The organism is Paenarthrobacter sp. TYUT067 (assembly GCF_023656375.1).
Taxonomy (GTDB): domain Bacteria; phylum Actinomycetota; class Actinomycetes; order Actinomycetales; family Micrococcaceae; genus Arthrobacter.
The window spans coordinates 57,672-107,404 of the sequence record NZ_JAMOIT010000019.1; the positions used below are offsets into that span (position 1 = coordinate 57,672).

Sequence of the window (49,733 nt, forward strand, 5' to 3'; positions counted from 1 at the left end):
GAAGCCATGGAGTCCGCCCTTGCGGCCTCGGAGGACCCTGCAGATCGCATCATGGCCCTTCTTCTGGACAATCAGCCCAAGGAGGCAGCGGAGCTCCTGGCTGAGGCCCGCTACAAAGATCCGGAGTCGTTCCGGTTGAGGATTTTTGAGGCCGAAGTCCATCGGGCAACCAACCGGCTGGACCGTGCTGTCCAGTTGTTCAGGCACCTGTTGCAGGATGTCCAGGGCAGCCCGAAGGAAGCTATTGTGCACCAGTATCTTGGCCGGGCATATTTCGTCAGCGGCAACGCACTGGCAGCGTCCGAAGAATTCGCCAGGGCCTTGGACCTGCGAGTAGCCATGGCAGCTGATGCTGCGCTGATCTACTCCTCTGCAGTCGCCTTGCAGCGGGCCCGGAATGTACTGGAACTGGCCTCTTAGGGCCGTTCCAAAACCCCGCCCGCAAGGCACACCCGCATTTGACGGTAGAATGGTTCTTGGATTTTTGATAAATACGCGCTGGCGGGCCGATTGGTACGCCTGCTTGGCATAGATAGCTGGCAGTCAGAACCAGTGCGATAACCAGAGGATACGAGTGGCAACCACAAACGACATCAAGAACGGGACCGTACTGAAGCTCGAGGGCCAGCTCTGGAACATCATCGAGTTCCAGCACGTCAAGCCAGGCAAGGGCGGCGCCTTCGTCCGTACCAAGATGCGCAATGTCATGTCCGGCAAGGTGGTTGACAAGACCTTCAACGCCGGCCTGAAGATTGAAACCGCTACGGTGGACCGCCGCGATTACCAGTACCTGTACCAGGACGGCGAAGACTTCGTGTTCATGGATACCCAGGACTACGACCAAATCACCGTATCGGGTGCCACGGTGGGCGACGCCACAAACTTCATGCTTGAGAACCAGATGGTCAACATCGCCATCCATGAGGGCACGCCGCTGTACATTGAACTGCCCCCGAGTGTTGTCCTCGAAATCACCTACACGGAGCCGGGCCTTCAGGGCGACCGCTCCTCGGCAGGCACCAAGCCTGCAACTGTCGAGACCGGTTACGAAATCCAGGTTCCGCTGTTCGTTGAGCAGGGCACCAAGGTCAAGGTCGACACCCGCGATGGCAGCTACTTGGGCCGGGTCAACGACTAGTGAGCGCACGCGGTAAAGCCCGTAGCAGGGCTCTTGAAGTACTTTTCGAGGCGGAGCAGCGTTCCGTTTCGGCTTTCGACGCGATGACAGCGCGGCGGGAGAAGACCGACCTTGTCATCAACCCCTACACGGTGGAAATCGTCGAGGGTGTTGTTTCCATGCAGGCAACCATCGATGAGTTCCTGCAGACGTACGCCCAAGGCTGGACGTTGGAGCGGATGCCCTCGGTTGACCGCATCATCCTTCGTATTGGCGCATGGGAACTTCTCTACAATGACGAGGTTCCCGACGGCGTAGCCGTCAGCGAAGCTGTGGCTCTCGCGAAGACCATGTCCACGGACGAGTCGCCTGCCTTCATCAACGGCCTGCTTGGCCGCCTGCAGAAGCTCAAGCCTTCCCTGCTGGCGTAGGCATGGTGTGGCGTCCCATGTAGCCGCCTGAACCAAGTAGGACCCGCATCCAGTGGATACGGGTCCTACTGCGTTATTGGAGCACTGCTGCCCTGAGTGAGGGGACCTTGTTGAGGAGCTCGAACTCGTCATGCTGATGGACATGGACGTCGCGGCCGCTGAGTATCCGTTGGCGGGTAAATGCCAGGGCTGTGGCCCCTTTGATGAAGGCTCTCATCTGCGCACCACGCCCGCGCGAGGACGCCCAGCGAATAGCCTGCCTCCGGCCCCGTGAAGTAGCCAGCATTTCCACTTCTGCGGGAGTAAACCAGCCTGCCCGGGCATATTCGAGGAGGCGTTGCCGGGTGAGTTTTCCTTCGGCAACCCTGAGGAGGATGATGCCCACTGCTGCCACCAGGAAGATCGGGACTTGGACAACAAAGTACTCCACCAGGAAGTTCTGTCCCATGCTGTTCCAACGGTTGTGCAGGAACATCGCAGGCAACAAGCCGATGAAGAAGGCCAGGACCGCGTACCCCGAATGCCATTTGCGGGCAGCGAAACCCATGATCAGTCCGGTTGTACCCGTGAAAACTGCGTGCGCGAAGGGCGACATGACACCCCGGAGGATGAAGATCCGGACGAGGTCAGTGCTTGGATCTGATGATGAAGCTATTTCGCGGCCGAAGTAGAGGATGTTCTCCGTGAAGGCAAAGCCCGCGGCAATGGTGAAGGCAAACACCACCCCATCAACAGGTCCGTCAAAATATTTGCGTGCTGCCAGGATCAGGACCAACAAACCGAGCGATTTGGTGAATTCCTCCACGATGGGGGCTTGGACCGTGGCCATGAAGTAGCTAAATGCTTCTTCGCTGGAGGTGGGGGCGGCGAGGGCGAAGAGCGGCTGGATGAGCAGTGTCCCGGCAATGGAAACGGCGGCACCCCACGTGAAAGCGAACCACAGGAGCCTTTTTGGTTCGGGTTCCCAGCGATCTATCAGGCGTACCGTCAGCAGCACTACGGAGAGTGGAATCAGTGAGGCAATGAAGCCGATGACAAACCCGCTGATGCCGGTGTTGCCGAGGAGAAACGGCACCACCAGGAACAGGCTGCCGAGGACCAGCACGGTTGCTCCGATGAGTAAAGGGAGCGTCCCCCAGGACCGGCGAGGCTGCGGCGCTGGCGGCATGGCCCAGGTTTGCTGCGGGAGCGTCGTCGGGTTGCCGGGGGCCGGTTGGTAATTACCGGGCTGGACGCGGCCAATCCACGTTGGGTTGGCGCCAGGTTCCAGGTAGGGACGCGGATAAGGTTGTCCGCCTGGTTGGCCGTGGTGGTTCATGGTCATGGGCAAGAGCCTATTCCACAGCACGGAGTGTGAGCTTAAACTCACGCGTCACTGCGGTCCCCGGTGAGGTGGAAAAGGGGCGCTGTGGTAGTTTTGAAAAGCAAATATTCCTTTTTTAATTCCGTCCCGTGAGGCGGGGAAAGGGGAGACGAGCGATGACTGAAGTCACTTCAGCGCACGTGCCGTCGCGGGTTGTCCTCAATCAGGCGGACATTGATCGTGCGCTCACTCGTATCGCCCACGAGATCCTCGAAGCCAACAAAGGCTCCCAGGACCTGGTCCTGTTGGGCATTCCCAGCCGCGGCTATCCCTTGGCTGTGCGGCTTGCCAACAAGATCGCTGCCGCGGACCCCACGGTGAACGCAGACACCATGGTTGGTCAGTTGGATGTCACCATGTTCCGTGACGATCTTTCCCACCAGCCCACCCGGCCACCACGCCACACCCGGCTCCCGCTGTCAGGCATAGATAACAAAGTTGTTGTCCTGATTGACGACGTCCTGTACTCCGGCCGGACCATCCGCGCGGCTCTGGATGCCTTGGTTGATCTTGGCCGCCCACGCATCGTCCGTCTTGCGGTGCTGGTGGACAGGGGACACCGTGAGCTTCCCATCCGCGCGGATCACGTGGGCAAGAACCTGCCCACTTCCTCATCGGAGAAGGTCCGGGTCCATCTCGAGGAGATCGACTCCGTAGACGGCGTGCCCGTCAACGAGGTTGTTATCGAGGCCGGTAAATGAAGCATCTTCTTTCCACCGAAAACCTCAGTCTTTTCGACGCCATCCGAGTTCTGGACACGGCGGAGGAAATGTCCGCCGTCGGCGAGCGTGAAGTAAAGAAGCTCCCGGCACTGCGCGGCCGGACTGTGGTGAACCTCTTCTTCGAGGACTCCACCCGTACCCGCATCTCCTTTGAGGCGGCAGCTAAGCGACTGTCAGCCGATGTCATCAACTTCGCTGCCAAGGGATCTTCGGTCTCCAAGGGGGAGTCCCTCAAAGACACGGCGCAAACACTTGCAGCCATGGGTGCGGACGCCGTCGTTATCCGGCACTGGGCATCCGGCGCACCGCACCGACTTGCTGCCACCGACTGGATCGACGCAGCCGTCATCAATGCTGGCGACGGCACCCATGAGCACCCTACGCAGGCACTGCTGGACGCCTTCACCATGCGGCGGCATTGGTCGCAGGTCAACGGCATTGAGTCCACGGGGGCAGACCTCAAAGGCATGCGGGTAGCGATTGCCGGCGATGTCCTGCACTCGCGCGTTGCCCGTTCCAATGTGTGGTTGCTCAAGACCCTTGGCGCTGAGGTCACGCTCGTGGCGCCACCCACGCTGCTGCCCATCGGCGTCGAGCACTGGCCTTGCAAGGTCAGTTACAACCTGGACGAGACACTGGAAGCGGGCATCGACGCCATGATGATGCTGCGCGTCCAGGGTGAGCGGATGAACGCCTCATTCTTCCCTTCAACCCGCGAGTACTCCCGCCGCTGGGGGTTCGACGACGCAAGGCTCCGTGCGCTGGACGATCTCGGCATGAAGGACACCATCATCATGCACCCCGGCCCCATGAACCGTGGCCTGGAGATTTCCTCGGCAGCCGCCGATTCGCCGCGTTCGACCGTTCTCGCCCAGGTGCGAAACGGTGTCTCGGTCCGTATGGCCGCCCTTTACCTGCTGCTCTCCGGGGATTCCCGTGAAGCCGCCCCGAACTTTAGCCAGTCCAGCAAGGAGACCAACTGATGGCCGAGAAGACCTACCTGATTCGTGGGGCCGCCATCCTCGGCGGCGAAGCTGAAGACCTCTTTATCCGCGACGGCGTCATCGAAGCTCGCGGCAAGGACCTGTCTGCGGAGGACGCAACTGTCATCGACGCCCAGGGCCTCGTTGCACTGCCTGGAATGGTGGACGTTCACACCCACCTGCGCGAACCCGGACGTGAAGACGCCGAAACGGTGGAGACCGGCACCCGCGCTGCGGCGCTGGGTGGCTTCACCGCCGTCCACGCGATGGCCAACAGCAACCCGGTGGCGGACACTGCGGGCGTTGTGGAGCAGGTTCACAGCCTGGGACGGGCGTCCGGCTGGGTGGATGTACGTCCTGTTGGTGCAGTCACCGTGGGTTTGGCTGGGGAACAACTGGCAGAGCTGGGCGCCATGGCCGATTCCCGCGCCCAGGTCCGGATGTTCTCCGATGACGGCATCTGCGTTCACGATCCCGTCATCATGCGCCGCGCCTTGGAATACGTCAAAGCGTTCGACGGCGTGGTGGCCCAGCACGCGCAGGAGCCCCGCCTGACCGCCGGTGCACAGATGAACGAAGGCGCAGTGTCTGCCGTGCTGGGACTTACCGGTTGGCCCGCCGTAGCCGAGGAAAGCATCATTGCCCGGGATGTCCTGCTGGCCCAGCATGTAGGTTCCCGCCTCCACGTATGCCACGTCTCAACTGCAGGATCCGTGGAAATTGTCCGCTGGGCCAAGGCGCGGGGCATCAACGTTACCGCCGAGGTCACACCGCACCACCTGCTGCTGACCGACGAACTGGTCCGCAGCTACGACCCCGTCTACAAGGTCAACCCGCCGCTGCGCACCGATTCGGACGTTCAGGCGCTCCGTGAGGGCCTGGCCGATGGCACCATCGACGTCGTGGGAACCGACCACGCCCCGCACCCCAGCGAGCATAAGGAATGTGAATGGGCGCAAGCGGCAATGGGCATGACCGGTCTTGAGACCGCCTTGTCCGTGGTGCAGGAGACCATGATCGAAACCGGCCTCATGACCTGGGCGGACTTCGCCAGGGTTACCTCGTTCACGCCTGCAGTGATCGGCCGCGTCGCTGATCAGGGCCGTCCCCTGGAGGTTGGCGAACCTGCAAACGTCATCCTGGTGGACCCGGCTGCGCGTTGGACCGTTGACCCGCATAAAATGGCAACCATGGGCCGCAATTCACCGTTCAAGGGCAAGGAGCTGCCCGGATCCGTGGTGGCGACCTTCTTCAAAGGCCACCCCACGGTCCTCAATGGTCAGCTCAACACGCCTTACAGGTACCCGGCAGTCAGCAGCAACTAATGGACAACCAAACACTGACCGTGCTCATCACGGTGCCGCTGATTGTCGTCGTCCTGGCGATGATCTGGCTGGGATGGCGCAACAGGCTAAGGCGACAAGCCGACGTCGAACGCCTCCCCGAGGTGCCGAAGCAGCTGACGCCGGCCACGGTAATGGCAGACGGCCAATACGTGGCTACCACAACGGCCGGCGATTGGCTGGACCGGATAGCAGTCCAGGGCCTGGGTATCCGCACCAACGCTGAACTGAGCATCCACGCCGAAGGTGTGCTGTTCGACCGAGCGGGTGCCGCTCCGGTCTTCATCCCGCGCTCAGCTCTGGTCGACAGCCGGGAAACCAATGGCATGGCCGGAAAATTCGTCGAAAAAGACGGACTCCTGGTCATCAACTGGAAGCTTGGCTCCCGGGAACTGGACACCGGATTCCGTTCCAGGCATGCAGCCGACAAGCAGCTCCTCCTCGAAGCCCTCCAAGAATTGATCTCCGCAGCCCCTCAGGCAGAAGCCGATAGTGGAAAGTAATAAAGTGACGGATAGTAAAGCAGCCACCACACCCACCCCCTCAGCAGCAGTACTCGTGCTCGAAGACGGCCGCATGTTCCGCGGCCGCAGCTACGGAGCCCAGGGAACCGCTCTCGGTGAGGCAGTCTTCGCCACCGGCATGACGGGCTACCAGGAGACCATTACCGATCCCTCCTACGCCCGCCAGCTGGTGGTGCAGACAGCGCCGCACATCGGCAACACCGGCGTCAACAGCGAAGACGCTGAATCCCGCCGCATCTGGGTGGCCGGGTACATCGTGCGCGACGCCGCCCGTCGCCCCTCCAACTGGCGTTCCGAGCGCAGCCTCGATGAGGAACTGGTGGAGCAGGGAATCGTCGGCATCCAGGGCGTAGACACCCGGGCCATCACCCGCCACCTCCGTGAGCACAAGACCATGCGGGCCGGCATTTTCTCCGGTGAGGCCGCGCACGCCACCGACAAAGAACTGCTGGACGCTGTCCTCGCCAGCGCCCCCATGGAAGGCGCAGCCCTGGCGGAGGAAGTCTCCATTGACGAGGCTTACGTCGTGGAACCAAAGGACCACGGCTGGGAAGGGGAGCCGCGCTTCTCCATCGCAGCCGTTGACCTCGGCATCAAGGCCATGACTCCGGTGCGTTTCGCAGAGCGTGGCGTGCGCGTGCACGTCCTTCCGGCCACCTCCACCCTGGAGGATGTCAACGCTGTCAAGCCCGACGGCTTTTTTATGTCCAACGGTCCAGGAGACCCTGCAACCGCTGACAACCAGGTTTCGTTGCTGCGTTCGGTACTGGATGAGAAGCTCCCGTACTTCGGTATCTGCTTCGGCAACCAGATCCTCGGCCGGGCCCTGGGCTTTGGCACCTACAAGCTCCGTTACGGCCACCGCGGCATCAACCAGCCCGTCATGGACCGCCGGACCGGCAAGGTGGAAATCACCTCGCAGAACCACGGCTTCGCCGTTGACGCCCCGTTGAACGGGGCCGCCGTGGCACCGGAAGAACGATACGGACGTGTGGAAGTCAGCCACATTTCGCTCAATGACGACGTCGTCGAAGGACTCGCCTGCCTCGACATCCCCGCCTTCTCGGTCCAGTACCACCCCGAAGCTGCGGCCGGACCGCACGATGCTGCGTACCTCTTCGACCGCTTCATCGACCTCATGGCCGACACCAAGTCCAAGGCCACAGGCGCCAACTCCAACGACTCCAAGACTGAGGACAAGAAGTAATGCCCAAGCGTACAGATCTCAAGAGCGTCCTTGTCATCGGTTCCGGCCCCATCGTTATCGGCCAAGCGGCTGAGTTCGACTACTCCGGTACCCAGGCACTTCGCGTCCTGAAGGAGGAGGGCCTGCGGGTCATCCTGGTGAACTCCAACCCGGCCACCATCATGACGGACCCCGAATTCGCCGATGCCACCTATGTAGAGCCCATCACTCCAGAGGTGGTGGAAAAAATCATCGCCAAGGAGCGCCCGGACGCCATCCTGCCCACCCTCGGCGGCCAGACTGCGTTGAACACGGCCATCGCGCTGGACAAGAACGGTGTGCTGGAGAAGTACAACGTGGAACTCATTGGCGCGAACATCGCCGCCATTGAGCTCGGCGAAGACCGTGAGAAGTTCAAGGGCGTCGTGGAGCGTTGTGGCGCAGAGTCCGCACGCAGCCACATCATCCACACCATGGAAGAAGCCTTCGCTGCTGCCGAGGACCTCGGCTACCCCATGGTGGTCCGCCCGTCCTTTACCATGGGTGGCCTGGGCTCCGGGCTGGCTTACAACGAGGACGACCTCCGCCGCATCGTCGGCCAGGGCCTGCAGTACAGCCCCACCACCGAGGTCCTGCTTGAAGAGAGCATCCTCGGCTGGAAGGAATACGAGCTTGAGATGATGCGCGACAAGAACGACAACGTCGTTGTGGTCTGCTCCATCGAGAACTTCGACCCCGTGGGTGTCCACACCGGTGACTCCATCACGGTAGCTCCGGCCCTGACCCTCACGGACCGCGAGTACCAGAAGCTGCGCGACGTCTCCATCGCGGTCATCCGCGAAGTTGGCGTGGACACCGGTGGTTGCAACATCCAGTTCGCCATCGATCCCGCAACGGGCCGTGTAGTGGTGATCGAGATGAACCCCCGTGTATCCCGTTCCTCCGCGTTGGCCTCCAAGGCAACCGGCTTCGCCATCGCCAAGATCGCCACCAAGCTTTCACTTGGTTACACCTTGGACGAAATCCCCAACGACATCACCCAGAAAACCCCTGCCTCTTTCGAGCCGACGTTGGACTACGTGGTAGTGAAGGTTCCGCGCTTCGCTTTCGAAAAGTTCCCGGCAGCGGATAACACCCTGACCACCACCATGAAGTCCGTGGGCGAAGCCATGGCCATGGGCCGCAACTTCACCGAGGCCCTCCAGAAGGCCCTTCGCTCATTGGAACAGAAGGGCTCACAGCTGGACTTCAGCTCCGTACCGGAGTACGAGGTTGCCGAGCTCATCGAGAGGGCCAAGCGCCCCACCACGGAACGACTGCACCAGGTGCAGCGTGCGCTCCTGGGGGGCGCCACGGTGGAAGAGGTCTTCCAAGCCACCAAGATCGACCCCTGGTTCCTGGACCAGCTCCAGCTCCTCAATGAGACGGCGCAGGAGATCCGCAAGGCCGGCGTTCTCACTGAGGAGATGCTGCGCAACGCCAAGCGTCACGGCTTCTCCGACGAGCAGATCGGTGCATTGACACATAACAATGAGGCAGTAGTCCGGGGCGTCCGGCAAGCACTGGGTATTCGTCCGGTCTACAAGACGGTGGACACCTGTGCCGCTGAGTTCGCTGCCTACACGCCCTACCACTACTCGTCCTATGACGAGGAAGACGAAGTAGGCCTGCACGCCAAGCCCTCCGTCATCATCCTGGGCTCCGGGCCCAACCGCATTGGCCAGGGCATCGAGTTCGACTACTCCTGCGTCCACGCCTCCATGGCGCTGCGCAAGGCCGGCTACGAGACCGTCATGGTCAACTGCAACCCGGAGACCGTCTCCACGGACTACGACGTCTCCACGCGCCTTTACTTCGAGCCGCTGACCCTTGAGGACGTCCTTGAGGTCATTGCTGCAGAGGAGCGTACCGGTGGAGTCATGGGTGTCTTCGTCCAGCTCGGTGGCCAGACCCCGCTGAAGCTGGCCCAACAGCTCGCTGATGCCGGTGTTCCGATCCTGGGCACTTCGCCGGAAGCGATCGACCTGGCGGAGCACCGCGGCGCCTTTGCCCGCGTCCTGGATGAAGCCGGACTGACCTCCCCGAAGAACGGCACCGCCGTGTCCTTCGAGGACGCCAAGAAGATCGCCGACGAAATCGGCTACCCGGTGCTGGTCCGCCCGTCCTACGTCCTGGGCGGCCGCGGCATGGAGATCGTCTACGACGAAGCAAACCTCTCCCGTTACATCGCCAATGCCACGGAAATCACCCCGGACCACCCGGTGCTGATTGACCGCTTCCTCGAAGATGCTGTCGAAATTGACGTCGACGCACTTTTCGATGGCACCGACATGTACCTCGGCGGCATCATGGAACACATCGAGGAAGCCGGCATCCACTCCGGTGACTCCGCATGCGTGCTTCCGCCGATTACCTTGGGCAACAACGTGATTGAGCGTGTGCGCACGGCAACCCGGGCCATCGCCGAAGGTGTTGGCGTCCGAGGCCTCATCAACATCCAGTTCGCGCTGGCCTCCGACGTCCTGTACGTCCTTGAAGCCAACCCGCGTGCTTCCCGCACCGTTCCTTTCGTTTCCAAGGCGACAGGCGTGCAAATGGCCAAGGCCGCTGCGCTCATCGGCACAGGTGTCACCATCAACCAGCTCCGCGGCGCCTACAAGATGCTGCCGGAAACCGGTGACGGTTCCACCCTGCCTTTGGACGCGCCGGTTGCCGTCAAGGAAGCGGTCCTTCCGTTCAGCCGCTTCCGTACTCCTGAGGGCAAGGTTGTGGACTCCCTGCTCGGCCCGGAAATGCGCTCCACCGGTGAAGTCATGGGCATCGACAAGCACTTCGACACCGCATTCGCCAAGAGCCAGGCCGCAGCGAACAACGCCTTGCCCACCCAGGGCAAGATCTTCGTCTCGGTAGCCAACCGTGACAAGCGCTCAGTGATTATGGGCGTCAAGCGCCTCTCGGACCTGGGCTTCGAGATCGTTTCCACCGGTGGCACCGCTGACGTCCTACGCCGCAACGGCATTCAGGCAACCCCTGTGCGTAAGGTGGCCGAAGGCAGCAGCGCAGAGGGCGAAGGCACCATTGCGGATCTGGTCATCGCCGGCGAAATCGACATGGTCTTCAACACACCCTCCGGCGGCGAAGCCCGCAGCGACGGTTACGAACTCCGTGCTGCGGCAACGTCCATTGGCATTCCCTGCATCACCACCGTTGCCGAGTTCAATGCCGCAGTGCAGGCCATTGAGGCACTGCGCACTTACGAATGGTCGGTGACCAGCCTGCAGGAGCACGCAGCCAACCTGTCAGCGGCAATGGAAGCAGCCAATGCTTGAGTCTGCTTCACCACAGCAAGGCCAGCAGCCGGCCGGGGAGTCTTTCGGATCCCGGCTGGCTGCGGCCATGGCCGCGCGCGGCCCGCTCTGCGTCGGAATCGACCCCCACCCGCAGCTCTTGGCCGATTGGGGATTGACCGACGACGTCGCCGGCTTGGAGCGCTTCTCGCTGACGGTGGTTGAGGCCGTGGCTTCCCTCGCTGCCGCGGTCAAGCCGCAGGTGGCGCTCTACGAGCGCCACGGCTCGGCCGGCATGGCTGTGCTGGAACGGACGCTCACCGCCTCCGCGGATGCGGGCGTGCTCAGCATCGCCGACGCCAAGCGTGGCGACATCGGCTCCACTATGGCCGCCTATGCGGATGCCTGGCTGCGTGACGGTTCTTCCTTGGCCGCGGACTCGGTGACGCTTAGCCCGTACCTGGGCTTTGAGTCGCTGCGCCCGGCATTGGACCTTGCTGCGCAGTATGGCAGGGGAGTGTTTGTGCTTGCACTGACATCGAACCCTGAAGGAAAGTCTGTGCAGCACGTCGGTGGAAGTGATTCCGTGGCGCGTAGGATTGCCGCTGCCGCAGCCCTCGAGAACCAGCGGTACAGCGGTTCCATGGGGTCAGTTGGCCTGGTGGTAGGGGCAACCATCGGCTCTGCCTTGGATGATCTGGATATTGAACTCGCGCCTGTGCGCGGTGCAATATTGGCCCCTGGCCTCGGTGCCCAGGGCGCCACTCCAGCTGACCTTCGCACAACGTTTGGCGCTGCTTACCCCACGGTCCTGGCCACTTCCAGCCGGGGGATCCTGGCGGCAGGACCGTCCTTGGCAAGCCTCCGTGCTGCCACTGAGGAAACTTTGCGCGGACTTCGCTTCGAGTAAGTTGTCCATGCTCATTGCGCAACCGGGCCCCTGCCGGTAAGTTCAGGATCAGTCCGCGTGATCTGGATCACATGTGCGATCTGACAGGGGTTTGGCAGTGGGCCTTAAAGAGCTGACACCGCAGGAGCGTTCAGATGCGCTTGAGAAAGCTGCCAAGGCGCGGTCAGTGCGTGCCGCCGCCAAGGAGAGACTCAAGCGGGGCGAAGTCAGCATTGCTGAGTTGATTTCCTCCGGAGCCACCGACGACGCGATTGCGCGCATGCGGGTAGTGGAGTTGTTGGAGGCCCTGCCGGGTATCGGGCCCGTCAGGGCTGCCGGGATTATGGCGGAGATTGGCATTGCAGGATCGCGGCGCATCAGAGGCCTGGGAATTCATCAGGCCCGGGCGCTGGTAGATTTTATGGATACCCAGCAAAGCGTTTGACGCATCTCCCCGAAGGAATCCGTGAGCAAGAAACCCGGACTGACTGTCCTTGCAGGCCCCACTGCCGTTGGCAAGGGAACCGTATCCACCTACATCAGGGACAACTATCCAGAGGTTTGGCTCTCAGTCTCGGCAACCACCAGGGCTGCGCGTCCGGGTGAAAAGGACGGGGTCCACTATTTTTTCAAGTCTGCTGAGGAGTTCGACTCCCTGGTGGCAGAGGGTGAACTCCTGGAGTGGGCTGTGGTGCATGGCCAGAACCGCTACGGGACCCTTCGAAGCACAGTTGATGCCGCTATTGCAGACGGTAAGTCTGTACTTCTGGAGATCGACCTCCAGGGCGCGCGACAGGTAAAAACTGCCGTCCCGGACGCGAATTTCGTGTTCCTGGCGCCGCCCAGCTGGGACGAAATGGTTCGCCGCCTGGTGGGCCGCGGCACCGAAACTCCCGAGGAACAGCAGCGCAGGCTGGAAACCGCTAAACTGGAACTTGCTGCTGAACCGGAGTTTGACCACACCGTCATCAATGACGACGTTCGCCGGGCAGCGGACGAGCTTGTTTCACTCATGGGGCTTACCCCGCACCAGCGCTAAGCGCTTGCATTTGTTGGCCCGCTAAAATTTGGAGAATTCGTGTCCACGAACCTTGAAGGCATCATCAACCCGCCGATCGATTCGCTGCTTGAGGCTGCTGATTCCAAGTACGGCCTGGTCATCTTCGGCGCCAAGCGCGCCCGCCAGATCAATGCCTACTACGCTCAGCTGCACGAGGGCCTGTTCGAGTACGTCGGCCCGCTGGTTGACACCAAGCTGAACGAGAAGTCGTTGTCCATCGCTCTGCGCGAGATCAACGAAGGCTTGCTGGTTTCCACTCCGATCGAGCCCGCAGAATAATAAAGACTGCCTGTTGACGGAGGTCACGTGCGCATAGTCCTCGGAGTCGGGGGAGGGATCGCAGCCTATAAGGTTGCATCGCTCCTCCGGCTTTTTACTGAATCCGGTCACAAGGTGACGGTCATCCCTACGGAAGCCGCTACCCGATTCGTCGGAGTGGCCACGTGGGAAGCCCTCTCCGGTAACCCTGTGAGCAACAGCGTCTTTGACGACGTCGAGAAGGTCAATCATGTCCGTCTAGGGCATGAGGCAGACCTGATAGTAGTTGCTCCTGCTACCGCTGACCTTTTGGCTAAAGCAGCAACCGGACAAGCGGGCGACCTCCTTACCAACACCCTCCTCATGGCCCACGGGCCAGTTCTGTTTGCGCCCGCCATGCACACGGAAATGTGGCAGCACGCCGCAACCCAAACCAACGTGGAGACCTTGCGCAGCCGTGGTGTCACCGTGCTCGAGCCTGCCTCCGGTCGCCTGACGGGTGCCGATTCGGGTCCCGGACGCCTGCCCGAGCCCGAGGCAATTTTTGCTGCGGCCATGGCTCTGACTGAAGCTGCAATAGAGGCGCCGGCTGTTCCCGCCGCGGAGCAGACACTGGCAGAGCGGATCGTGACGATCTCTGCCGGTGGCACGCGTGAAGCTCTGGACCCGGTCCGGTTCCTCGGAAACCGCTCGTCCGGCAAGCAGGGTGTGGCACTGGCTGCTGCAGCCTTGGCTGCCGGAGCAACTGTGAGATTTATCGCGGCTCACATGGACGTTGAGCCGCCTGCCGGCGTCGAACTCGTCCGCGTTGAATCCGCCTTGGAACTGCGTGAGGCAGCGCTGAAAGCGGCGGCGGATTCCGACGTCGTGATTATGGCAGCCGCCGTGGCGGACTTCCGTCCGGCAGAGGTCTCGGATACGAAAATCAAGAAGGTGGACGGCGAGGACGCGCCCGTTGTGCGGTTAATCCGGAACCCGGACATCCTGCACGAGCTGGTGGAGCGTCGTAATGCCGATGGCGGCCAACAGTTGATTGTAGGGTTCGCAGCCGAAACCGGTGACGCCCAAGGCGACGTCCTGGAGCATGCAACAGCCAAGCTCAAGCGCAAGGGCTGTGACCTCCTGGTGGTGAACCAGGTGGGCATTGGCCGGGTGTTCGGACAGGATGAGAATTCCGTCGTTATCTTGTCCGGTCACGGTGCGGACCCTGAGTCAGCCGCCGGCTCGAAGGCCGACGTCGCCGCTGCCGTCATTGATCGGGTAGGGGCTGAACTCACCCGGGTCTTCCCGGCCATGTAACTGAGCCCACACCCCAATTCTTAGCAAAGGGACACACGGCAAATACCGCCGTCCCGCAACCCAGTAAGGTGGTCGAGTGACTTTACCGCTGCACCATGAACACCATGGCACCCCGTCCAAGCTCAGGCTCTTCACGTCCGAATCGGTCACCGAAGGGCACCCGGACAAGATCTGCGACCAAATCAGCGACTCCATCCTGGACGCCCTGTTGGCTGCCGATCCTGAATCCCGTGTGGCCGTTGAAACCATGGCCACTACAGGTTTGGTGCACGTGGCTGGTGAGGTCACCACCGACGCTTACGTAGAAATTCCGCAGATTGTCCGCGAAACCATCCTGGGCATCGGCTACGACTCGTCCGCCAACGGTTTCGACGGCGCCCGTTGTGGTGTGTCCGTGTCCATCGGCCAGCAGTCAAACGACATCGCCGGTGGCGTGTTCAACTCACTTGAGGCCCGCGAAGGCCGCCAGGAGGATGACTATGACCTCCAGGGTGCCGGCGATCAGGGCATCATGTTTGGCTATGCCAGCGACGAGACGGCGTCCTACATGCCAACTCCCATCTGGCTGGCGCACCGTTTGTCAGAACGCCTCACCGAAGTCCGCAAGAACGGCGAGCTGGCCTACCTGCGTCCGGACGGCAAGACACAGGTCACGGTAGGTTACGACGGCGACCGGCCGGTTTCCGTGGAAACGGTGGTCATCTCCAGCCAGCACGCTGAAGACGCCAGCCTCGAGCAGCTGCGCGCGGACTTGGCCAGCTATGTGATCGACCCCGTCATGTCGGCGTCCAACCTGGATATCGCACACGCTGCGAACATTCTGAACCCCGCGGGCGCGTTCGTCATTGGTGGTCCGGTAGGCGATGCCGGGCTCACAGGCCGAAAGATCATCGTGGACACTTACGGTGGTTTCGCACGCCACGGCGGTGGCGCATTCTCCGGCAAGGATCCGTCCAAGGTGGACCGCTCGGCAGCTTACGCCATGCGGTGGGTTGCCAAGAATGTTGTGGCCGCCGGACTGGCCAAGCGTGCTGAGATCCAAATTGCCTACGCAATCGGCCAGGCACGCCCTGTTGGAACCTACGTTGAGACGTTCGGCACGGAAACCGTTGATCCGGCTCGCATCAGTGAAGCAATCGATGAGCTGTTCGACCTCCGTCCGCGGGCCATCATCGACGCCCTGGATCTCAAACGGCCCATCTATGCCAAGACGGCGGCCCACGGTCACTTTGGTCGAGACGACCCGGATTTCACGTGGGAACGGCTGGACCGGGTGGCGGACCTGAAGGAATACTTCAACGCCTGAGGTGTTGTTCCTGCAAGCCGTCCTGATTGCTGATGTTGTTTTGTCGGTGCTTCGTGGTTGGCTGAAGCCAGAGAGATGCCCGCAGCGGGTCAATCCCGCTGTGGGCATTCCCGGTTAAGAATGCGTGGTGCATTTTCTGCGCTCAGAGTTGGAGGTGAAGTATGGCAGGACACGAGGCCCAGCCATCATTGCTTCAACCATCGCTGCTGCAGGGTTTCCCGGACCGGGGTCCTGTCAACGGACCTCCGTTGGCAGCTGTGAATCCCGTTGCGCGCGTCGTCCTGGAGTCTTCCGTGCCGCACCTGGACAGGCCTTTTGACTACAGTGTTCCCGCGGAGCTCTCCGAAACTGCGGTCCCCGGTGTTCGGGTGAAAGTGAAGTTCAACGGCCAGGAGCTCAATGGTTACATCGTCGAGCGCCGTGCGGACTCGGATGCAGCCCACCCGCTGACGGCCCTGCATAAAGTTGTGTCCCCGGTTGCTGTCCTGACCCCGGCTATCAACGAGTTGGGCGGCAGGGTCGCTGCCCGGTACGCCGGTACGCTCAGCGATGTTCTCCGGACGGCTGTCCCTCCCCGTGTGGCCAAGGTGGAGAAGGAATTCTTGGCCGGGGACCTCGACGCCGACGCAGCGGACCTGAAACCGTTCACGGAGGCCCGCGCGTGGGCGGCGTACTCCAACGGAGCGCCGTACCTGCAGCACCTTGCCAGTGGTGGTTCACCCAAAGCTGTCCTCACAGCTCTCCAAGGATTCGGCCCCGATGGTTGGCCGGCCATGATTGCTACGGCCGTTGCCACAGTTCGTCAATCGGGACGCGGCGCGGTTGTGGTGGTGCCGGATTATAGGGACCTTGAGCAGTTGGAGGCGGCGCTTGCCAACGTCCTGCCGTCTTCCGACGTCGCCCGGCTGACGGCGGACGACGGGCAAACTCCCCGCTATAGGAACTTTCTGCGGCTACTGAGCGGGACAGCGGGAGTGGCCATTGGTACCCGTTCGGCGGCCTATGCTCCTGTTCGCGATCTGGGTCTGGTGGTGTGTTGGGACGACGGCGACGACCTCCACATCGAGCAACGGGCACCATATGCGCACACCAGGGAAGTCCTGCTGTTGCGTGCCGAGCAGGAGAACGCCGCATGCCTCATGGCCTCCCACAACCGAAGCACCGAGCTCCAGCGCCTTGTTGAGATGCAGTGGGCGGTGCCCCTTGAAGCGCCGCGACGTACTGTCCGCGCCACAGCACCCAGAGTTCTCAATACCGCTGACAGTTTTGAACAAGAACGTGATCCTCTGGCACGTATTGCGCGCTTGCCGGGCGCAGCGTGGCGGGCGGCCAAGGAGGGCCTGGAGCGGGGTCCTGTCCTGGTCCAAGTGGCCCGCGCCGGATACGCCCCGTCGTTGGTATGCGAGACGTGCCGGGAACTTGCCCGCTGCAATGCCTGTCAGGGGCCGCTGGCCGTATCAAGCAGCTCGGCCATGCCGGCATGCCGGTGGTGCTCCACGCCGGCCCCGCAATGGCGGTGCACGCACTGTAGTGGAACACGACTACGCCGGGGAGCAGCTGGCGTGATGCGGACGGCAGAGGAACTGGGACGGGCTTTTCCCGGTAAAGCGGTGGTGACCTCTTCAGGCGAGCACGTCAAGGCAAGTGTGCCGGATACTCCAGCTCTGGTGGTCGCAACGGTGGGCGCTGAGCCTGTTGCGCCCAACGGTTACGCCGCCGCCCTGTTGCTGGACGGCAACTCGTTACTTCGGCGGGAGAACCTGCGGGCGGGAGAGGATACGGTTCGCCGATGGTTCAACGCCGCCTCCCTGGTGAAGCCGGCCACTCAAGGTGGACTCGTAGTCATCACCGCTGACGACACCGCGGCGACGGGGGCACTGTTGCGGTGGGACGCCTCCGGCTTTGCCTCACGTGAACTGGCGCTTCGGAAGGAACTTCAGCTGCCGCCTGCAGTCAGGGTAGCTTCCGTGACCGGGGCACGGGCCGACGTCGCGCATTTCAGCGACGCTTTGGAGTCCAACGCCGGGCTGGCCTCCGTAGCAAAACTCCGGAAAGCCGGGCCTGCGCCCGTAGTGTTCTCCGGCAGCGGTCAACTGTCCGGCGGGCAATCATCAGGCGCTGAGGCTGATGCCGACGTCAGGACGCTCTACTTCATTCCCTACGGAGATGCTGCGGAAACCACGCGTGCCATGCGGGCTGTGAAGGCAGCCAGCGCCGCCAAGCGGACCTCAGGACCCGTTCAGTTGCGCCTGGACGGGGTGGACGTCCTCTGACGCAGGGCTACCACTTCCTCGGCTGCAGCAAGGAGCTGCCGCGCCGATTCGTCCCAGTTGAACTCTGCCGCACGCTCTGCGGACCTGCGGGAGCGTTCCTGCCAGAGAGATTCCTCGCCCAGCGCAGTTACAGCCGCCGCGAACTCCACGGGTGACTCCGGGTCTACGTAGCTGACGGCATCACCGCCGACCTCACGGAAGATCGGTATATCGCTTGCGATCACAGGGGTTCCCAGGGCCATGGCCTCCACCAACGGCAGGCCGTAGCCCTCGGCGCGTGAGAGGCTGATCAGCGCTGTGGCCCTGAGCAGGAGTTCGTCGTACTCTCCATCAGTGACACCGTTGTGGAATACCACCTTGGCTCCTTCGGGAACCATCGCCTCCAATTCTGCCTTGCGCTGCGGAGTGATCCTGCTCAGCAGGTGAAGGGTGTACTGGTGCAGGCCGGACATGCCCCGGATCATGGTTTCCACGTTCTTGTACGGCATGAAAGAACCCATGTAGAGCAGGGACTTGTCCGCGCCGGCTTCAGGCGCGCGAGGCTTTTGACCGGGTTGGGGTGCGTTGCCCACAATCCGCACGGGCCGCTTTGTCAGCCTGTACTTGGCCATGAGCGCCTCGGTGGTGCGGCTGATGGTAGCTACGATGTCCGCGCGGTTGAGTAGGAGCCGCTGCGGCCAAAAGGCCTTGTGGTAGAACCTCCACAACAGGCGCACCGGGGCAGGCAGGAAGCCCGGGGGAGTCGGGTGCTCGTAGTAAATGAGGTCGTGGAGGGTCAATACCAGCCCGTACCGGCGGCCCAAGGTGCCCATGGTCTGCATGGGACACACCACCACGTCAGCGCCCAGGGGGTTGACCTTGCGCGCGACGAACAACTCCAAAGGAGACAAGGGGCTGTTGACCATCACATACGGAACGTCGGGCAGCAGGGCCAGTTGGCGTTTGTCGCTGATCAGCATGGTGACGTCGGCGATTTTGGACGTTGCGGCTATGAGGCTGGAACCGTAGCGGCTGATGCCATCGTGGTGGTCCGTTCGGGTAAAGCGGGCATCGATGACAATTTTCACGCGGGATGTTCCTCCAGAAAGGTGCGGATTGCTTCTGCCGCCGGAACCGGCGTCTCATAGTGGATTAAATGCCCGACGCCGGGAATCACTTCCAGCTTTGCCTCGGGTAGGCGTCTCATGAGTTTGTACTGGTTGGGAAGGGTGGCTATTTCATCCTTCTCGCCGGCGACCAGCAGCACGGGAAGAGTTAGCTGTTCGGCGACCTCGGCCACGTTGCCTGAGACGGAAGCCTTGAACGATTCGAGCAGGCTTTTTCTGTCTGCGAAGGCACTGAAGTAGGCGTCGTGCTGGGCATGGATGAAACGGCGCAGGTTCTTGTCGTTGGTTTTGGCCATGGTGATGCTCATGATGCGAACGATCAGCCGATTCCTCAGCACCGCCAGTCCCAGAGGGCGGGGAAGTTTGGCGGAGGCCTGGTAGTAGAGCACCGCAAGCTTTGTCATGAGGCCCTTGGGACCCTCCAATGCCGGCGCAGCGATTGGGTTGATCAGGATCAGCGGGTAGACGGCTCCCGGATTCGCCGCGGCAAAATGGCTGGCGACGATTGATCCGAAGGAGTGCCCAAGCAGGACAGTTTTGTGATCCAAGCCGAGCGCCGCCATGAAACCGGAGATGAACTTTCCGTAGCGTTCAACGCTGTGTTCGTCCTCAACGAAAGGTTCTGAGCTGCCGAAGGCAGGCAAGTCCGGCATGATGATGCGCATTTCCGGAAGTTGATCAGCGACGCGCAACAGCCCGTGGTGGTCTCCCCGGAAGCCATGGATGACCAGAATGGTGCGTGTCATCGGAGAGACAGTGACCGGCTCGTACGTCCAGTACGCTACGTTGCTGCCGTCCACCTCAACGTCCGAGGCACGCGTCCGCCCCGCCAGGGATTTGCTGAAGAATTCACTGGGGGCCTGTGCACCCTGGGGGGAGTGCGCGGTGTCCACATTGTCCATTGCTTGGTTCCTAGTTCACGTTGTCCGGGTGGGACCCGGTCCGATGGTGCCGTTCGAGCGCGGCTATGCCGTCCATGTCCGCGGCGTCCAGTTCAAAATCAAAGACAGCATAGTTTTCCTTGATCCGTCCTGCCGAGCTTGCCTTGGGGATGACCAGGTTCCCCAGTTGCAGATGCCAACGCAAAATGACCTGTGCCGGAGTTCTTCCGTACTTATCGGCGAGCGACACAATGGCAGGGTCAGCCAGGACCTGCCCGCGGCCGAGGGGGCTCCAAGCCTCGGTGGCGATTCCCAACTGATCATGCAAGGTCCGCAGTCTGGTTTGCTGCAGCCAAGGGTGCAGCTCGATCTGGTTGACCGCGGGGACAACTTCTGCCTTCTGCATGAGTTCTTCAAGGTGTCCGGGCTGGAAATTGGAAACACCGATCGCCCGCACTTTGCCCTCCCGGTACAGGGTCTCCAATGCTTTGTAGGTCTCTGCAAACAGTCCCCGCCCGGCACAGGGCCAGTGGATGAGATAGAGGTCCACAAAGTCCAGCCCGAGGTTGGAGATGGAGGTATCGAACGCCCGGAGCGTGGCATCGTAGCCGTGGTCATCGTTCCATACCTTGGTGGTGACGAAGACGTCTTCGCGCGCAAGTGCGTGCACGGATTCGCCGGAGCCTCCGGTACCTCTGTTCGCTTCAGCGGCGTCTCCGATCGCACCGCCAAGCGCCCGGCCCACCCCCACTTCGTTGCCGTACATCGCTGCTGTATCGAATCTCCGGTAGCCCTCGCCCAAGGCTGTGGCAACCAATGCCTCGGCGTCTGTGGCGGGAACTTTGTAGAGTCCGTATCCCATGCGGTCCATCTGTACGCCGTTGTTGAGTGCCAACTTGTTCGATGTCAGCTTGGTGGGGGATCTCATAGCAACGACTCTACCCATTCCTTGCACGATTGCTTCAGGAATGGTTGTTGAAACTCACCAGGCGTCGGGCTGAGGCTTCGTCCAGAATAAGGTCAGTTGCCAGTCCTGCTGCCAGGGCTCCCTGGAGTCCGTTGATCTTGGAGGCCCCGGAGACCACGCAAATCCGGCGCCTGACTTGGCGCAACTGTTCATGGCTTGGACCGGTTGACCTCGCATTCAAGGTGATGCCGTCCGATGACCCATCGCTCCGGAAGAAGACGGTCGCCACGTCGCCAACGACGTCGTCTGCGGCCAGCATGGTGAGATCGTATTCATCGAGGTAACCACCGGCGTACACGTGGCTGGGGTAGTCCGAATCAACGGATCCGACGCCGAAAATGGCGATGCTCATGCGGGCCTGCAAGTCCAGGATGCGTTGAACGCTGCGCTCATTCCACATGGCGGTCTTGGTGGAGGCATGATCAAAAAAGGCCGGAACAGGGAACTGCTCCACGCGCGCACCGTACGCGCTGCCGAAGCGTCTCATGATGTCGCTGGCATAGGTAATGCCGGTGGTTTGCATGTTTCCGGCGCCGTTGAGTTGAACCACGATGCTGTCATGGGTGACCTTGCGGGTTAGGTGCCGGCTGACCGCGCTCAGTGTTGCGCCCCAGGCGACGCCGATGATGGCATTTGAGTCCACAAGGGGTCCGATTGTTCGTGCAGCCTGCATGGCTACGCGGTCCAGGGTCTCTGCTTCGTTGAGAGTATCCAGCACCGGAACCACGTGGACGTCCACTCCGTATTGGTTCCGGATCTGGCTTTCCAGCTCCGGGCCGGTATCAAAAGGGCTTCGAATCTGGACCTGAACCAAGCCGGTTTCCCGCGCCGAGGACAACAGTCTGGACACTGTGGATCGGGACGTCCGGAGCTCGCGGGCAATAGCATCCATGGTCAGGTCCTGCAGGTAATACATCTGTGCAGCCCGGAGTGCATCCGAGTGACGTGATCGTGCCATCTCATTTCCTTCCTGCACGTTTGTGCAAATAGCTTGACTCCATTTTCCACCTTCGCCAGATTAGTGGTGAACGGTGCAGCAGCGAGTGGCGCGGCGCACGAACCAAGCCCAAGGGAGCAGTTTTGGGACACAACAAGATTTCCGGTACCTCACAGCACACACAGCGCGACTCCGTCGTTGCACTGCAGGAGCGGCCCTCGGCCAAGGTACTCATCATCGGCGGTGGCATCAATGGTGTCGGAACGTTCCGCGATCTTGCCCTTCAAGGCGTCGACGTGGCGCTTGTTGAACGCGGGGATTACTGCCAAGGTGCCAGCGGCGCTTCTTCGCACATGATCCACGGCGGCATCCGCTACCTGGAAAACGGCGAGTTCCGCCTGGTCCAGGAATCAGTGGTTGAGCGCAACCGCCTCCTGCGGATTGCGCCGCACTACGTGAAGCCACTGCAGACCACCATCCCCATCTTCAGCACGTTCTCAGGCATCTTGTCCGCACCCATGCGCTTCCTCACCCACAAACAGGGCAAGCCCAAGGAGCGCGGCGCGTTCCTCATCAAGGTTGGCCTGAGCATGTACGACTTCTTCTCCCGCGACGGCGGAAGCGTACCCCGCCACCAGTTCCGCGGCCGCACCAGGGCCTTGGCCGAGCTTCCCAAGCTTCACTCCGGTATCAAGTACGCGGCTACCTACTTTGATGCCTCGGTTCACAACCCGGAACGCCTCACCCTTGATGTCCTGCAGGACGGAGAAAAGGCAGGCCGCGGCGGGGGCCTGCCGGGAGGAAGCGCCCGCGCCAGCAACTACGTCTCGCTCGTGTCCATGGGCTCGGACGGAGCCCGGCTTCGTGATGAACTGACCGGCAAGGAATTCGACTTCCAGGCTGACGTCATCGTCAACACCACAGGTGCCTGGGTAGACCTCACCAACCAATCCATGGGGGCCGTCAGCAAGTTCATGGGAGGCACCAAGGGATCCCACATCGTCCTGGACCACCCGGAACTGCTCGCAGCATGCAACGGCCGGGAAATCTTCTTCGAGCACACCGACGGCCGCATCGTCCTCATCTACCCCATGGGAGACCGCGTCCTGGTAGGTACCACGGACGTGGACGCTGATATGTCCGAAGACGCAGTGTGCACCGAAGAAGAAATCGACTACTTCTTCGACCTCGTCGGGCACGTGTTCCCCACCATCAAGGTGGAACGCGAACAGATCGTCTACAGCTTCGCTGGCGTCCGCCCGTTGCCTCGCCACGACGAAACCCAGCCGGGATTCGTCTCACGCGACTACCGCATCGAACGCAGCGTCCGCACCGGCCGCGACGCCGTCACAACGCCGGGCGGTAAGGCCGCCGTCGTCCTCAGCTTGGTGGGCGGCAAGTGGACCACCTTCCGCGCCCTGGCCGAACACATGACCAACGACGTCCTCCGCGAACTGGGCATGGAACGGAAAGTCTCGACGGCGAAGCTCGCCATCGGCGGCGGCGCCGGCTTCCCGGCCACTGAACAAGGCGAACAGGAATGGATCAAAAAGCACATGGGTCCTGGCCTGGACGCCGACCGCGTAGCTGTCCTGCTGACCCGCTACGGAACCCGGGCAGATGCAGTTATCGAGTACCTGAACGCGGGACAGGACACGCTGCTGCGTGCCACGCGCGAGCTCAGTGTCCGGGAGCTGACTTACATGGCAGAACACGAGCAAATCGGGCACCTGGTGGATGTCCTCATCCGCAGGACCTCGCTGGCATTCCGTGGGCTGGTTACCGGCGAGCTACTCAACGAGATCGCTGCAGCATTGGCCGAGCCGCTCGGTTGGGACGCAGCCACCCGTGAAGCGGAAATCCGCCACGCCCAGGAAGTACTGCAGCGGTTCCACAAGGTTGACGTGCACAGTCTCGTAGCCTGAGCACAAGCAGCGGAAAACAGCTTGACCGTCCCAGCGTGCGGTAGGGACGGAATGGGGTAGGTGGTCCCGCCAGGGGACCACCACACCGGGACGGTTCCGGAGACAACGGAACCGTCCCAACAGCCTCTTCACCCGCGAGGAGGCTGACAACAGAAAAATGAGGAGTCAAAGATGTCTCTTGGAATTGTTTTCCTTTCCGAAGTATTCGGAACCATGATGCTGACCCTGCTGGGTTGTGGCGTCGTGGCAAACGTTGCGCTCAAAGGCACCAAGGGCAACAACGGTGGATTCTTGATGGTGACGTGGGGCTGGGGTATTGCGGTCTTCGCGGGCGTTTTCGTGGCTGCAAAGTCCGGTGCGCACCTTAACCCGGCTGTCACCCTGGGCCTGCTGGTCAATCAAAAAGCAGAGTACGCCCCCGGTGTGCCCGTGGATTTCGCGTCCACCCTGACGTACTTCGGTGCTGAACTACTGGGCGCTTTCCTGGGCGCAGTTGTCTGCTGGCTCGCTTACAAGCAGCACTTCGATGAAGAACCCCTCGCTGCGAACAAGCTGGGCACCTTCTCCACCGGTCCGGCCATCCGTTCCACCCCGTGGAACCTCATCACAGAAATCATCGGCACGTTCGTCCTGGTCTTCGTCATCCTGACCTTCGGCGGCACACCCTCCGGCCTCGGCCCGCTTGCCGTTGCACTGCTTGTTGTCGGTATCGGCGTTTCCCTCGGTGGTCCCACCGGCTACGCCATTAACCCTGCACGTGACCTCGGCCCCCGCATCGCCCACGCCCTCCTCCCCATCAAGGGCAAGGGCAGCAGCGACTGGGCCTACTCCTGGATCCCGGTGGTCGGACCGCTGGTTGGTGGCGCCCTCGCAGGGCTCGTGGCCTTGTGGGTTCCCGACATCATGCCTGCACTCGCCGGCTAATACTGCAAACACTCGCAACACCCATCCGCACGTCGTAAATCACCACCTGAGCACCAACAACAAAAGACAAGGACGTCACCATGAATCAATACGTCATCGCCATCGACCAAGGCACCACCAGCTCCCGCGCCATCGTCTTCGACCACGCGGGCAACATCGTCTCCACCGGCCAGATGGAGCACGAGCAGATCTTCCCCCAGGCCGGCTGGGTGGAGCACAACCCCGCCGAGATCTGGAACAACACCCGCGAAGTAATTGCTGCCGCCCTGTCCAAGGCGAACCTGACCCGGCACGACATCGCCGCCGTCGGCATCACCAACCAGCGCGAAACCGCTGTCGTCTGGGACAAGAACACCGGCGAGGCCGTCTACAACGCCATCGTCTGGCAGGACACCCGCACGCAGCCCATCGTCGACGAACTGGCACAGGACGGGGGAGTGGAACGCTTCAAACAGAAGGTCGGGCTGCCCTTGGCCACCTACTTCTCCGGTACCAAGATCAAGTGGATCCTGGACAACGTGGACGGTGCCCGGGAGCGCGCCGAGGCCGGCGACCTTCTCTTCGGCAACACCGATGCCTGGGTTCTGTGGAACCTGACCGGCGGCGTCGACGGCGGTGTACACGTCACCGATGTCACCAACGCCTCCCGCACCCTGTTCATGGATCTCGAGACCCTGCAATGGGACCAGGAAATCCTGGACATCTTCGGTGTACCGGCGTCCATGATGCCCGCCATCAAGTCCTCCTCCGAGGTCTACGGCCACGTCCACACCTCGCAACTGCTCCGGGAAACGCCTGTAGCAGGCATCCTCGGTGACCAGCAGGCGGCAACTTTTGGCCAGGCCGCGTTCCAGCCCGGCGAAGCCAAAAACACCTACGGCACCGGCTGTTTCCTGATCTTCAACACCGGCGAGGAAATCGTTCACTCCAAGAACGGCCTCCTCACCACCCTCGGATACAAGCTGGGCGACGCCAAGCCGCACTACGCGCTTGAAGGCTCCATCGCCGTCACCGGGTCCCTGATCCAGTGGCTCCGCGACAACCTCGGCATGATCAGCTCCGCCCCTGAGGTGGAGGAACTCGCTGCCGGGGTAAAGGACAACGGCGGCGTTTACATCGTCCCGGCCTTCTCAGGCCTGTTCGCACCCTACTGGCGGGCAGACGCACGCGGCGCCATCGTGGGCCTCACGCGTTTCGCCAACAAGGGCCACATCGCCCGTGCGGCACTGGAGGCCACCGCCTTCCAGACCCGCGAGGTCCTCGACGCCGTCAACGCAGACTCGGGAGTTCCGCTCACCGAGCTGAAGGTCGACGGCGGCATGGTCGCCAACGAGGCACTCATGCAGTTCCAGGCAGACATCCTGGGCGTGCCGGTGGTCCGTCCGAAGGTTGTTGAAACAACGGCCCTCGGTGCTGCGTACGCGGCCGGCCTGGCCGTCGGATTCTGGAAAGACCTGGGCGAGCTCAGCGCCAACTGGAACGAAGACAAGCGCTGGGAGCCGCAGCTGCCGGCAGAAGAGCAGGAGCGTCAGCTGCGGCTCTGGAAGAAGGCCGTGACAAAGTCCATGGACTGGGTCGACGAGGACGTTAAGTAGTCTGACCTGACGTTGACGGCAGCCGCGCCTGCCCCGCCCGCTTCGCGGTGCCCACCACACCCGGGCGAGGCGCGGCTGCCGTCAACTCAACCATCAGCTCTGTAAGCCGCTCGATGCGAACTGGGAGTTTAATCGTGCGCTATTGTAGATCTATGCGTGCGATCCTTCTGCTTAGCTAGCCGCCCGGCAATACATAGCCGTGCGGCCGCCCCTCCATTGTTGAGGGGCTTTTGTGTGTCCGGGACATTCCGGTGCCAGAGCAGGAGTCAGAACCGCCATCGAAGAACAGAAGAGGGCAGCAGTGAGCGTTCAGCCGGAGACAACCGGAACAGCACCAACAGCCGCAGCCGAAGCGCCCGAAGAGGGCGTCTACAGCTTCGCTGCGATGGAAGCCAAATGGCCGCAGGTATGGGAGGACCTCAAAGTCTTCACGCCTGCCGACGACGGTTCGCGGGAACGCCGCTACGTGTTGGACATGTTCCCCTACCCCTCCGGCGACCTCCACATGGGCCACGCCGAAGCGTTCGCAATGGGTGACGTCGTTGCGCGTTACCTGCGCCAGAAGGGCTTCGACGTTCTGCACCCCATCGGATGGGACTCGTTCGGTCTGCCCGCGGAGAACGCTGCGATCAAACGAAACGCCCACCCCAGCGAGTGGACGTACGCCAATATCGACACCCAGGCGGCCTCGTTCAAGCGCTACGCCATCTCTGCCGACTGGTCCCGCCGCATCCACACATCGGACCCCGAGTACTACCGGTGGACGCAGTGGCTGTTCAAGCGCTTCTACGAGCGTGGCCTGGCCTACCGCAAGGACTCGCCCGTCAACTGGTGCCCCAAGGACCTCACCGTCCTGGCTAACGAGCAAGTAGTCAATGGGGCTTGTGAGCGCTGCGGAACTGCTGTCACCAAAAAGTCCCTGAACCAGTGGTACTTCAAGATCACCGACTACGCCGACCGTCTGCTCGAGGACATGGACCAGCTCCAAGGCCACTGGCCCGAGCGCGTTCTGGCCATGCAGCGCAACTGGATCGGCCGCTCCGAGGGCGCCCACGTGCGCTTCGTCATCGAAGCCACGCAAGACCGTGCCGAGCGCGAAGTCACCGTGTTCACCACGCGGCCGGACACCCTCTACGGTGCAACGTTCTTCGTGGTTGCAGCAGATGCACACTTGGCGCTGGACCTGGTAACCCCGGAACAACATGATGAACTCATGGCCTACCGCGAAAAGGTCAAGGCGCTCTCGGAAATCGAGCGCCAGTCCACCGAGCGCGAGAAGACCGGCGTCTTCACCGGCCGCTACGCCATCAACCCCCTCAACGGCGAAAAGCTGCCGGTGTGGGCCGCTGACTACGTCCTGGCGGACTACGGCACTGGTGCCATCATGGCCGTGCCGGCGCACGACCAGCGTGACCTCGACTTTGCCAGGACTTTCGGACTTCCCGTCCGCGCTGTCCTGGACACCGGCGCCGAAGATCCGGCGGAGACGGGCGTTGCCACTGCTGGCGAAGGCACGCTCAAGAACTCCGGCGAACTGGACGGGCTCACCAAGTCTGAAGGCATCCCCGCAGCGATTGAGATCCTTGAGAAGCTTGGAACCGGCGAGAAGTTCGTCAACTTCCGGCTGCGTGACTGGCTGCTGAGCCGTCAACGCTTCTGGGGTACTCCCATCCCCATCATCCACTGCGGTGAATGTGGCGAAGTCCCTGTGCCCGATGACCAGCTCCCAGTCAGGTTGCCGGACAATTTGCGCGGTGAGGCGTTGTCGCCCAAGGGAACTTCGCCGCTGGCCGCCGCCGTCGAGTGGGTCAACGTTGAATGCCCCAACTGCGGACGAGCTGCGCAGCGGGACACCGACACCATGGACACGTTTGTGGACTCGTCCTGGTACTTCCTGCGGTTCGTGTCACCCGACTACACCGAGGGCCCGTTTGATCCCGAAAAGATCAACAACTGGATGCCGGTAGGACAGTATGTGGGCGGTGTGGAGCACGCCATCCTGCACCTGCTCTACGCGCGCTTCTTCACCAAGGTCATCAAAGACATTGGCCTGATTGAAGCCAACGAACCGTTCTCAGCACTGCTCAACCAGGGGCAGGTACTCAACGGTGGCAAGGCCATGAGCAAATCCCTCGGCAACGGTGTGGATTTGGGCGAGCAGTTGGACAAGTTCGGCGTGGACGCCGTCCGTCTCACCATGGTCTTTGCCTCCCCGCCGGAGGACGACGTCGACTGGGCCGACGTTTCGCCGTCGGGTTCGGCCAAGTTCCTCGCCCGTGCCTGGCGCCTTGGCCAGGACGTCAGCAGCGAACCCGGTGTCGATCCTGCCACCGGTGACCGGGCCCTGCGCACGGTCACGCACAAAACCATCGCCGACGCCGCCGAACTGTTGGACAACAACAAGTTCAATGTGGTGGTTGCCCGCCTGATGGAGTTGGTCAACGCAACCCGTAAAACCATCGACTCGGGTGCAGGTGCCGCTGACCCGGCCGTTCGTGAAGCGGTGGAAGCCGTTGCAGTGATCCTGAGCCTCTTCGCGCCCTACACCGCTGAAGACCTGTGGAACACCCTCGGTCACCCGGCTTCAGTAGCAAATGCAGGCTGGCCGAAGCACGACGACGCACTGCTGGTGCAGGACACCGTCACAGCTGTGGTCCAGGTCCAGGGTAAGGTTCGTGACCGCTTGGACGTTTCGCCGGACATCACCGAGGGCGAACTGCGTGAGCTCGCCCTGGCCTCGGACAACGTCCAGCGCGCCTTGGACGGCCGCGGTATCCGCACCGTCATCGTGCGGGCACCTAAACTGGTGAACATCGTTCCTGCCTAGCAGGGATAGTGCGGCCGCCGGCAGACTGCCGGCGGCCGGCCATCATCTTTGGAGGTCGCGTGCCTGAGCGAGAACCACCCGCATGGATTTGGCTCAAGGAAAGAGTGGCGCGTCTTCGCCAGCCCACGGCGCCGGTTACTGTGGCGGACGTGCCGTTGGCCGCCGTCGTCAAAACCGCAATCGTTACTGATTCCGCGGCTGCCCTGCCGCCGGACTGGGTGTCCGCCTTCACGGCCGATGGGCGCCTCGCCGTTGTTCCCATGCCAGTGATGGTAGGGACCGAAATCTACGGTGAGGGCGAAGACGACATCACCCAAACCCTGTCGCTGGCTCTCGCGTCAGGCGCCTCGGTGAAAACGTCACGGCCATCGCCCGGGCAGTTTGAGCAGGCGTACCTCGCTGCGCAACGCCGGGGTTTCGAATCCGTGGTGTCCATCCATATTTCTTCCGAACTCTCCGGAACCGCCGATGCCGCAAGGCTGGCCGCTGCGAGGGTCACCATTCCGGTCGAAATAGTGGATTCGCGCACGGTGGGAATGGCCCAGGGAATGGGCGTGCAGAGTGCCGTCGTAGCGGCAGCCGATGGTCAGGGGGCGGCCGAAGTCCGCGGTTTCGCGGAAAAGCGCATGGAGCGCACGAAGGTCTATTTTTACGTGCCCAGCCTCGAGCAACTGAGGCGGGGTGGCCGGATCGGTGCGGCAGCATCCCTGTTCGGTACCGTCCTGGCTATAAAGCCCATACTGGCGGTGGACGACGGAAGGATCGTCCCGCTGGAAAAGGTCCGTTCCGCTGTGCGCGCCATAGCTCGCCTTGAGGAGATTGTTGCCGCCGACGTGGCCTCCAGGCCGGTCGGCCAGCAAAGGTTGGCGGTTCACCATTTTGGTAATCAACTGGAAGCCGAAGCTTTGGCGGCCCGCTTGAACGAGAAATGCCCGGAGTGCCCGGCGCCCCAAATCAGCGCTCTCCCGGCCGTGTTGGCAGCACATGCAGGACTGGGCGTGCTCGCGGTCATCGTTGGGGAGAGCAGCACGCCAACGGACTGATCCTTGAGCTCTCTTATCCACATAAGGCACCTCACCCCCATCGTTCCCGCAGTACGAGCCATAGGCTCGAAAGATGCCACGCCGGAACCGGGATGCCTCCCCAGATGCCGCCATGCAGGCAGCCCGTCAGCGTTACGCATCACGCTTGGGTACGGATACCCAAACCCTTCCGCTGCTGCAGTTGCCCCAGGACTCCGGGCAGGCCTTTGATGATTCAAACCCTGAAAGCCGCGTGCATCACGCACGCACCCGGTGGCGGACCCCGTGGCCGGTTGCTGTCCTCCTGGCCATCGTAGGAGTTGGCTTTATCGCCTGGCACTTATGGCAGTCTGCTGTGGGACAGTCCAGTTCCGAACCCCTGAGTCCCACGTTTTCTTCCGGACCTGCTGTGCCGGAGTCATCGGAGTCACCGCAAGCGGCTGCCTCCGGGAGCGTGGTCGTACACGTGGCCGGTGCGGTACATAAGCCCGGAATCGTGTCATTGCCGCAAGGCAGCAGGGTCTTTCAGGCAATAGAAGCCGCCGGGGGTGCTGTACTCAACGCGGAACTCAATGGTCTCAACCTTGCTGAGGAGCTAAGTGACGGCGTCAAAGTTCATGTGCCGCTGATCGGCGAGATGCAATCCGCACCTTCTCCACTTGCCGGCGGTTCCCTCAGCCCCGGTGGAACGGCCGCCCCTTCGGCAAAGGGGGCCAAGGTCAACATCAACACTGCATCGTTGGAGGAACTGGGCACCCTACCCAGAGTGGGGCCCGTGACTGCGCAAGGAATCATTGACTGGCGGAAAGAGCATGGCCCCTTCGCTTCTGTAGATGAACTTGACGCCGTTGACGGCATTGGACCCAAACTCATGGAGTCCCTCAAAGAACTTGTGACGGTGCAGGGTGGCTGAGTCAGCGGGGGTGGCCGGGGTCGCCCGGACTCGAGGCGGCTCTGGTTCATCAAAGCGCGCGGATTTGAGACTGGTCCCTGCCGTGCTGGTCACCTGGTCCATCGCTTGCGCAGGATCCCTCATCGCTGCAGCATGGTCCGCAGCACTGGCGGGAGTCTTGGCGCTGGTGGTGGTATTGCTGCTGCTCAGGACATGGCGGCACCGGCGGGCAGTGCCACGGGCAAGAACAATTTCTGCAACCCTGGCCGTGGCATCCGTCCTGGGTGCAGCCGTGGCTGTTAGTTGTGCTGTCACCGCCAACACGCAAGAAGGTGGGCCGTTGGCTAAAGCTGTGGCGGAAGGAAACGGTGTCCTCCTTGAAGTTCGAATCACCGGAGTTCCTGCGGAGGTGTCTGCGCCGGGCCATTCAGGTGGAAACCGGTGGTCGGTGGCCGCGGGTTTGGTCAAGGTCACGTCCAAGGGTTCTGTGACACAAGGCTCTGCGGACGTGATGGTGGTCGGCGGAAGTGGCTGGCAAGACGTACAGCCCGGGCAGATCGTCAGAACCTCAGGAACATTGAAGGCTGTGCGGGAGGGACAAGAGCAGGCGGCCCTCTTGTCCGCATCATCCGCACCCGTTGTCATCGCTTCTGGCTTTGATGTCCGCCAGTCCGCCGCCGAGGCAAGAAGACAATTCGTCGCGGCCTCTGCATGGTTGCCTTCGGACCCGGCCGGTCTGATGCCCGGAATGGTCACCGGGGATACCAGTGCGCTCCCGGAGAGTCTAGAGGCAGATATGAAGACAACAGGAATGACGCACCTCACTGCCGTCAGCGGGGCGAATTGCAGTTTGCTGCTGGGTGGCTTCATCCTGTTGGCTAGATGCCTCAGGGTAAGCCGTCCGGTAGCCGGCGCTATTGCTGTGTGCGGACTGATGGCTTTTGTTGTCCTGGTAGGTCCGGAGCCGAGCGTTCTACGAGCTTCCGTCATGGGGAGCGTAGGCCTGGCAGCCATGGTGGGGGGCTTGAGGGGGCGATCCCTGACCTTCCTTTGCGTGGCCACCATCACCCTGCTGCTGCTGGATCCGAGCATGGCGTTAAACGTCGGGTTCCTGCTCTCTGTTCTGGCAACTCTGGGTATCGTCTTGCTGGCCGCCCGAATTGCCTCGTGGATTCCTTCCGTGGTGCCGCGCTGGCTGGCCGCGGGTATTGCGGTACCGCTCTCCGCGCAAGTGCTGTGCGGTCCGGTCCTCGCGGCCCTCCAGCCGCAGTTCACACCCTATGCCCTGATCACCAACGTAGTGGCTGGTCCGTTGATAGCGCCGGTAACCATCTTTGGAACCATTGCCGTTCCAATTGCCACCCTTTTTCCGTGGTTGGCGGTGGTGCCCGTCGCTGTGGCTGGAGTCTGCGCGGGAGCGGTGGCCGGGATAGCGCGGTTCTTCGCCCATTTGCCCGGGGCGGCACTGCCGTGGGCCGAGGGCCCGGCCGGAGTCATTGCCATGGTGGCTCTTTCAGTTTTATCAGTAGCGGTGTTCTGGATGATGCTGCACCCGACAGGAGTCATGTATCACGTCAGGATGCTGCACCGCGCGGTGATGCTGACGCTGGAGCGCGGTGCCAGGGGTAAACATGGCAGACTTGAATCCTGCAATAAACCGTCCGGAAGGAACTACCAGTGGCTGCTGCCCAAAACACCCGGGCCAAGAGCGTCGCGGCAAACACCGTCAGCTGGCGGGATGCCGCGCCGGCTGCCGTAGTCCTGATCGTGGGCCCGGAAGAGTATCTGGGGATCCGCGCAATGGACGGCATCCGTAGCCACGTGCGAAGTGCTAACCCGGAGGTTGAGCTCAGTCGGCTGAACGCGGGCTCATACGAGTCCGGATCCTTGGCCATGACCGTGACGCCGTCCCTCTTCGGCGAGGGAAAGCTCATTGAGGTTGAGGGCCTTGAGGCAATGAACGACGCCTTTCTGGCCGACGGATTGGCCTACCTCCGGCATCCGGACCCGGACGTAGTCCTCGTCCTTCGCCACGCCGGGGGAGTCCGGGGCAAGAAGCTCCTCGACGCCGTGAAGTCCGCCGGCTGGCCCGTCATTGACTGTCAACCGCTTAAGAAGGACTCTGACAAGACCGCGTTTGTCGTCTCGGAGTTCAGGGCTGGCGGACGACGCATAGAGGGCGAAGCTGTCCAGGCATTGGTGAACGCGGTGGGTGCCAATCTGTCCGAGCTTGCTGCTGCCTGCAGCCAGCTCATTGCCGATGCCACCACTGCTGTCACGGCCGAAACCGTGGAACGCTACTACGGTGGCAGGGTGGAAGCCACGGCCTTCAAAGTTGCCGATGCCGCCATGGCCGGCAACGGGCCGGTGGCCTTATCCACCCTGCGGCACGCCCTGGCCACCGGTGTTGATCCGGTTCCCTTGGTAGCGGCTCTTGCTGCCAAACTGCGGACCTTGGCCAAAGTTGCCGGCGCCAATGGTTCGCCGGCCACCATTGCCAGGAATCTGGGAATGCAGCCGTGGCTTGTGGAGCAGGCGCAGCGGGATGTCAGGCGCTGGACCCCTGAAGGCTTGATCCGCTCCATCCAAGTCATTGCAGAAGCCGATGCCCAAGTGAAAGGCGAGTCACGGGACCCTGTCTACGCAGTTGAGCACGCGGTCACGGTAATTGCCACCTCGGCCAGTCGCCGCTGATGTCGGCCGCGGCCTGTGCGCGTCGGTGCTGACTGGTCTGCATAACTCAAAGGCCGGTTAAACCCAAAGGGCGGTTAAACCCAAAGGCCGGCACCCACTGGGCGCCGGCCTTTTGATCAGCTCAGTCGAACTGGAAAAACCTTAGAGTGCGTTGACCTTCTTGGAGATCGCCGACTTGCGGTTTGCAGCGTTGTTCTTGTGAATAACGCCCTTGCTGACAGCCTTGTCCAGCTTGCGGCTGGCAGCAACAAGTGCAGTTCCAGCAGCATCCTTGTCAGCAGACTCAACGGCGGTGTTGACGGCGCGGATGGCCGTCTTCAGCTCAGACTTGACGGCGTTGTTACGCAGGCGAGCCTTCTCGTTGGTGAGGATGCGCTTCTTCTGGGACTTGATATTAGCCACGTATGAACTCTCTTTTTAATGCGGAAATGGTCTAGAGGGTTTTCAGGTTGGCCATCGACTGAGCGGCGTGGGGATGCCTATGGCAGCCAACCATGTGTGGCCGTCGACCTGCACGGACACACAGCTATAAAGGATAGCAGAAAGTCGGGACTCGCGCCGACTCCTGGTCTCAGTGCAGCTAATGCCGCTCTTGAAGGGCGCGGACTACCTCGTGGAATTGAGCTCTTTCCAGGACGGCGCCTTCGCGCCGGATGGCCTCAGGATCCAGGCGAACGATGCGGCCCACGTTGATCTCACTTGGCCTGCCTTGCCGATCCCAGGAACCTGCACCGATATCAACGTAGTTTCCGGCCCTGTTGCCGTTGTCGTGGTCCTTGGAGGTCAGCATGAGCCCTAGAAGCCACTGCCCGTCCCGCCCAATGAGGAGTACGGGGCGGTCTTTTCCTTTAGTGTGGTCTTCTTCGTACGGGACCCAGCTCCACACGATCTCACCAGGATCCGGTTGGCCATCGGGCTTGGGGGAGTAGCTGACCCTGACCGAACCGCGAAAGTCGCCGGGGTAGGGACCCGGTTGACGCTCGACGGCGGTCCGCCGGCTTCGCTGGCTGGAGGGACCTTGACCGGTGGCGCCGGAGGGGGTGCCGGCTTTGGTGGTGCTGCCTCCCAGAGCCTTGAGTGATCGCAGCAGGAGTTTGCCCAAGGGGCGCAAGTCGAAAGCCATGTGACAACGCTACAACCGTCTACGGCTGAAGCCGGGCACGCAATGTACGGCGAAGCGCCGGTTCATGGGAGACTAGAGGATCAGATGCGCGGCGTGTTCCGGCTGGCCTTTGCCCAGTTGCAGGAATTGCCGTGCGAGTGTCGACAGTAAGGATCCTGCGTGTCTCCCATGGCCCGCACCGCACCGGTGCCCGCCGCAACAGATCCGGCCATCATCCGGAACTTCTGCATTATTGCCCACATCGACCACGGTAAGTCCACCCTGGCCGACCGCATGCTGCAGTACACCGGCGTCGTTCAGCAACGCGACATGAAGGCCCAGTATCTGGACCGTATGGATATCGAACGTGAGCGCGGCATCACCATCAAGTCCCAGGCTGTCCGCATGCCGTGGGAACTCGATGGCCAGAGCTATGCGCTCAACATGATCGATACACCCGGCCACGTTGACTTCACCTACGAGGTCTCCCGCTCCTTGGCGGCCTGTGAAGGTGCAGTGCTGCTGGTGGATGCTGCCCAAGGTATCGAGGCTCAGACTCTTGCCAACCTTTACTTGGCGATGGAAAACAACCTCACCATCATTCCCGTGCTGAACAAGATCGACCTCCCGGCCGCCCAGCCTGAGAAGTACGCGGCGGAGCTTGCCAACCTCATCGGTGGTGACCCTGAGGACGTCCTCAAGGTTTCCGGCAAAACCGGCGTAGGCGTAGAGGCGCTGCTGGATAAAATCGTCCGCGACCTCCCCGGCCCCGTGGGCGATCCCAATGCTCCGGCCCGTGCCATGATCTTCGATTCTGTGTATGACACTTACCGCGGCGTCATTACCTACGTCCGAGTGGTGGACGGCATGCTGCATCCCCGCGAACGCATCCAGATGATGTCCACCCGGGCTACTCACGAACTCCTGGAAATTGGTGTCAGCTCCCCGGAGCCCACACCTTCCAAAGGCCTGGGTGTGGGGGAAGTGGGATACCTGATTACCGGTGTAAAGGACGTCCGTCAGTCCAAGGTGGGCGATACTGTCACCAACCTCGCCAAGCCCGCGTCGGAGTCGCTGAGCGGTTACGCTGACGCCAAGCCGATGGTCTTCTCCGGTCTTTACCCCTTGGACGGTACGGACTACCCGGTCCTGCGTGACGCTCTTGAAAAGCTGATGCTTAACGACGCTGCGCTTGTCTATGAGCCTGAGACGTCCGCTGCACTGGGCTTCGGCTTCCGCGTTGGATTCCTGGGCCTTCTGCACCTCGAAATCACGCGTGATCGACTCGAACGCGAGTACAACCTGGACCTTATCTCCACTGCACCCAACGTGGAGTATGAGGTAACGCTTGAGGACAAGAAGGTCATCCATGTCACCAACCCGAGCGAATACCCCACCGGTAAGATCTCCGAGGTCCGGGAGCCCATGGTGTCCGCCACCATCCTCGCTCCTAACGAGTTTGTCGGTTCCATCATGGAACTGTGCCAAAGCCGCCGTGGCCAGATGCGAGGCATGGACTATTTGTCCGAGGACCGCGTTGAACTCCGCTACTGGATCCCGCTGGCGGAGATCGTTTTCGACTTCTTCGACCTCCTGAAGTCCAAGACGCGCGGTTACGCCTCACTGGACTGGAAGGCTGACGGCGAGCAGGTGGCGGATCTGGTCAAGGTCGACATCCTGCTGCAGGGTGAACAAGTTGATGCCTTCAGCGCCATCACCCACCGCGATAAGGCCTACGCCTACGGCGTGATGATGACCGGCAAGCTCCGTGAGCTGATTCCCAGGCAGCAATTCGAAGTGCCCATCCAGGCCGCCATCGGATCCCGCATCATTGCCCGCGAGAGCATCCGAGCGATCCGTAAGGATGTTCTTGCCAAGTGCTACGGCGGTGACATCACCCGTAAGCGCAAGCTGCTCGAGAAGCAGAAAGAGGGCAAGAAGCGCATGAAGATGGTCGGTCGCGTGGAGGTGCCCCAGGAGGCATTCATCGCAGCCCTGACCACCGATGAGTCCAAGGACAAGGCCAAGAAGTAAATGCCCAGCGTCCTCCCTTTGGGCGACCCGGCACCTGCGGATGGCATCTTGCCTCCGCAGGTGTTGGCCGGCGTCGAGCACCGCAAGTTCGGGCTCTATGTCCACATACCGTTCTGCGCCGTGCGCTGTGGCTACTGTGATTTCAACACTTACACTGCCACCGAACTCGGTGGCGGCGCCTCCCAGGACGCGTACGCCGCTACGGCGGTCTCTGAACTGGACTTCGCCTCTCTGGCACTGGACGCCTCGGGGTTACCCCGTCGTCCCCTCAGTACTGTTTTCTTTGGGGGTGGCACGCCTACCCTTCTCCCGGCAGAGGACCTGGCCCGGATCCTTAGGGCCGCCATCGGCCATTGGGGGCTGGAACCCGGCGCCGAGGTAACTACCGAAGCCAACCCGGATTCAGTAACTCCTGAATCCCTGAAGCTTCTGGCCGACGCAGGTTTCACCAGGGTCTCCTTCGGCATGCAGTCAGCCGTACCCCACGTGCTCAAGGTCCTGGACCGCACCCACACACCGAGCCGGGTGCCTCTTGTTGTGCAGTGGGCGCGGGAAGCCGGCCTCTCCGTGAGCCTGGACCTTATCTACGGCACCCCTGGAGAGTCCATGGGTGACTGGCAGCTGTCACTCGAAACCGCTTTGTCGTACCAGCCGGACCACATCAGTGCCTACGCTCTGATCGTTGAGGATGGCACTAAGCTGGCCGCCCAGATACGCCGGGGCGAGGTGCCTGGGATTGATGACGACGACCACGCCTCCAAATACGAGCTTGCCGACAAAATGATCTCCGAAGCGGGCTTGCACTGGTACGAGGTCAGCAACTGGTCGCGGACGCCGGACCAGGCTTGCCGGCACAATCTTGCCTACTGGCGGGGAGATGACTGGTGGGGTATCGGTCCAGGCGCCCACTCCCACGTGGGGGGTGTCCGGTGGTGGAACGTCAAGCACCCCACGGCGTACGCCTCGAGGCTCGGGAGCGCTAGCTCTCCGGCTGCCGGGCGGGAAACCCTCGATGCCGATACCCGGGAAGTCGAACGCATTATGCTGGAGGCACGGCTCGGCACAGGGTTGTCCGTAGATGCCTTGGACGCGATCGGACGGCACGCGATGGCCGGGCTTATTGCCGACGAATTGGTGGACCCTGTTCAGGCGTTCAAGGGCCGTTTGGTCCTTACGCTGAAGGGTCGTCTCCTGGCTGACGCCGTAGTTCGAAGGATCCTGCCCGACTGACCCGCGGGCTCATGCCCGTCGGAGCAAGCAGTCCTGGACGAGCGGAGGTGAGCTACTTAATCCAGCGCAGGTTGACCTTGTAACGGTGAGGCTGCCCGTGGTTTACCCTGATGCCCGCCGAGACGGAGAAACACGTCAGGGCAACCCAGATCGCGGTGGCGATGACGGCGAAGATGTTGCCGACCACAGGAAGAAGGACCAAAATGTTGGCCAGAACTGCTGCGATGGTGGGAGGCAGCGTGAAGTTCAGCGCTTCTTTGGATTCCTGTGCGGTGAACGGTCCACGATCCCGGAAAATCAGGTAAATCAGAAGGGACGGCAGGCATCCCAGGATGCCGCCAAAGTGGGCCAGAGTAGCCCATTGCCTGTCCTCGCTGGCTGTCAACGGGAGTGCGTTGGCAGGCGCGCCATGGTACTGGGGCCGGCCTGCGGCGCTGCCCGGTTCTTCAGGAGCGTTATCTGCCACGTTGTCTTCCCTTTGCTTTAAAGATGCTGCGGTGTTGCTGTCCCAGAATACCGGCACCGACGCACTTGCCGGGACCAACGCCCCGTTGACACGGTAGTTGCTGATACCTGAAGGACTCCACCTCAAGGAACCGTCAAAAAATCGATGACTTCTTCCACCCGTCCCAAGAGCGATGGCTCAAGGTCGGCATAGGTGCGGACTGCGCCCAGAAGGCGTTGCCAGCCCAAGCCTATGTCCTCAGGGGTCTCATGGGGCCAGCCGAACGCGCTGAGGATTCCGGTCTTCCAATCGATCCCGCGGGGTACGGCGGGCCAGGCCTCAATGCCCAGGACCTTGGGCCTGATCGCCTGCCAGACATCCACGTAGGGGTGTCCAACAATGAGGACGTTTCCCGCAGCCCCCGGCACTGTCATGGCGTCGGCAGCGATGCGGGACTCTTTGGACCCGGGGACTAGATGATCTACGAGGATGCCAAGCCTGCGCCCTGAGCCGGGATTGAAATCGGCGATGGCGGACTTCAGATCATCAACGCCATGCAGTGGCTCCACCACGATGCCCTCCACCCGGAGGTCGTCTCCCCAAACTTTCTCGACGAGCTCGGCGTCGTGCTTTCCTTCCACCCAAATGCGGCTGGCCTTGGCTACCTGTGCCCGTTGCCCCTGCACCCTCACGGATCCTGAAGCCGTCCGGCCGGACGGAACGGCGGATGCAGCGGTGCGGGGGGCGGGAGGCATCAAGCGGATAGCCTGACCTTCAAGCAGGAAGCCAAAGCCCAGCTGGAACGATTTGGTCTTTCCACGCCGGTCTTCCAAGGAGACCACGTGCATTCCGCCCGACTTCTCAACGCGGGTTACTTCACCCACCCAGCCCGACTGCACGTCCTCGAGGACCATTCCCCGCTGCACGGCTACTTCCGGCAGCTTCTGTTTGGCCGGAGCGGACAGATCCTGCGGGCCCCAATTGTTCAAAGCCAAGGGATTCCTACCTTTGTGCTGGTTTACGGTGCGGGCCGAAGCCGCCCGCGGCAGGTTTCAATGCTAACAACGGGGTGGCTCATACTAGACTTGTTAGCACTTGGGCATGTTGAGTGCTAAGTGTGGAGGTCTGAGCGGGATCCCGCGTTGACCGGTCGGAAGAACCATGGCAGTCGTCAGGAGGTGGAGCATTGAGTGAGCCGCGCAAGCTCGAAGTGCTGCGTGCCATCGTTGAGGATTACGTGCATTCCAGGGAACCTGTCGGGTCCAAGGCCCTCGTGGAGCGGCATCATCTTGGCGTTTCCAGCGCTACCATCAGGAATGACATGGCGGTTTTGGAAGAGGAAGGCCTGATTGCGGCGCCTCACACCAGTGCCGGTCGAATCCCCACTGACAAGGGCTATCGCCTTTTCGTTGACCGCATTTCGCAGGTCAAACCGCTCTCAGCGGCCGAGCGCAGGGCCATCCATTCTTTGCTCGAGGGCCCCGATGATGTCGACGACATCTTGGAGCGCACCGTAAGGCTTCTGTCACAGCTGACCAACCAGGTGGCCGTTGTGCAGTACCCGCATTCGAACCGCGCGCTTGTTCGCCACGTGGAATTCGTCCTCTTGGCCCCTCAACAGGTCCTCGTGGTCCTAATTGCGGACACCGGCAGCGTGGGGCAGAAGGTCATCGACGCTGGGTCCGATGTGAGCAATGAGGCCCTGATGCTCCTGAGGTCCCGGTTCCTGGGCAACATTGCCGGCACACAGCTGGCGCTTTTGCCTCAAGTGCTTCCTTCTGTCGTTGCGCTGTGTCCGCCGGAACTGCGCAGTCTGGCGCAGACGTTGGCCCAGGGGCTTCAATCGTTGAGCGACACCAGCCGCGAAGAGCGCATCCTGATGGCTGGAACGGCAAACCTGGCCCGCTCCAACGTTGACTTCCCCCTGAGCATAGGCCCTGTGCTGGAGGCACTCGAGGAACAAGTTGTCATGCTCCGGTTGTTATCTGACATGGGGGATGATCCCCGCGGCGTTACCGTGAGCATTGGACGCGAGAATCCCTACGATGGCTTGGCGGAGGCCTCCGTCGTAGCTACGGGCTATGGCTCCGGTGCCAAGGTGGGGATTCTTGGTCCCACACGCATGGACTATCCCACCACCATGGCAGCAGTACGAGCCGTGGCCCGTTACCTTTCCCGCATTCTCGGCGGCTAAACACCGGTCCGAGGAAACATCCGTAGTACAACAAGGAAGAGATACCGACTTTGAGCAGCCACTATGACGTTTTGGGAGTCTCGCCGGAAGCCACCGGGGAAGAGATCAAAAAGGCGTACCGCAAGTTGGCGCGGAAACTGCACCCCGACGTAAACCCCGGTGAAGATGTCGCGGAACAGTTCAAGGCCGTGACCCACGCCTACGAGGTGTTGTCCGATCCCCAAAAGCGCCGGGTCTATGATGCCACGGGCAATGAAAACGGCACTGACAACGGTTTCGGTGGCGGCTACGCCGGCCAGGGTTTTGCCTTCCAGGACATCTTCGACACCTTCTTTGGTGGCGGCGGTCAGGGCGGACCGGCCTCCCGGGTCCGGCGGGGCCAGGACGCGCTCATCAGCGTCCGCATCGATTTGAAGGACGCCGTCTTCGGCGTCAACAAGAAGCTTGAAGTGGATACCGCCGTGATCTGCCCCACGTGCGATGGCAGTTGCTGCCGCCCGGGCACCCACCCGGAACGCTGCGACATCTGCGGTGGCAGCGGCCAGGTCCAACGGGCAGTCCGTTCCATCCTGGGCCAGGTCATGACTGCCGCCCCTTGCGGTTCGTGTGAAGGCTTCGGCACAGTCATTAAGGACCCCTGCAACGAGTGCAATGGACAGGGCCGCATCCGCAGTCGTCGTTCCCTCACCATCAAGGTTCCGGCCGGTGTCGCCACTGGTACACGCATCCAGCTGTCCGGGCAGGGTGAAGCGGGCCCCGCTGGAGGCCCCGCCGGCGATCTCTATGTGGAGATCCGGGTCAACAACGACTCCATGTTCATGCGTGAAGGCGACGACCTCCACGCAACACTAAGTGTGCCCATGACCGCTGCGGCACTTGGCACCGAACTGCAGCTGGACACCTTCGACGGCGCGCAGGACATCGACGTCAAGGCCGGTACCCAATCCGGCGAAGTCATTACCCTGCGCGGCTTGGGTGTTACGCACCTCCGGGGTTACGGACGCGGCGACCTCAAGGTGCACTTGCACGTGGAGACCCCGACCAAGCTCGACCCCGCCCAGGAGGAACTCCTGCAGCAGCTCGCCAAGCTGCGCGGCGAGCAGTTTACCGAGGGAAAGCTGGTGGCAAGCGGCGGAATGTTCGCGAAGCTTCGGGACAAGCTCGGTAACCTGTAGCGGTGAGCAATCCGGTTTTCTTTACACCGGCGGGAAGCCTTAACCAGCTGATCCCCGGGTCCACATTTGTGTTGGAAGGTGCTGAGGCGCGCCATGCCGTCACCGTCAAGCGACTGGCCGTGGGTGAGCCCGTGGACATAGCCGACGGTTCGGGCATGCGGTTGACTGGCGCCGTGGTTGACGCCGGTTCCAGCACCCTCACAGTGAAGGCATCCGAGGTAGTCCTCGAGGACCAGCCGGCGGTCCGGCTGGTGCTGGTTCAGGCACTTGCCAAGGGCGATCGGGACGAACTCGCCATCGAGACTGCCACGGAACTCGGAATAGACGCCGTCATTCCGTGGCAGTCCGAGCGGGCGATCGTGCGTTGGAAAGGCGAACGGGCCGCCAAGGCGCACGCGAAGTGGCAGTCCGTGGTCACGGCGGCAGCCAAGCAGGCGCGGCGTGCTTGGATTCCTGAGGTACGGTCCATGATGGACACTGCCGCTTTGGCGAAGGCCGTCGCGGCCGCTGATGTGGCCATCATCCTGCATGAAGACGCCAAGAACCCCCTGCGGACCGTCCTTGAAGAGTCGGTTGCGGTCCGGACTGGAGATGATGGGATCCCTCGCGAGGTCCTCTTGATTGTCGGACCGGAGGGTGGCATCTCACCAAGAGAGGTAACGCGGCTCAGTGACGCCGGTGCCGTCACGGCACTTCTGGGTCACCACGTGTTGAGGTCCTCGACGGCGGGACCCGCCGCCGTCGTTCTTGCAAGTGACGTCCTGGGCCGCTGGTAGCCGCCCCGCAGCTCGTCGAACCCGCAGCTAACCGACGTTGAACAGGCGGGTGTCGGTGCTCGTTTCGATGGTTGCGCCGGCCTCATCCACTTGTGAAACCCGCAGCTCATATTTGCCGGCCTTCAGTGTGGCACTGAAGGTGAAGGCTCCGTATTGACCAGGCGCACCGGTTGCTTGCGTTCTCCCGGTGAGCAGGCTGCTCTTTTCGCCCTTGCCATTCTCCTGCAGAATCTGCCAGCTGACCGGCTTTGAACTGTCGGTGCTGCGGCCATTGAACTTGACTACACCGGCAGGCAGAGTTGTTTCCTCTTGCGGATCGATGATCCACAGAGGTGCCACCAAGGATGCGTTCCGTTCCATGGGTTGGCCGAGCTTTACCTGCCCAAACGCCATGTAGTCCGTGTGTCCGTCAACCAGGATGACAACCTGGATCTGCTGGCCGGAGTTGATGAGCCCCGAGGACGAGGCTGCCGCCGTCGCCGTGTAGACCAATTGCTGGACAGCGCGCTGCGCCATTCCGGCGTCGAGGTTTGAGTTGAAGGCATCCCGCGAAATATCAACGGTGATGACGTTCTTGCCGGAGATGGAGGTGGCCAGGCTTTCGGGGGCCTGCCAGGGGGTGAAGAAGTCGTGGTCCAGGGGTTTTTCGGACATCATGATCCGGAGTGCGGTGGTCACGGGGTTTCCGTCGCTGGAGATATCCCTGAACTCACGGTAGAGATAAACCTGTTCCTTGCTGCGTCCAATCCAGTAAACCGGGATCTTCGTGGAAGCCTGCGTAGTTTCCAGCGGTGCCTGGCTGGCTGGCGCGTCGTTAACGCTGACGGATGGCGAACTCGTGCCGGTTTGGGAATCGCCGCCGTTGGCTATGCAACCAGTGAGCAACAGGACAGCAAGCATCGCCGGCACAGCGATAACGGATCTTGTCCGTCTGCGCGCGCCATCTCCAATGCTTCCTGGCTCCGAAATGGGTGTCCTGCCTAACCTTGTGTCTCATGGCGGCCCCAGCCGCCGATTCCCAGCCAACGGAGCCGGGCCGCAGGATGCTTGGATGCCACCCGCTATGCCAGCTTGGCACATCGTCGACGGCGGTCGGCCGGGATTGCGCGGATCAGCGCCAACTGAAACATGATTGATACCCGCTTGATGCCGAGTTGAGACAAAATGTACGCCATGACGGCAGGCGCCGGATGATGCCGGTGGTTTCGGTTCATCGCAGGCCGGGCTGGCGTAGGATTGAAGACATTCCGGCATCCGGACGTGCCCCATACAGCGGCCACGAATGCCGAATCGATGGCAGGTAACACGACCAACCGGAGGAGAAAAGGCCTAAGGCCAACACTATGAGTGAATCTTTGAACGGGCGCCTTAGGACCGGAAACGGCAACCAGCCGCCCACCGAGTTCCCGCACACACTACCGGGTACGCGCACGGAAGTTGTCACGTTCGACAACTCCGACCAGATGGTTCACTCGTTGGGCAGCCACGACGAAGCCTTGCGGTACATCGAGGAACAGTTCCAGGACGTCAATTTCCATGTCCGTGGCAACGAGCTCTCCATGACAGGCCCTTCCACCGTCATTCCACGCGTTATGCGTCTGTTGGAGGAAGTCCGTGGGCTCGTGGCGAAGGGGACCGTGGTGACTCCGGACATCCTTCAGCAGCTCGTGTCCCTTCTGAGGGCCCAGTCCGTGCAGAATCCTGCCGATGTGCTGACCCACAACATCCTCTCAAGCCGCGGTAAGACTATCCGGCCCAAGACGCTGAATCAGAAGAATTACGTTGACGCCATTGATGAGAACACCGTCATCTTTGGAATCGGCCCGGCAGGTACCGGCAAGACCTATCTTGCAATGGCCAAAGCGGTGCAAGCCTTGCAAACGAAGGAAGTCAGCCGGATCATCCTGACCCGGCCAGCCGTGGAAGCGGGGGAGCGGCTGGGCTTCCTCCCCGGCACGCTGAGCGACAAGATCGACCCCTATCTTCGCCCACTATATGACGCCTTGCACGACATGATGGATCCCGAGTCCATTCCCCGCCTGATGGCTGCAGGAACCATCGAGGTAGCCCCGTTGGCCTATATGCGCGGACGCACGCTGAACGACGCCTTCATCATCCTGGACGAAGCCCAAAACACCACACCGGAGCAGATGAAGATGTTCCTTACACGTCTGGGTTTCGGTTCAAAAATGGTGGTTACCGGTGATGTCACGCAGATCGACCTGCCGTCCGGATCGACGTCCGGCCTGCGAATCGTCAGGGAAATCCTGAAGGGAATCGACGACGTCAATTTCTCGATCCTGGAAGCGCCTGACGTCGTGCGGCACCGTTTGGTTGCCGACATCGTTTCCGCCTACAGCGCATGGGATGACGCACATGGCAGCGACGTCGCGAGCACACAATATAAACCCGGAGCGCACTACAAACGTGGAGAACGTCAATGAGCATTGAAGTAAACAACGAGTCCGGTGTAGCGGTGGACGAGGCCCAACTGGTGACGTTGTCCCGCTTCATCTTCGAGCGTTTGTACATCCATCCCCAGGCAGAACTGTCCATCCTCCTTGTCGATGAACCTGCCATGGAGAAACTGCACATCGAACTGATGGACGAGCCCGGGGCTACGGACGTTTTGTCCGTACCCATGGACGAATTGACGCCGGGCACCCCGGACAAGCCCACGCCACAAGGCATGCTGGGTGACATCGCCATCTGCCCGCAGGTGGCAGAGGTGCAGGCAGCAAACGCAGGCCACGCGACGCAGGATGAGATGCTGCTCCTGACCACCCACGGAATTCTGCATCTGCTTGGCTTTGACCACGCAGAGCCGGAGGAAAAAGAAGAGATGTTCGGTTTGCAGCGGGAACTGCTGTCTGAATTCCTGGGCAAGGATGCCCCCATGGAGACCATGCAGTGACCTCGATCATCCTGGTCGGCATGGCGCTGGTGTTCCTCAGCTTCGTTGCACTGCTGACTGCAGCCGAGGCTGCATTGAACTTCCTGCCCCGGCATGAGGCCGAACAATCCATAGTGCGGAGCAAGGGCAAGGCCCTGGGCGGTATCCTCAAGAACCCGATCGCACATATGCGCGCTCTGCGTTTTTGGCGGGTCTGGTTTGAAATGGCGGCAGCAGTCGCCGTCGCCGTGGTCCTCCACAGTTTGCTGGACAACGTCTGGCTCGCCGGACTTGCAGCTACGGGGATCATGGCGGTGATCGGGTTTGTACTGGTCGGCGTTTCGCCCCGGCAGTTGGGCCGGGCGCACTCCGGACCCGTCGTTCGTTTCACCGCCCCGCTCATCAGGTTCCTCTGCTGGATACTAGGGCCCATCCCCGGCTGGTTGGTGGCGCTGGGACAGGCAGTCGCCCCCGGCGCCCCAAGTGGCGACGACGCTTTCGTCAGCGAGGAAGAGTTTCGCGAATTCGTCGATCGTGCCGCCGAGTCGGACATGATCGAAGACAATGAGGCAGAACTCATTCATTCGGTCTTTGATTTTGGTGATACTTTGGTGCGTTCCGTCATGGTACCCCGCACCGATATTGTGAGCATCGGTACGGGCTCGAATCTCGAAACGGCAATGGGCCTTTTCCTGCGTTCCGGTTACTCAAGGATCCCCGTCATCGGGGAGAACACCGATCAGATCCGTGGGATTTTGTACCTCAAGGATGTGGCTGCGGCCATGCATCGGAGGGAACCAGGACTGCAAGTTCACGATGTTGATTCACTCGCCCGGGACGTGCGGTATGTCCCGGAATCGAAGCCCGTGAGCGACCTCCTCAGGGAACTCCAGAAAGAGTCCACACACGTAGCGATCGTCATCGACGAGTACGGCGGCACCGCCGGGTTGGTCACCCTCGAGGATCTTATCGAGGAAATTGTTGGCGAGATCGTGGATGAGTACGACGCCGCCGCCGAAGAGGCCGTTCACCTCGATGATGGTACATATCGAGTAAGCGCCCGCATGAGCATCGATGACTTGGGTGAACTTTTCGACATCGATCTGGACGACGACGAGGTGGATACAGTAGGCGGTCTGCTCGCAAAGGCCCTTGGGCAGGTTCCCATTGTGGGGAGCGCCGTTGAAGTGAACGGAATATCGCTCCGGGCAGATAGGCTGGAGGGTCGCCGAAACAGAGTCAGCCACATCATTGCGGCAGCCATGCCAAAGGAAGACACTGACTTTGAAGACCTACTCGATGACGCCGACTCAACGCAACAGGGAGTTCCACGTGAGCAAGCAAAATAACAAATTTGACGCCGATGCAGACTTCGGTGGCTTCCACGCTGGCTTCTCGGTGCTGGTGGGCCGGCCCAACGCGGGTAAGTCGACGCTGACCAACGCGTTGGTTGGCCAGAAAGTGGCCATCACCTCGGCCAAACCGCAAACTACACGGCACACCATTCGCGGTATCGTCCACCGCGATGATGCCCAATTGATCCTTGTGGACACTCCCGGCCTTCACCGCCCACGTACCCTGCTGGGGAAGCGGCTCAACGAACTTGTTGCAGACACCCTGGCGGAAGTCGATGCAATCGGTTTCTGTCTGCCGGCCAACGAAAAAATCGGCCCCGGCGACAAATACATCGCCGCTCAGCTGGCCGCCGTCGGACGCAAGCCCATCGTGGCACTGGTGACCAAAACCGACCTGGTGGATCGTCAGGCGTTGACGGAGCAATTGCTCGCCGTCGCCGCGTTGGGCCGCGAGGTTCTTGGCGAGCAGGGCTGGGCCGACATCGTCCCTGTCTCTGCCGCCGACGGTTTTCAGGTCTCCACTGTTGCAGACGTCCTGATCAGCCACATGCCGTCCTCACCTCCGCTGTATCCTGACGGCGAGCTGACTGACGAGCCTGAGGCCGTCATGATCGCAGAGCTGATTCGCGAAGCGGCCCTTGAGGGCGTCCGCGATGAACTTCCCCACTCGCTCGCTGTGGTGGTGGAGGAAATCGTTCCCCGCGAAGGCCGGACCGAGGACAACCCGCTGTTGGATGTTCGCGTGAACCTTTACGTTGAGCGGCCTTCCCAGAAGGCCATCATCATCGGCAAGGGCGGAAGCCGTTTGCGAGAGGTGGGAACCAACGCCCGAAAGGGTATTGAGACTCTGCTCGGCACCCGCATCTACCTCGATCTTCACGTCAAGGTGGCTAAGGATTGGCAGCGCGATCCCAAGCAATTGGTCAAACTCGGCTTCTGATTCGCGTCGCTGGATCCGGCGTGGCTTGAGGCCCGATAAGGAACTTCCCAGAAACGGCAACTATGATTGCGGGGATCCAGCTGTTTGATGAAAGGTAAACCGAATAGTGCGACGTCGTGACGCCCGCCCGCAGGGCACCGGCACCGCTGGCCCCGCGGGGGCACGCCATGGTGAGGATGCCGACGGCACCCCTCGCCATATGAGGGTGCCCAAGGGGCTGCCACTTTGGTTGAAGATTGTCACCGGCGTAGTCTCCGTTGCCCTGGTTGCCGGCGTTGCCTTTGCTGCTTTTTGGTTTATCCGGCTGCAGAACAACATCACCAAGGCGCCCTTGAGCGCCGGGGAAACCCGTAATGCCGGTGACCCGCTGGTGGATGACAAAACGGATCGACTGCAGATCCTGATCCTTGGCTCCGATACCCGTGACGGAAAGAATGCCGAATACGGTAGCACCGAGGACTCCACCGGCTATGGCCATTCCGATGTCATGATGCTGTTGGACATCTCCGCGGATAACAAACGCGTCAATGTGCTGAGTTTCCCGCGAGACCTGTTGGTGGATGTGCCGCAGTGCACCGACCGCACCAACAACCAGACATTCCCTGCCCGCAGCGGCGTGATGATCAACGAGGCCATGGCTGAAGCTGGAATCGGTTGCGCCGTGGATACGGTCAACAAGCTCACCGGTTTGGAAATCGACCACTTCATGATGGCCGATTTCAACGCAGTCAAGGAGCTTTCGCATGCTGTGGGTGGCGTGAACGTTTGCGTCAGTGATCCGGTCTTTGACCCGGATTCCCGGCTCCGCCTCGCCAAGGGGGATTCCTTGGTGGAAGGCGAACAGGCTTTGGCATTCCTCCGGACCAGGCATGCTTTCGGCGATGGAGGTGACCTTGGCCGCATCAAGGGTCAGCAAGCGTTCCTTTCATCCCTCACCCGGAAGCTTAAGGATGAGGGGACTCTGGGTAACCCGCAGAGGCTGCTGCAGATCGCAGATGTGGTCACGCAGAACCTGACCGTGGACGAGGGCCTGGCGTCAGTTCCTTCACTGTTGACCATTGGCGGGCGACTCAAGGACATTGATGTTTCCAAGGTGGCGTTCGTAGCGGTGCCCACGCAGCAGGCAGCGGTGGACCTTAACAGGTTGGAGCTCGTCGAGCCCCAAGCGTCACAGCTGTTCGCCGCGCTTCGTGCCGATCTTGACCTCACGACGCCTGGTGCGACGTCCACTCCTGTACCGAGCGAAAGCCCGGCCCCACAGCCCACGGCTACTACGCCTGCCGCACCTGCGTATGACAAAGCGATTCAGCCGGTGGCCGTCGCCAACGGCAGCGGCGTTCCAACCAGGGCGCAGGAGCTCATGACCGTGCTCACTGGCAACGGCTTCGCCCAGACGGTGTCCTACTTGGCTAATCCGGTGGATCAGACGGTGCTTTATTACGGACCGGGCTTTGCGGACGTTGCTGCTGACGTAGCTACACTTTTCGGCATCCCTGCCGCTCAGGTTCAGGAGTCCCCGGGTGTGGCGGGAGTGCAGCTTTACGTGGGTACTGACTTCGGCACGGGGACCGCTTACGGTGCGGCTTCGGTGCCGTCCGATGTAGTCAATCAAACAGCTAACGATGCCGTGTGCCAACAGGTGAATCCCCTGTACATCGATCAGCAATAGGTTCCATGCATTAGGAGCAAACAACAACGGCCGGCCAGTTTTTGACTAGCCGGCCGTTGTGTCATGCGGATACTACCAGATGCTGACGCGTTCCCCGGGTTCCATCCAC

44 protein-coding genes (1 of these 44 only partly in view) are annotated in these 49,733 nt (G+C 61.6%); 34 read left to right on the plus strand and 10 right to left on the minus strand.

The window, feature by feature from the left end; genetic code table 11:
• The 3 genes from MOD31_RS16875 to nusB all read left to right on the plus strand — a co-directional run.
• Positions 1-420, plus strand: the 3' portion of a protein-coding gene (locus MOD31_RS16875; RefSeq protein ID WP_142939080.1) for a lipopolysaccharide assembly protein LapB. It extends 102 nt beyond the left edge of the window; 420 of the gene's 522 nt are visible here — the last part of the coding sequence; the start codon falls outside the window, past its left edge; it ends in the stop codon at positions 418-420.
• Positions 421-574: 154 nt separating this feature from the next.
• Positions 575-1,138, plus strand: coding sequence for an elongation factor P (efp, locus tag MOD31_RS16880; RefSeq protein WP_011774957.1), 564 nt, complete (start codon positions 575-577; stop codon positions 1,136-1,138).
• A complete protein-coding gene (nusB, locus tag MOD31_RS16885) occupies positions 1,138-1,548 on the plus strand; it encodes a transcription antitermination factor NusB (RefSeq protein WP_011774956.1) in 411 nt (136 codons plus the stop codon). Before efp ends, nusB begins: the two co-directional genes overlap by 1 nt.
• A 73-nt stretch (positions 1,549-1,621) precedes the next feature.
• On the opposite strand, the gene MOD31_RS16890 is transcribed toward nusB, so the two are convergent.
• Positions 1,622-2,872 carry a PrsW family intramembrane metalloprotease gene (locus MOD31_RS16890; RefSeq protein WP_284705473.1) on the minus strand — a complete coding sequence of 417 codons (1,251 nt, stop codon included), beginning with the start codon at positions 2,870-2,872 and terminating at the stop codon, positions 1,622-1,624.
• Between the two features lie 155 nt (positions 2,873-3,027).
• Here MOD31_RS16890 and pyrR point away from each other — a divergent pair, with 155 nt between their 5' ends.
• The 13 genes from pyrR (at position 3,028) to MOD31_RS16955 (ending at position 18,041) form a co-directional block, all read left to right on the plus strand.
• Entirely contained in the window at positions 3,028-3,612 is a 585-nt protein-coding gene (gene pyrR, locus MOD31_RS16895) for a bifunctional pyr operon transcriptional regulator/uracil phosphoribosyltransferase PyrR (RefSeq protein WP_024816826.1), read from the plus strand.
• Positions 3,609-4,616 carry an aspartate carbamoyltransferase catalytic subunit gene (locus MOD31_RS16900; protein ID WP_142939082.1) on the plus strand — a complete coding sequence of 336 codons (1,008 nt, stop codon included), beginning with the start codon at positions 3,609-3,611 and terminating at the stop codon, positions 4,614-4,616. Before pyrR ends, MOD31_RS16900 begins: the two co-directional genes overlap by 4 nt.
• Positions 4,616-5,941, plus strand: coding sequence for a dihydroorotase (locus MOD31_RS16905; RefSeq protein WP_250821175.1), 1,326 nt, complete (start codon positions 4,616-4,618; stop codon positions 5,939-5,941). Before MOD31_RS16900 ends, MOD31_RS16905 begins: the two co-directional genes overlap by 1 nt.
• Positions 5,941-6,462, plus strand: a complete 522-nt coding sequence (locus MOD31_RS16910; protein WP_250821176.1) for a hypothetical protein — start codon at positions 5,941-5,943, stop codon at positions 6,460-6,462. The genes MOD31_RS16905 and MOD31_RS16910 overlap by 1 nt, the downstream gene beginning before the upstream one ends.
• 4 nt (positions 6,463-6,466) lie before the next feature.
• Entirely contained in the window at positions 6,467-7,690 is a 1,224-nt protein-coding gene (carA, locus tag MOD31_RS16915; protein WP_308196385.1) for a glutamine-hydrolyzing carbamoyl-phosphate synthase small subunit, read from the plus strand.
• The gene (gene carB, locus MOD31_RS16920) at positions 7,690-10,998 is read left to right on the plus strand and encodes a carbamoyl-phosphate synthase large subunit (protein WP_142939086.1); all 3,309 of its coding nucleotides are present in this window, start codon (positions 7,690-7,692) and stop codon (positions 10,996-10,998) included. The genes carA and carB overlap by 1 nt, the downstream gene beginning before the upstream one ends.
• Positions 10,991-11,866, plus strand: a complete 876-nt coding sequence (gene pyrF, locus MOD31_RS16925) for an orotidine-5'-phosphate decarboxylase (protein WP_250821177.1) — start codon at positions 10,991-10,993, stop codon at positions 11,864-11,866. The genes carB and pyrF overlap by 8 nt, the downstream gene beginning before the upstream one ends.
• Positions 11,867-11,963: 97 nt before the next feature.
• Complete coding sequence (gene mihF / locus MOD31_RS16930; RefSeq protein WP_142939088.1) at positions 11,964-12,290, plus strand: integration host factor, actinobacterial type; 327 nt, start codon at positions 11,964-11,966, stop codon at positions 12,288-12,290.
• 21 nt (positions 12,291-12,311) lie between these two features.
• Positions 12,312-12,884, plus strand: coding sequence for a guanylate kinase (gene gmk, locus MOD31_RS16935; RefSeq protein WP_250821178.1), 573 nt, complete (start codon positions 12,312-12,314; stop codon positions 12,882-12,884).
• A 39-nt stretch (positions 12,885-12,923) separates the two neighbouring features.
• Positions 12,924-13,184 (plus strand): DNA-directed RNA polymerase subunit omega, encoded by a 261-nt coding sequence (gene rpoZ, locus MOD31_RS16940; protein ID WP_017197559.1) that lies wholly within the window; start codon positions 12,924-12,926, stop codon positions 13,182-13,184.
• 27 nt (positions 13,185-13,211) lie between these two features.
• Positions 13,212-14,462 (plus strand): bifunctional phosphopantothenoylcysteine decarboxylase/phosphopantothenate--cysteine ligase CoaBC, encoded by a 1,251-nt coding sequence (gene coaBC, locus MOD31_RS16945; protein ID WP_250821179.1) that lies wholly within the window; start codon positions 13,212-13,214, stop codon positions 14,460-14,462.
• Between the two features lie 76 nt (positions 14,463-14,538).
• On the plus strand, positions 14,539-15,768 hold the full coding sequence (gene metK / locus MOD31_RS16950) for a methionine adenosyltransferase (protein ID WP_142939090.1): 1,230 nt from the start codon (positions 14,539-14,541) through the stop codon (positions 15,766-15,768).
• A gap of 161 nt (positions 15,769-15,929) precedes the next feature.
• Positions 15,930-18,041 carry a primosomal protein N' gene (locus tag MOD31_RS16955; protein ID WP_250821180.1) on the plus strand — a complete coding sequence of 704 codons (2,112 nt, stop codon included), beginning with the start codon at positions 15,930-15,932 and terminating at the stop codon, positions 18,039-18,041.
• Here MOD31_RS16955 and MOD31_RS16960 read toward each other — a convergent pair.
• From MOD31_RS16960 to MOD31_RS16975, 4 genes are read right to left on the minus strand one after another with little or no spacing between them, the layout of a single operon-like run.
• Complete coding sequence (locus MOD31_RS16960; protein WP_250821181.1) at positions 18,008-19,108, minus strand: glycosyltransferase family 1 protein; 1,101 nt, start codon at positions 19,106-19,108, stop codon at positions 18,008-18,010. The genes MOD31_RS16955 and MOD31_RS16960 overlap by 34 nt on opposite strands.
• Complete coding sequence (locus tag MOD31_RS16965; protein ID WP_250821182.1) at positions 19,105-20,049, minus strand: alpha/beta fold hydrolase; 945 nt, start codon at positions 20,047-20,049, stop codon at positions 19,105-19,107. Before MOD31_RS16965 ends, MOD31_RS16960 begins: the two co-directional genes overlap by 4 nt.
• A 10-nt stretch (positions 20,050-20,059) precedes the next feature.
• Positions 20,060-20,956: an aldo/keto reductase gene (locus MOD31_RS16970; protein ID WP_165450193.1), complete on the minus strand. Its 897-nt coding sequence runs from the start codon at positions 20,954-20,956 to the stop codon at positions 20,060-20,062.
• Between the two features lie 34 nt (positions 20,957-20,990).
• A complete protein-coding gene (locus MOD31_RS16975; protein ID WP_166840647.1) occupies positions 20,991-21,953 on the minus strand; it encodes a sugar-binding transcriptional regulator in 963 nt (320 codons plus the stop codon).
• Positions 21,954-22,075: 122 nt separating this feature from the next.
• Between MOD31_RS16975 and MOD31_RS16980 the strand changes: the two genes are divergently transcribed.
• The 8 genes from MOD31_RS16980 to holA all read left to right on the plus strand — a co-directional run bounded on the left by MOD31_RS16980 (position 22,076) and on the right by holA (position 33,811).
• A complete protein-coding gene (locus MOD31_RS16980; protein WP_142939096.1) occupies positions 22,076-23,857 on the plus strand; it encodes a glycerol-3-phosphate dehydrogenase/oxidase in 1,782 nt (593 codons plus the stop codon).
• Between the two features lie 171 nt (positions 23,858-24,028).
• Positions 24,029-24,781, plus strand: a complete 753-nt coding sequence (locus tag MOD31_RS16985) for an MIP/aquaporin family protein (protein WP_142939097.1) — start codon at positions 24,029-24,031, stop codon at positions 24,779-24,781.
• Positions 24,782-24,861: 80 nt separating this feature from the next.
• A complete protein-coding gene (gene glpK, locus MOD31_RS16990) occupies positions 24,862-26,376 on the plus strand; it encodes a glycerol kinase GlpK (protein ID WP_223940379.1) in 1,515 nt (504 codons plus the stop codon).
• Positions 26,377-26,677: 301 nt separating this feature from the next.
• Complete coding sequence (gene leuS / locus MOD31_RS16995; RefSeq protein ID WP_250821183.1) at positions 26,678-29,203, plus strand: leucine--tRNA ligase; 2,526 nt, start codon at positions 26,678-26,680, stop codon at positions 29,201-29,203.
• A 59-nt stretch (positions 29,204-29,262) separates the two neighbouring features.
• The gene (locus MOD31_RS17000; RefSeq protein ID WP_374206995.1) at positions 29,263-30,246 is read left to right on the plus strand and encodes a DegV family protein; all 984 of its coding nucleotides are present in this window, start codon (positions 29,263-29,265) and stop codon (positions 30,244-30,246) included.
• Positions 30,247-30,319: 73 nt separating this feature from the next.
• Entirely contained in the window at positions 30,320-31,138 is an 819-nt protein-coding gene (locus MOD31_RS17005; protein ID WP_250821185.1) for a helix-hairpin-helix domain-containing protein, read from the plus strand.
• Positions 31,139-31,202: 64 nt separating this feature from the next.
• Positions 31,203-32,876 (plus strand): ComEC/Rec2 family competence protein, encoded by a 1,674-nt coding sequence (locus tag MOD31_RS17010; protein ID WP_223940376.1) that lies wholly within the window; start codon positions 31,203-31,205, stop codon positions 32,874-32,876.
• A complete protein-coding gene (gene holA, locus MOD31_RS17015; RefSeq protein WP_223940375.1) occupies positions 32,795-33,811 on the plus strand; it encodes a DNA polymerase III subunit delta in 1,017 nt (338 codons plus the stop codon). Before MOD31_RS17010 ends, holA begins: the two co-directional genes overlap by 82 nt.
• A 141-nt stretch (positions 33,812-33,952) precedes the next feature.
• On the opposite strand, the gene rpsT is transcribed toward holA, so the two are convergent.
• Together rpsT and MOD31_RS17025 are read right to left on the minus strand one after the other, a co-directional pair.
• A complete protein-coding gene (rpsT, locus tag MOD31_RS17020; RefSeq protein WP_011774926.1) occupies positions 33,953-34,213 on the minus strand; it encodes a 30S ribosomal protein S20 in 261 nt (86 codons plus the stop codon).
• A 178-nt stretch (positions 34,214-34,391) separates the two neighbouring features.
• Positions 34,392-34,934, minus strand: coding sequence for a type II toxin-antitoxin system PemK/MazF family toxin (locus tag MOD31_RS17025; RefSeq protein ID WP_250821186.1), 543 nt, complete (start codon positions 34,932-34,934; stop codon positions 34,392-34,394).
• Between the two features lie 159 nt (positions 34,935-35,093).
• Between MOD31_RS17025 and lepA the strand changes: the two genes are divergently transcribed.
• Both lepA and hemW read left to right on the plus strand, forming a co-directional pair.
• Complete coding sequence (gene lepA, locus MOD31_RS17030) at positions 35,094-36,947, plus strand: translation elongation factor 4 (protein ID WP_187697191.1); 1,854 nt, start codon at positions 35,094-35,096, stop codon at positions 36,945-36,947.
• The gene (hemW, locus tag MOD31_RS17035; RefSeq protein WP_142939104.1) at positions 36,948-38,177 is read left to right on the plus strand and encodes a radical SAM family heme chaperone HemW; all 1,230 of its coding nucleotides are present in this window, start codon (positions 36,948-36,950) and stop codon (positions 38,175-38,177) included.
• Between the two features lie 52 nt (positions 38,178-38,229).
• Here hemW and MOD31_RS17040 read toward each other — a convergent pair whose 3' ends face one another.
• Both MOD31_RS17040 and MOD31_RS17045 read right to left on the minus strand, forming a co-directional pair.
• Complete coding sequence (locus MOD31_RS17040; RefSeq protein ID WP_026005318.1) at positions 38,230-38,643, minus strand: DUF4870 domain-containing protein; 414 nt, start codon at positions 38,641-38,643, stop codon at positions 38,230-38,232.
• 122 nt (positions 38,644-38,765) lie between these two features.
• Positions 38,766-39,617, minus strand: coding sequence for a DUF3097 domain-containing protein (locus MOD31_RS17045; protein WP_250821187.1), 852 nt, complete (start codon positions 39,615-39,617; stop codon positions 38,766-38,768).
• A gap of 191 nt (positions 39,618-39,808) precedes the next feature.
• Here MOD31_RS17045 and hrcA point away from each other — a divergent pair, with 191 nt between their 5' ends.
• Genes hrcA through MOD31_RS17060 form a run of 3 tightly spaced genes read left to right on the plus strand, consistent with a single transcriptional unit; the run spans position 39,809 to position 42,767 of the window.
• On the plus strand, positions 39,809-40,816 hold the full coding sequence (hrcA, locus tag MOD31_RS17050; protein ID WP_062069563.1) for a heat-inducible transcriptional repressor HrcA: 1,008 nt from the start codon (positions 39,809-39,811) through the stop codon (positions 40,814-40,816).
• Between the two features lie 50 nt (positions 40,817-40,866).
• Positions 40,867-41,991: a molecular chaperone DnaJ gene (dnaJ, locus tag MOD31_RS17055; RefSeq protein WP_142939107.1), complete on the plus strand. Its 1,125-nt coding sequence runs from the start codon at positions 40,867-40,869 to the stop codon at positions 41,989-41,991.
• 2 nt (positions 41,992-41,993) lie between these two features.
• A complete protein-coding gene (locus MOD31_RS17060; RefSeq protein ID WP_223940371.1) occupies positions 41,994-42,767 on the plus strand; it encodes a 16S rRNA (uracil(1498)-N(3))-methyltransferase in 774 nt (257 codons plus the stop codon).
• A gap of 27 nt (positions 42,768-42,794) precedes the next feature.
• Here MOD31_RS17060 and MOD31_RS17065 read toward each other — a convergent pair whose 3' ends face one another.
• A complete protein-coding gene (locus MOD31_RS17065; protein ID WP_142939142.1) occupies positions 42,795-43,667 on the minus strand; it encodes a GerMN domain-containing protein in 873 nt (290 codons plus the stop codon).
• 443 nt (positions 43,668-44,110) lie between these two features.
• Between MOD31_RS17065 and MOD31_RS17070 the strand changes: the two genes are divergently transcribed.
• The 5 genes from MOD31_RS17070 (at position 44,111) to MOD31_RS17090 (ending at position 49,624) form a co-directional block, all read left to right on the plus strand.
• Positions 44,111-45,211: a PhoH family protein gene (locus MOD31_RS17070; RefSeq protein WP_250821188.1), complete on the plus strand. Its 1,101-nt coding sequence runs from the start codon at positions 44,111-44,113 to the stop codon at positions 45,209-45,211.
• Positions 45,208-45,681, plus strand: coding sequence for an rRNA maturation RNase YbeY (ybeY, locus tag MOD31_RS17075; protein ID WP_142939110.1), 474 nt, complete (start codon positions 45,208-45,210; stop codon positions 45,679-45,681). The genes MOD31_RS17070 and ybeY overlap by 4 nt, the downstream gene beginning before the upstream one ends.
• Positions 45,678-47,009, plus strand: coding sequence for a hemolysin family protein (locus MOD31_RS17080; RefSeq protein WP_142939111.1), 1,332 nt, complete (start codon positions 45,678-45,680; stop codon positions 47,007-47,009). Before ybeY ends, MOD31_RS17080 begins: the two co-directional genes overlap by 4 nt.
• Positions 46,993-47,955, plus strand: coding sequence for a GTPase Era (gene era, locus MOD31_RS17085; RefSeq protein ID WP_374206996.1), 963 nt, complete (start codon positions 46,993-46,995; stop codon positions 47,953-47,955). The genes MOD31_RS17080 and era overlap by 17 nt, the downstream gene beginning before the upstream one ends.
• Before the next feature lie 106 nt (positions 47,956-48,061).
• Positions 48,062-49,624, plus strand: a complete 1,563-nt coding sequence (locus MOD31_RS17090) for an LCP family protein (protein ID WP_223940370.1) — start codon at positions 48,062-48,064, stop codon at positions 49,622-49,624.
• Positions 49,625-49,733 lie beyond the last annotated feature (109 nt).

Excerpts from the sequence above, each read along its gene's own strand:
- glpK (WP_223940379.1), top strand. The coding sequence starts at position 24,862 with ATGAATCAATACGTCATCGCCATCGACCAAGGCACCACCAGCTCCCGC.
- MOD31_RS16900 (WP_142939082.1), top strand. The coding sequence starts at position 3,609 with ATGAAGCATCTTCTTTCCACCGAAAACCTCAGTCTTTTCGACGCCATC.
- MOD31_RS17005 (WP_250821185.1), top strand. The coding sequence starts at position 30,320 with ATGCCACGCCGGAACCGGGATGCCTCCCCAGATGCCGCCATGCAGGCA.
- ybeY (WP_142939110.1), top strand. The coding sequence starts at position 45,208 with ATGAGCATTGAAGTAAACAACGAGTCCGGTGTAGCGGTGGACGAGGCC.
- MOD31_RS16910 (WP_250821176.1), top strand. The coding sequence starts at position 5,941 with ATGGACAACCAAACACTGACCGTGCTCATCACGGTGCCGCTGATTGTC.
- MOD31_RS16965 (WP_250821182.1), bottom strand. The coding sequence starts at position 20,049 with ATGGACAATGTGGACACCGCGCACTCCCCCCAGGGTGCACAGGCCCCC.
- hemW (WP_142939104.1), top strand. The coding sequence starts at position 36,948 with ATGCCCAGCGTCCTCCCTTTGGGCGACCCGGCACCTGCGGATGGCATC.
- MOD31_RS17025 (WP_250821186.1), bottom strand. The coding sequence starts at position 34,934 with ATGGCTTTCGACTTGCGCCCCTTGGGCAAACTCCTGCTGCGATCACTC.
- MOD31_RS16975 (WP_166840647.1), bottom strand. The coding sequence starts at position 21,953 with ATGGCACGATCACGTCACTCGGATGCACTCCGGGCTGCACAGATGTAT.
- carB (WP_142939086.1), top strand. The coding sequence starts at position 7,690 with ATGCCCAAGCGTACAGATCTCAAGAGCGTCCTTGTCATCGGTTCCGGC.
- MOD31_RS17065 (WP_142939142.1), bottom strand. The coding sequence starts at position 43,667 with ATGCTTGCTGTCCTGTTGCTCACTGGTTGCATAGCCAACGGCGGCGAT.
- MOD31_RS16955 (WP_250821180.1), top strand. The coding sequence starts at position 15,930 with ATGGCAGGACACGAGGCCCAGCCATCATTGCTTCAACCATCGCTGCTG.
- MOD31_RS16985 (WP_142939097.1), top strand. The coding sequence starts at position 24,029 with ATGTCTCTTGGAATTGTTTTCCTTTCCGAAGTATTCGGAACCATGATG.
- MOD31_RS16905 (WP_250821175.1), top strand. The coding sequence starts at position 4,616 with ATGGCCGAGAAGACCTACCTGATTCGTGGGGCCGCCATCCTCGGCGGC.
- MOD31_RS16970 (WP_165450193.1), bottom strand. The coding sequence starts at position 20,956 with ATGAGATCCCCCACCAAGCTGACATCGAACAAGTTGGCACTCAACAAC.
- pyrR (WP_024816826.1), top strand. The coding sequence starts at position 3,028 with ATGACTGAAGTCACTTCAGCGCACGTGCCGTCGCGGGTTGTCCTCAAT.
- pyrF (WP_250821177.1), top strand. The coding sequence starts at position 10,991 with ATGCTTGAGTCTGCTTCACCACAGCAAGGCCAGCAGCCGGCCGGGGAG.
- MOD31_RS16890 (WP_284705473.1), bottom strand. The coding sequence starts at position 2,872 with ATGACCATGAACCACCACGGCCAACCAGGCGGACAACCTTATCCGCGT.
- MOD31_RS17070 (WP_250821188.1), top strand. The coding sequence starts at position 44,111 with ATGAGTGAATCTTTGAACGGGCGCCTTAGGACCGGAAACGGCAACCAG.